The 57,085-nt window shown below is 71.2% G+C and carries 49 protein-coding genes and 2 pseudogenes (2 of these 51 cut by a window edge); 26 read left to right on the top strand and 25 right to left on the bottom strand.

The genetic code is table 11. The annotated features are described in order from the left end of the window. The 9 genes from ngcE to ACFZDI_RS30990 all read left to right on the top strand — a co-directional run. Window positions 1–113 carry the 3' end of an N-acetylglucosamine/diacetylchitobiose ABC transporter substrate-binding protein gene (gene ngcE / locus ACFZDI_RS31030; RefSeq protein ID WP_234847198.1) on the top strand. It extends 1,342 nt beyond the left edge of the window, so the window shows 113 of its 1,455 coding nt (coding positions 1,343–1,455); its start codon lies off the left edge, out of view; the stop codon is at window positions 111–113. Window positions 114–151: 38 nt separating this feature from the next. Continuing rightward, window positions 152–1,078: a carbohydrate ABC transporter permease gene (locus ACFZDI_RS31025; protein ID WP_221755178.1), complete on the top strand. Its 927-nt coding sequence runs from the start codon at window positions 152–154 to the stop codon at window positions 1,076–1,078. A gap of 3 nt (window positions 1,079–1,081) precedes the next feature. Then, the gene (locus tag ACFZDI_RS31020; RefSeq protein ID WP_234847196.1) at window positions 1,082–2,005 is read left to right on the top strand and encodes a carbohydrate ABC transporter permease; all 924 of its coding nucleotides are present in this window, start codon (window positions 1,082–1,084) and stop codon (window positions 2,003–2,005) included. A gap of 617 nt (window positions 2,006–2,622) precedes the next feature. Beyond that, window positions 2,623–3,834, top strand: coding sequence for an ROK family protein (locus ACFZDI_RS31015; protein WP_391255022.1), 1,212 nt, complete (start codon window positions 2,623–2,625; stop codon window positions 3,832–3,834). A gap of 133 nt (window positions 3,835–3,967) precedes the next feature. Continuing rightward, window positions 3,968–5,068, top strand: a complete 1,101-nt coding sequence (locus ACFZDI_RS31010) for a sugar ABC transporter substrate-binding protein (RefSeq protein ID WP_234846499.1) — start codon at window positions 3,968–3,970, stop codon at window positions 5,066–5,068. A 189-nt stretch (window positions 5,069–5,257) separates the two neighbouring features. Next, window positions 5,258–6,049 carry an ATP-binding cassette domain-containing protein gene (locus tag ACFZDI_RS31005; RefSeq protein ID WP_234846496.1) on the top strand — a complete coding sequence of 264 codons (792 nt, stop codon included), beginning with the start codon at window positions 5,258–5,260 and terminating at the stop codon, window positions 6,047–6,049. Then, window positions 6,046–7,338, top strand: coding sequence for a sugar ABC transporter permease (locus ACFZDI_RS31000; RefSeq protein ID WP_234846495.1), 1,293 nt, complete (start codon window positions 6,046–6,048; stop codon window positions 7,336–7,338). Before ACFZDI_RS31005 ends, ACFZDI_RS31000 begins: the two co-directional genes overlap by 4 nt. 182 nt (window positions 7,339–7,520) lie before the next feature. Then, window positions 7,521–9,443, top strand: coding sequence for a 1-deoxy-D-xylulose-5-phosphate synthase (dxs, locus tag ACFZDI_RS30995; protein ID WP_391255018.1), 1,923 nt, complete (start codon window positions 7,521–7,523; stop codon window positions 9,441–9,443). A gap of 182 nt (window positions 9,444–9,625) precedes the next feature. Then, complete coding sequence (locus tag ACFZDI_RS30990; RefSeq protein WP_391255015.1) at window positions 9,626–11,140, top strand: amino acid permease; 1,515 nt, start codon at window positions 9,626–9,628, stop codon at window positions 11,138–11,140. 158 nt (window positions 11,141–11,298) lie between these two features. Here ACFZDI_RS30990 and ACFZDI_RS30985 read toward each other — a convergent pair whose 3' ends face one another. After that, a complete protein-coding gene (locus tag ACFZDI_RS30985; protein ID WP_234846492.1) occupies window positions 11,299–11,670 on the bottom strand; it encodes an NTP pyrophosphohydrolase in 372 nt (123 codons plus the stop codon). Window positions 11,671–11,751: 81 nt separating this feature from the next. Between ACFZDI_RS30985 and ACFZDI_RS30980 the strand changes: the two genes are divergently transcribed. The 3 genes from ACFZDI_RS30980 (at window position 11,752) to ACFZDI_RS30970 (ending at window position 16,033) form a co-directional block, all read left to right on the top strand. After that, a complete protein-coding gene (locus ACFZDI_RS30980; protein WP_391255012.1) occupies window positions 11,752–12,771 on the top strand; it encodes a hypothetical protein in 1,020 nt (339 codons plus the stop codon). Between the two features lie 230 nt (window positions 12,772–13,001). Beyond that, window positions 13,002–14,273, top strand: a complete 1,272-nt coding sequence (locus tag ACFZDI_RS30975) for a nucleotide sugar dehydrogenase (RefSeq protein ID WP_391255009.1) — start codon at window positions 13,002–13,004, stop codon at window positions 14,271–14,273. Beyond that, a complete protein-coding gene (locus ACFZDI_RS30970; RefSeq protein WP_391255007.1) occupies window positions 14,270–16,033 on the top strand; it encodes a glycosyltransferase in 1,764 nt (587 codons plus the stop codon). Before ACFZDI_RS30975 ends, ACFZDI_RS30970 begins: the two co-directional genes overlap by 4 nt. Window positions 16,034–16,118: 85 nt before the next feature. On the opposite strand, the gene ACFZDI_RS30965 is transcribed toward ACFZDI_RS30970, so the two are convergent. From ACFZDI_RS30965 to ACFZDI_RS30945, 5 genes and pseudogenes are all read right to left on the bottom strand, one after another. Further along, window positions 16,119–17,606, bottom strand: a complete 1,488-nt coding sequence (locus tag ACFZDI_RS30965) for a polysaccharide deacetylase family protein (RefSeq protein ID WP_391255004.1) — start codon at window positions 17,604–17,606, stop codon at window positions 16,119–16,121. Beyond that, the gene (locus ACFZDI_RS30960; RefSeq protein WP_391255001.1) at window positions 17,603–19,042 is read right to left on the bottom strand and encodes a cellulose binding domain-containing protein; all 1,440 of its coding nucleotides are present in this window, start codon (window positions 19,040–19,042) and stop codon (window positions 17,603–17,605) included. The genes ACFZDI_RS30965 and ACFZDI_RS30960 overlap by 4 nt, the downstream gene beginning before the upstream one ends. 162 nt (window positions 19,043–19,204) lie before the next feature. Continuing rightward, entirely contained in the window at window positions 19,205–21,334 is a 2,130-nt protein-coding gene (locus tag ACFZDI_RS30955; protein WP_361109964.1) for a 3-hydroxyacyl-CoA dehydrogenase NAD-binding domain-containing protein, read from the bottom strand. Next, window positions 21,331–22,548, bottom strand: a complete 1,218-nt coding sequence (locus ACFZDI_RS30950; RefSeq protein ID WP_234846485.1) for an acetyl-CoA C-acyltransferase — start codon at window positions 22,546–22,548, stop codon at window positions 21,331–21,333. Before ACFZDI_RS30950 ends, ACFZDI_RS30955 begins: the two co-directional genes overlap by 4 nt. 120 nt (window positions 22,549–22,668) lie before the next feature. Continuing rightward, a pseudogene (locus tag ACFZDI_RS30945) lies at window positions 22,669–22,888 on the bottom strand (substrate-binding domain-containing protein); the annotation flags it as partial. Window positions 22,889–22,900: 12 nt separating this feature from the next. Here ACFZDI_RS30945 and ACFZDI_RS30940 point away from each other — a divergent pair. Continuing rightward, window positions 22,901–23,023, top strand: a pseudogene (locus ACFZDI_RS30940) (carbohydrate ABC transporter permease); the annotation flags it as partial. A gap of 108 nt (window positions 23,024–23,131) precedes the next feature. On the opposite strand, the gene ACFZDI_RS30935 reads toward ACFZDI_RS30940, so the two are convergent. The 3 genes from ACFZDI_RS30935 to ACFZDI_RS30925 form a co-directional block, all read right to left on the bottom strand. After that, complete coding sequence (locus ACFZDI_RS30935; RefSeq protein WP_391254997.1) at window positions 23,132–24,421, bottom strand: HRDC domain-containing protein; 1,290 nt, start codon at window positions 24,419–24,421, stop codon at window positions 23,132–23,134. A 187-nt stretch (window positions 24,422–24,608) separates the two neighbouring features. Further along, on the bottom strand, window positions 24,609–25,271 hold the full coding sequence (locus ACFZDI_RS30930) for a response regulator transcription factor (RefSeq protein ID WP_003993737.1): 663 nt from the start codon (window positions 25,269–25,271) through the stop codon (window positions 24,609–24,611). Window positions 25,272–25,613: 342 nt separating this feature from the next. Continuing rightward, the gene (locus ACFZDI_RS30925) at window positions 25,614–26,288 is read right to left on the bottom strand and encodes a DUF3000 family protein (protein ID WP_391254994.1); all 675 of its coding nucleotides are present in this window, start codon (window positions 26,286–26,288) and stop codon (window positions 25,614–25,616) included. 102 nt (window positions 26,289–26,390) lie between these two features. On the opposite strand from ACFZDI_RS30925, the gene hemE reads away from it, so the two are divergent. Both hemE and ACFZDI_RS30915 read left to right on the top strand, forming a co-directional pair. After that, entirely contained in the window at window positions 26,391–27,458 is a 1,068-nt protein-coding gene (hemE, locus tag ACFZDI_RS30920; RefSeq protein WP_391254991.1) for a uroporphyrinogen decarboxylase, read from the top strand. Window positions 27,459–27,572: 114 nt separating this feature from the next. Next, window positions 27,573–27,905, top strand: coding sequence for a hypothetical protein (locus ACFZDI_RS30915; RefSeq protein ID WP_234846481.1), 333 nt, complete (start codon window positions 27,573–27,575; stop codon window positions 27,903–27,905). 97 nt (window positions 27,906–28,002) lie between these two features. Here the strand turns inward: ACFZDI_RS30915 and ACFZDI_RS30910 are convergent, their stop codons facing one another. Further along, window positions 28,003–29,391 carry an FAD-dependent oxidoreductase gene (locus ACFZDI_RS30910; protein ID WP_361109972.1) on the bottom strand — a complete coding sequence of 463 codons (1,389 nt, stop codon included), beginning with the start codon at window positions 29,389–29,391 and terminating at the stop codon, window positions 28,003–28,005. Window positions 29,392–29,418: 27 nt separating this feature from the next. Then, on the bottom strand, window positions 29,419–30,399 hold the full coding sequence (locus tag ACFZDI_RS30905) for a DUF4349 domain-containing protein (RefSeq protein WP_391254987.1): 981 nt from the start codon (window positions 30,397–30,399) through the stop codon (window positions 29,419–29,421). Window positions 30,400–30,556: 157 nt separating this feature from the next. Between ACFZDI_RS30905 and hemG the strand changes: the two genes are divergently transcribed. Then, entirely contained in the window at window positions 30,557–32,005 is a 1,449-nt protein-coding gene (hemG, locus tag ACFZDI_RS30900; protein ID WP_391254984.1) for a protoporphyrinogen oxidase, read from the top strand. A 5-nt stretch (window positions 32,006–32,010) separates the two neighbouring features. Next, window positions 32,011–32,754 carry a hydrogen peroxide-dependent heme synthase gene (hemQ, locus tag ACFZDI_RS30895; RefSeq protein ID WP_234846477.1) on the top strand — a complete coding sequence of 248 codons (744 nt, stop codon included), beginning with the start codon at window positions 32,011–32,013 and terminating at the stop codon, window positions 32,752–32,754. 1 nt (window position 32,755) lies between these two features. On the opposite strand, the gene ACFZDI_RS30890 is transcribed toward hemQ, so the two are convergent. The 3 genes from ACFZDI_RS30890 to ACFZDI_RS30880 all read right to left on the bottom strand — a co-directional run bounded on the left by ACFZDI_RS30890 (window position 32,756) and on the right by ACFZDI_RS30880 (window position 36,227). After that, window positions 32,756–34,474, bottom strand: coding sequence for an alpha/beta fold hydrolase (locus tag ACFZDI_RS30890; protein WP_391254981.1), 1,719 nt, complete (start codon window positions 34,472–34,474; stop codon window positions 32,756–32,758). Window positions 34,475–34,587: 113 nt separating this feature from the next. Continuing rightward, window positions 34,588–35,358, bottom strand: coding sequence for a TIGR04222 domain-containing membrane protein (locus ACFZDI_RS30885; RefSeq protein WP_361109982.1), 771 nt, complete (start codon window positions 35,356–35,358; stop codon window positions 34,588–34,590). Between the two features lie 86 nt (window positions 35,359–35,444). Continuing rightward, window positions 35,445–36,227: a DUF4142 domain-containing protein gene (locus ACFZDI_RS30880; protein ID WP_391254979.1), complete on the bottom strand. Its 783-nt coding sequence runs from the start codon at window positions 36,225–36,227 to the stop codon at window positions 35,445–35,447. 384 nt (window positions 36,228–36,611) lie between these two features. On the opposite strand from ACFZDI_RS30880, the gene ACFZDI_RS30875 reads away from it, so the two are divergent. The 3 genes from ACFZDI_RS30875 to ACFZDI_RS30865 are packed head-to-tail and all read left to right on the top strand — an operon-like array spanning window position 36,612 to window position 41,211. After that, window positions 36,612–38,081 (top strand): aldehyde dehydrogenase family protein, encoded by a 1,470-nt coding sequence (locus tag ACFZDI_RS30875; RefSeq protein ID WP_391254977.1) that lies wholly within the window; start codon window positions 36,612–36,614, stop codon window positions 38,079–38,081. 53 nt (window positions 38,082–38,134) lie between these two features. Next, window positions 38,135–39,691, top strand: coding sequence for a GMC oxidoreductase (locus ACFZDI_RS30870; RefSeq protein ID WP_391254974.1), 1,557 nt, complete (start codon window positions 38,135–38,137; stop codon window positions 39,689–39,691). After that, the gene (locus tag ACFZDI_RS30865; protein WP_391254972.1) at window positions 39,688–41,211 is read left to right on the top strand and encodes an amino acid permease; all 1,524 of its coding nucleotides are present in this window, start codon (window positions 39,688–39,690) and stop codon (window positions 41,209–41,211) included. Before ACFZDI_RS30870 ends, ACFZDI_RS30865 begins: the two co-directional genes overlap by 4 nt. A 31-nt stretch (window positions 41,212–41,242) precedes the next feature. Here ACFZDI_RS30865 and ACFZDI_RS30860 read toward each other — a convergent pair whose 3' ends face one another. Then, window positions 41,243–42,601: a DUF692 family multinuclear iron-containing protein gene (locus ACFZDI_RS30860; RefSeq protein WP_391254969.1), complete on the bottom strand. Its 1,359-nt coding sequence runs from the start codon at window positions 42,599–42,601 to the stop codon at window positions 41,243–41,245. A gap of 182 nt (window positions 42,602–42,783) precedes the next feature. On the opposite strand from ACFZDI_RS30860, the gene ACFZDI_RS30855 reads away from it, so the two are divergent. Next, window positions 42,784–43,356: an ion channel gene (locus ACFZDI_RS30855; RefSeq protein WP_391254967.1), complete on the top strand. Its 573-nt coding sequence runs from the start codon at window positions 42,784–42,786 to the stop codon at window positions 43,354–43,356. Between the two features lie 8 nt (window positions 43,357–43,364). Here ACFZDI_RS30855 and ACFZDI_RS30850 read toward each other — a convergent pair whose 3' ends face one another. The 4 genes from ACFZDI_RS30850 to ACFZDI_RS30835 all read right to left on the bottom strand — a co-directional run bounded on the left by ACFZDI_RS30850 (window position 43,365) and on the right by ACFZDI_RS30835 (window position 46,517). Further along, window positions 43,365–43,826, bottom strand: a complete 462-nt coding sequence (locus ACFZDI_RS30850) for a hypothetical protein (RefSeq protein ID WP_361109993.1) — start codon at window positions 43,824–43,826, stop codon at window positions 43,365–43,367. A 106-nt stretch (window positions 43,827–43,932) separates the two neighbouring features. Beyond that, on the bottom strand, window positions 43,933–44,658 hold the full coding sequence (locus ACFZDI_RS30845; protein WP_391254964.1) for a peptidyl-tRNA hydrolase: 726 nt from the start codon (window positions 44,656–44,658) through the stop codon (window positions 43,933–43,935). 130 nt (window positions 44,659–44,788) lie between these two features. Further along, on the bottom strand, window positions 44,789–44,968 hold the full coding sequence (locus tag ACFZDI_RS30840) for a hypothetical protein (RefSeq protein WP_086559173.1): 180 nt from the start codon (window positions 44,966–44,968) through the stop codon (window positions 44,789–44,791). Between the two features lie 31 nt (window positions 44,969–44,999). After that, window positions 45,000–46,517: an FAD-dependent oxidoreductase gene (locus tag ACFZDI_RS30835; RefSeq protein ID WP_391254961.1), complete on the bottom strand. Its 1,518-nt coding sequence runs from the start codon at window positions 46,515–46,517 to the stop codon at window positions 45,000–45,002. Between the two features lie 85 nt (window positions 46,518–46,602). On the opposite strand from ACFZDI_RS30835, the gene ACFZDI_RS30830 reads away from it, so the two are divergent. Both ACFZDI_RS30830 and ACFZDI_RS30825 read left to right on the top strand, forming a co-directional pair. Further along, entirely contained in the window at window positions 46,603–46,977 is a 375-nt protein-coding gene (locus tag ACFZDI_RS30830) for a helix-turn-helix transcriptional regulator (RefSeq protein WP_234846465.1), read from the top strand. Then, window positions 46,974–47,459, top strand: a complete 486-nt coding sequence (locus tag ACFZDI_RS30825; protein WP_391254958.1) for an SRPBCC domain-containing protein — start codon at window positions 46,974–46,976, stop codon at window positions 47,457–47,459. Before ACFZDI_RS30830 ends, ACFZDI_RS30825 begins: the two co-directional genes overlap by 4 nt. Window positions 47,460–47,469: 10 nt before the next feature. Here the strand turns inward: ACFZDI_RS30825 and ACFZDI_RS30820 are convergent, their stop codons facing one another. From ACFZDI_RS30820 to zapE, 6 genes are all read right to left on the bottom strand, one after another. Next, a complete protein-coding gene (locus tag ACFZDI_RS30820) occupies window positions 47,470–48,327 on the bottom strand; it encodes a PPK2 family polyphosphate kinase (protein WP_234846463.1) in 858 nt (285 codons plus the stop codon). Between the two features lie 88 nt (window positions 48,328–48,415). Beyond that, window positions 48,416–49,798, bottom strand: a complete 1,383-nt coding sequence (locus tag ACFZDI_RS30815) for an alkaline phosphatase PhoX (RefSeq protein ID WP_391254953.1) — start codon at window positions 49,796–49,798, stop codon at window positions 48,416–48,418. 90 nt (window positions 49,799–49,888) lie between these two features. After that, on the bottom strand, window positions 49,889–50,839 hold the full coding sequence (locus ACFZDI_RS30810; RefSeq protein ID WP_391254950.1) for an SPFH domain-containing protein: 951 nt from the start codon (window positions 50,837–50,839) through the stop codon (window positions 49,889–49,891). Between the two features lie 168 nt (window positions 50,840–51,007). After that, on the bottom strand, window positions 51,008–52,495 hold the full coding sequence (locus ACFZDI_RS30805; protein ID WP_391254947.1) for a SulP family inorganic anion transporter: 1,488 nt from the start codon (window positions 52,493–52,495) through the stop codon (window positions 51,008–51,010). A gap of 8 nt (window positions 52,496–52,503) precedes the next feature. Beyond that, on the bottom strand, window positions 52,504–53,085 hold the full coding sequence (locus ACFZDI_RS30800) for a carbonic anhydrase (RefSeq protein ID WP_391254944.1): 582 nt from the start codon (window positions 53,083–53,085) through the stop codon (window positions 52,504–52,506). Between the two features lie 701 nt (window positions 53,086–53,786). After that, window positions 53,787–54,890, bottom strand: a complete 1,104-nt coding sequence (gene zapE, locus ACFZDI_RS30795; protein ID WP_391254941.1) for a cell division protein ZapE — start codon at window positions 54,888–54,890, stop codon at window positions 53,787–53,789. A 37-nt stretch (window positions 54,891–54,927) separates the two neighbouring features. Between zapE and ACFZDI_RS30790 the strand changes: the two genes are divergently transcribed. The 3 genes from ACFZDI_RS30790 to murC form a co-directional block, all read left to right on the top strand. Then, a complete protein-coding gene (locus ACFZDI_RS30790) occupies window positions 54,928–55,731 on the top strand; it encodes a pyrimidine reductase family protein (protein WP_234846456.1) in 804 nt (267 codons plus the stop codon). A 261-nt stretch (window positions 55,732–55,992) separates the two neighbouring features. Then, the gene (locus ACFZDI_RS30785) at window positions 55,993–56,466 is read left to right on the top strand and encodes an indole-3-glycerol phosphate synthase (RefSeq protein ID WP_234846455.1); all 474 of its coding nucleotides are present in this window, start codon (window positions 55,993–55,995) and stop codon (window positions 56,464–56,466) included. A 138-nt stretch (window positions 56,467–56,604) separates the two neighbouring features. After that, window positions 56,605–57,085: the 5' portion of a UDP-N-acetylmuramate--L-alanine ligase gene (gene murC / locus ACFZDI_RS30780; RefSeq protein ID WP_391254937.1), read on the top strand. Its footprint extends 911 nt past the window's final position; only the first 481 of its 1,392 coding nucleotides appear in the window; it begins with the start codon at window positions 56,605–56,607; its stop codon lies off the right edge, out of view.

The raw sequence follows: 57,085 nt of genomic DNA, 5'->3' as shown, positions 1-57,085 counted from the left end.
TGGGCGAGATGATGGCCGGCCGCCTGACTCCCGCCGAGGCCATCAAGAAGATCCAGGGCTTCGCCGACGAGACCGCCAAGGACGACTCCATCAAGCACTACAAGCACCAGTAACGGCACAACACAATTCCGCACACGGCACCGGAGTGGCGATGCAGCACGGCAAGTACCGGTTCATCGTGGGCTTCCTCGCGTTGCCCCTGGGACTGTACGCGCTCTTCGTGGTCTGGCCGTTCATCCAGTCCATCTACTACTCGTTCACGGACTGGACCGGCCTGAGCCCCGAATTCAAGATGGTCGGTTTCGACAATTACAGCCGCATGCTCGACGACGACATCTTCTGGAAGTCGTTGCAGCACAGCCTGCTGTTCGCCCTCCTGCTGCCGGTGGTGACGATCGGCCTCGCGCTGTTCTTCGCCTTCATGATCAATGTGGGCGGCAGGAAACGGAGAAACGGTCCTGTCGTCACCGGCGTCCGCGGCTCCGGCTTCTACAAGATCGTCTACTTCTTCCCGCAGGTCCTCTCGATCGCCATCGTCGCGCTGCTGTTCGCGTTCGCGTACAACCCGGACAGCGGCGCGATCAACTCGCTCCTGCGCGGCATCGGCCTGGACGACGTCCAGCCGCTCTGGCTGGGCGACCCCGATCTGGCCCTCTGGGCGGTGATGGGGGTCCTCGTCTGGTCCACGGTCGGCTTCTTCGTGGTCCTCTTCTCCGCCGGCATGGCCTCCATCCCGGCGGAGATGTACGAGGCGGCGCTCCTGGACGGCGCGAACCGCGTCACCACCTTCTTCCGGGTCACCCTGCCCCTCCTGTGGGACACGGTGCAGTCCGGCTGGGTCTACATGGGCATCCTCGCCCTGGGCGCCGAGTCGTTCGCGGTCGTGCAGATCATGACGACCGGGCCGGGCGGTCCCGACTACTCGACCACCGTCATGGTCCTGTACGTGTACCAGAAGGCGTTCCGTGACGGGCAGGCCGCCTACGCCACCACCATCGGTGTCGCCCTGCTCGTCGTCACGCTGGCCTTCGCCGCCGTGGTGATGCGGCTGGGCCGTCGCGAGCGGCTGGAGTACTGACCGATGAAGACGACCGAGACCCCCGCGCCGCTCCCGGCCGAGTCCGGCGCACCGATCACCAAGACGGACCTCCAGCCGCCCTCTCCCGCGAAGGAGAAGAAGGAGGGCACGGTCCTCAACGTCTTCTCCCACGGCGTCCTGGTCATCTGGGCGTTCATGGTGGTCCTGCCGCTGCTCTGGGCGGTCATGACGTCCTTCAAGGACGACCGCTCCATCTTCAGCTCGCCCTGGTCGCTCCCGGACTCCCTGCACTTCGACAACTGGTCGCGGGCGTGGACCCAGGCCAACATGAGCGACTACTTCCTCAACACGGTCCTCGTGGTGGGCGGTTCACTCATCGGCACCCTGGTGCTGGGCTCCATGGCGGCCTATGTCCTGGCCCGCTTCGACTTCCCGGGCAACCGCTTCATCTACTTCCTGTTCATCGGCGGCATGAGCTTTCCGATCATGCTCGCGCTGGTCCCGCTGTTCTACGTCGTGAACAACATGGGGCTGCTGAACACCATCCACGGCCTGATCCTGGTGTACATCGCCTACTCACTGCCGTTCACGGTGTTCTTCCTCACGGCGTTCTTCCGCACGCTGCCGACGTCGATCGCCGAGGCGGCCTTCGTCGACGGCGCGTCCCACAGCCGTACGTTCTTCCAGATCATGCTGCCCATGGCCAAACCGGGTCTGATCAGCGTGGGCATCTTCAACTTCCTGGGCCAGTGGAACCAGTACATGCTCCCCACGGTCCTCAACACCGACCCAGACAAGCGGGTCCTCACCCAGGGCCTGGTCCAGCTGGCGGTCAGCCAGGGCTACAAGGGCGACTGGTCGGGCCTCTTCGCGGGCCTGGTGATGGCGATGCTGCCGGTGCTGGCGGCGTACATCATCTTCCAGCGGCAGGTGGTGCAGGGTCTGACGGCCGGTGCGCTGAAGTAGCCCGGGCCGGTGGGGGGGGCGGGCGCCGGGGCGTGGCGCAGCTCGGCGCGACGAGGTGCCGGACCCCCATCGCCCACCCGTGCCGCCCCAGCGGCACGACTGCCCGTAGCCAGGGGGGTCAGCCACGACACACCCGCGGCCGCCGTCGAACGGAAGGGGACGTGTCGGGGGGTGTCCGCCCGCAGCGGTTGGCGCGTCGACGCCAGTCAGTCGGTACGAAGCCCCATCGCGCCGTTCCGAGGACGGACACCCCCCGACGCGGCCCCGACCCACCCCCGGGCGCAAGGCGCAAGCACGCGCCCCCACCGGGCGCAAGGCGCAAGCACGCGCCCCCACCCCCGGCGCAAGGCGCAAGCACGCGCCCCCACCGGGCGCAAGGCGCAAGCACGCGCCCCCACCCCCGGCGCAAGGCGCAAGCACGCGCCCCCACCCCCGCCCCCACACCACCCCCGCGACAGAAAGCGCAAACCACGACGTAGCCCTCCGCAACCGCCCGCATACCCCCCGGAATCAGCTCAACCTCTTGACGGGAGGCGACCCGAACGGCTCAGCTTAGAGTTCACTAGTTGGACATAGACGGGGCCTCATCGAAGCGGCCCCGTGCGCAGGAGGTCGTCGTGGAGACTCCGGGGTCGCAGTCGTCGCTGCACCGAGCCAACCTGGAGCGGGTCGTACGAGCCGTGCGCCTCGCCGGCTCCCTCACCCAGGCCGAGATCGCACGGACGACAGGCCTGTCCGCGGCGACGGTCTCCAACATCGTCCGGGAGTTGAAGGACGGCGGCACCGTCGAGGTCACACCGACCTCCGCCGGCGGCCGAAGGGCCCGCAGCGTGTCGCTGAGCGGCGACGCCGGCATCGTCATCGGCGTTGACTTCGGCCACACCCACCTCCGCGTCGCCATCGGCAACCTCGCCCACCAGGTCCTTGCCGAGGAATCCGAGCCCCTCGACGTCGATGCCTCGTCCACCCAGGGCTTCGACCGCGCGGAACAGCTGGTCACACGCCTGATCGAAGCCACCGGCGTGGACCGCTCCAAGATCGCCGGCGTCGGCCTCGGCGTCCCCGGCCCCATCGACGTCGAGTCCGGCACGCTCGGCTCGACCGCGATCCTCCCCGGCTGGACCGGCACCAAGCCCGCCGAGGAGCTCCGCGACCGCCTGGGCGTCCCCGTGCACGTGGACAACGACGCCAACCTCGGCGCCCTCGGCGAAATGGTCTGGGGCAGCGGCCGAGGTGTCCGCGACCTGGCCTACATCAAGGTGGCCAGCGGTGTCGGCGCCGGTCTGGTGATAGACGGCAGGATCTACCGGGGACCCGGCGGCACCGCCGGAGAAATCGGACATATTACACTTGATGAATCCGGCCCGGTCTGCCGCTGCGGCAACCGCGGCTGCCTGGAGACCTTCGCGGCCGCGCGGTACGTGCTCCCGCTCCTCCAGTCCAGTCACGGCACCGATCTGACCATGGAGGGCGTCGTACGGCTCGCACGGGACGGAGACCCGGGCTGTCGTCGGGTGATCGCCGACGTCGGCCGCCATATCGGCAGTGGAGTGGCCAATCTCTGCAACCTTCTGAACCCGAGCCGGGTGGTCCTCGGCGGTGATCTCGCCGAGGCCGGTGAGCTGGTGCTCGGGCCGATCCGGGAGTCCGTCGGCCGCTACGCGATCCCCAGTGCGGCACGCCAGTTGTCCGTTCTCCCAGGCGCCCTCGGCGGCCGTGCGGAGGTGCTCGGAGCGCTCGCTCTCGCCCTCAGCGAGATGGGTGATTCGACCCTTCTTGACGGAACTGCCCCGGCCGCACTGAAGGCGGCCACCCCTGCCTTCACTTAGAGAACGGATGGCACCGTTGCCATCTCGTTAAGGATTTACTTCTTGACGTCGCACGTGTGGCCGAGTTGACTTCCAGCCACCTCGGCCGCAATGTCGCGGCCTCGTCAGGGAGGTTTCTGAAGTGAACACGCGTATGCGTCGCGCCGCTGTTGCCGTTGCCGCCGGTGCGATGGCCGTTTCGCTTGCTGCCTGTGGCAGCGCCAAGGAGTCGGGCGACAAGGCCGATTCCTCCGGGTCCGCCAAGAAGGGCGACGACATCAAGGTCGGCCTGCTCCTTCCGGAGAACGCGACCGCCCGTTACGAGAAGTTCGACCGTCCGCTCATCGAGAAGAAGGTCAAGGAGCTCACCGACGGCAAGGGCGAGGTCGTCTACGCCAACGCCAAGCAGGACGCCAGCACGCAGAACCAGCAGGTCGACACGATGGTGACCAACAAGGTCGACGTGCTGATCGTGGACGCGGTGGACTCCAAGGCCATCGCCGGCTCGGTGAAGAAGGCCAAGGACGCGGGCATCCCCGTCGTCGCCTACGACCGTCTGGCCGAGGGCCCGATCGACGCCTACACCTCGTTCGACAACGTCACCGTCGGCAAGACCCAGGGCGAGGCCCTGCTGAAGGCCCTCGGCGGCAAGGCCAAGGACGGCCAGATCGTCATGATGAACGGGTCCTCCACCGACCCGAACGCCGCCCAGTTCAAGCAGGGCGCGCACTCCGTGCTCGACGGCAAGGTGAAGATCGGCCGCGAGTACGACACCAAGGAGTGGAAGCCGGAGAACGCCAACGCCAACATGGAGGGCGCCATCTCCGCCCTCGGCAAGGACAAGATCGTCGGCGTCTACTCCGCCAACGACGGCATGGCGGGCGGCATCATCACCGCCCTGAAGGCCGCCGGCATCGCCGACGTCCCGGTCACCGGCCAGGACGCCGAGCTCGCGGGTGTGCAGCGCATCGTCACCGGTGAGCAGTACATGAGCGTCTACAAGCCCTACCCGCAGGAGGCGGACGTCGCGGCCGAGATGGCCGTCGCCCTCGCGCAGGGCAAGTCGCTCGACTCGATCGCCAAGGACAAGGTCGACAGCCCGACCAACAAGGCCGTCCCGTCGGTCCTCGTCCCGGTCGTCTCGCTGACCAAGGACAACATCAAGGACACCGTCATCAAGGACGGCATCTACACCGTGAACGAGATCTGCGCGGGCAAGTTCAAGGCCGCCTGCGACAAGGCCGGTCTCAGCTAAGCAGCCGTAAGGTCCCCCGGGGCCACGGGAGTCCGCCCGCGGACTCCCGTGAGCCGCGGACAGGGACCGGCTGCCCCCGAGTTCCTCCGGCGCCCCGCCACATCAGCCCCGCAAGCTATGCGGGGCGCCGGAGTGATCACTCCTCCCACCCTTCTGCACAACCTCCCGCCGGGTCAGGCGGCGAAGGAGATGGTTCACGTGTCCGCTACGCCCGTGCTGGCGTTGCGCGGGGTCTCCAAGCGATTCGGTGCCGTTCAGGCGCTCACCGACGTAGAGCTTGAGGTCCACGCCGGTGAAGTGGTCGCCCTGGTGGGCGACAACGGCGCCGGAAAGTCCACGCTGGTCAAGACGATCGCCGGCGTGCACCCCATCGATGAGGGCCTCATCGAATGGGACGGCAGGTCCGTCCAGATCAACAAGCCGCACGACGCCCAGAACCTGGGCATCGCGACCGTCTACCAGGACCTCGCGCTCTGCGACAACATCGACGTCGTCGGCAACCTCTACCTGGGCCGGGAGATCCGCAAGCGCGGCGTCCTGGACGAGGTGGAGATGGAGCGCCGCTCCCGCGAGCTGCTCGACACGCTGTCGATCCGCATCCCCAGCGTGCGCATCCCGATCGCCTCGCTCTCCGGCGGTCAGCGCCAGACCGTGGCCATCGCCCGTTCCATGCTCGGCGAGCCCAAGCTGGTCATCCTCGACGAGCCCACCGCCGCCCTCGGCGTCGAGCAGACCGCGCAGGTCCTCGACCTGGTCGAGCGGCTGCGCGAGCGCGGCCACGCCGTGATCCTCATCAGCCACAACATGGCCGACGTGAAGGCCGTCGCGGACAAGGTCGCGGTGCTGCGCCTCGGCCGCAACAACGGCGTCTTCGAGGTCAAGTCGACCTCGCAGGAGGAGATCATCTCCGCCATCACGGGCGCCACCGACAACGCCGTGACCCGCCGTGCGGCGCGCACGAACGGGGAGGTTTCCAAGTGAGCATCGACAAGACCTCCGCGGCTCCGGACGAGCACGTCGTGGAGAACCCCGAGGCGGCCAAGGCGGCCGTCACGGTGGTCGACCCCCGGCTGCTGGTCCGTGAGCAGGGCCTCAAGGGCTACGTCAGCGAATTCAAGCGGAAGGTGAAGTCCGGTGACCTGGGCTCCATCCCGGTCGTCATCGGCCTGGCGATCATCTGGCTCATCTTCACGAGCCTGAACTCCAACTTCCTCACCGCGGGCAACCTGTCCGACATGTCCGTCGCCATGGTCGGCACGGGCATGATCGCCGTCGGAATCGTGTTCGTGCTGCTGCTCGGCGAGATCGACCTGTCGGTCGGATCGGTGTCCGGTGTCGCGGGCGCCAGCTTCGCGGTGTTGAACGTCACCAACGGCATGAACGAGTGGCTCGCCTTCGTGCTGTCCATCCTCACCGGCACGGTCGCCGGTGTGCTGCATGGCTTCTTCTTCGCGAAGATCGGCGTCCCCGCCTTCGCCGTCACCCTGGCCGGTCTGCTGTTCTGGAACGGCTTCATGCTCCAGATCCTCGGCGACAACGGCACCATCAACCTCGACCCGGACGGGGTCGTGGCCCAGCTGACCAGCTACTACTTCTCCGACGTGGCCGCCGCGTACGCGCTGGCCGCGGTGGTGACCGCCGGGTTCTTCGTCAGCTCCTTCTTCGGCAACCGGCGCCGCGAGGCCGCCGGCGTGCCCTCCCGGCCGCTGAGTGACACCATCATGCGGACGGTGCTGCTGGCGGTGGTCTCCTTCACCGTCGCCGTCGTCTTCAACCAGTACAAGGGCCTGCCGCTCGCGGTGGTCATCTTCATCGCGGTGCTGCTGGTCACGGACTTCGTGCTGCGCCGTACGTCGTACGGCCGGAAGGTGTTCGCGCTCGGCGGCAGCGTCGAGGCGTCCCGCCGCGCCGGCATCAACGTGGAGATGGTCCGGATCTCGGTGTTCGCGATCTCCGGCACCTTCGCCGCGGTCGGCGGCCTGTTCATCGCCTCCAAGATCGCGGCGGCCAACCAGGGCGCCGGTGGCGGTGACCTGCTGATGAACGCGATCGCCGCGGCGGTCATCGGCGGCACCTCGCTGTTCGGTGGCCGGGGACGCACCTGGAACGCCCTGCTGGGTGTCCTGGTGATCGTGTCCATCCAGTACGGCCTCGCCCTGGAGGGCATCGCCTCTCCGGTGCAGTACATGATCACCGGTGGTGTGCTGCTGGCCACGGTCGTGATCGACGCCGTCACCCGGAAGACGCAGAAGACCGCAGGGCGCGCCTAGCGCTGAGTGACACCTCCTGTGCCCGGTACCCCACAGGTGCCGGGCACAGCTGTGTCGTGGCCGTGGCGCACCATGGGTAGAGCCGAACGCGTGACGTACGACGCACAGCCCCGGCGCCGCCCGCAAAGGCGGAACATTAGACTCGACAAGCCCGGCAACAGCTCTACTGCAAGGAGGCACGGGTGCCGCTGCTGACCCGTATCAGGGGACCGCGCGATCTGGACCGGCTCAACCCGGAGGAGCTGAACCAGCTGGCCGAGGAGATCCGGAGCTTCCTCGTCGAAGCGGTCTCCAAGACCGGCGGTCACCTCGGCCCCAACCTCGGCGTGGTGGAGCTCACCATCGCCCTGCACCGGGTCTTCGACTCGCCGAGGGACAAGGTGCTCTGGGACACCGGCCACCAGTCCTACGTCCACAAGCTGCTCACCGGCCGCCAGGACTTCTCGAAGCTGAAGATGAAGGGCGGCCTGTCCGGCTACCCCTCGCAGGCCGAGTCCGAGCACGACGTCATCGAGAACTCGCACGCCTCGACCGTCCTCGGCTGGGCCGACGGCATCGCCAAGGCCAACCAGATCATGAAGCGCGACGACCACGTCGTGGCCGTGATCGGTGACGGCGCGCTGACCGGCGGCATGGCCTGGGAGGCGCTGAACAACATCGCCGACGCCAAGGACCGCCCCCTCGTCATCGTCGTCAACGACAACGAGCGGTCCTACGCGCCGACCATCGGCGGCCTCGCCAACCACCTGGCGACCCTGCGCACCACGGACGGCTACGAGCGCTTCCTGGCCCGTACCAAGGAGGTCCTGGAGCGCACCCCCGTCGTCGGGCAGGCGCTCTACGACACCCTGCACGGCGCCAAGAAGGGCCTGAAGGACTTCATCGCCCCGCAGGGCATGTTCGAGGACCTGGGCCTGAAGTACGTCGGTCCGATCGACGGGCACGACCTGGAGGCGCTGGAGTCCGCGCTCGCCAAGGCCAAGCGGTTCGGCGGGCCGGTCATCGTGCACTGCCTCACCGAGAAGGGCCGCGGCTACCAGCCCGCCCTCCAGGACGAGGCGGACCGCTTCCACGCCGTCGGCAAGATCCACCCCGACACGGGCCTGCCGATCGCCAGCTCCGGCGCCGACTGGACGTCCGTCTTCGGCGAGGAGATGGTCAAGCTCGGCGAGGAGCGCGAGGACATCGTCGCCATCACGGCCGCCATGCTCCAGCCGGTGGGCCTGGACAAGTTCGCCAAGCGCTTCCCGAAACGGGTCTACGACGTCGGCATCGCCGAGCAGCACGGCGCCGTCTCCGCGGCCGGCCTGGCCACGGGCGGCGTGCACCCGGTGTTCGCGGTGTACGCCACCTTCCTCAACCGCGCCTTCGACCAGGTGCTGATGGACGTGGCGCTGCACAAGTGCGGCGTGACCTTCGTCCTCGACCGAGCCGGTGTCACCGGCACCGACGGCGCCTCCCACAACGGCATGTGGGACATGTCGATCCTTCAGGTCGTGCCCGGGCTGCGGCTGGCCGCGCCGCGCGACGCCGACCAGGTCCGTGCCCAGCTGCGCGAGGCCGTCGCCGTCGACGACGCACCGACCGTGGTCCGCTTCTCCAAGGGCGCCGTCGGCCCCGCCGTGCCGGCCCTGCGGCGCGTCGGCGGCATGGACGTCCTGCGCGAGCCCGGCACCGACCGGCCGGACGTGCTGCTGGTCTCCGTCGGCGCCCTCGCGCCGATGTGCCTGGAGATCGCCGGCCTGCTCGACAAGCAGGGCATCTCCACGACCGTCGTCGACCCGCGCTGGGTCAAGCCCGTCGACGAGGCCATGGCGCCGCTCGCCGAGCAGCACCGCGTGGTCGTCACCGTCGAGGACAACAGCCGCGTCGGCGGCGTCGGCTCGGCGATCGCGCAGGCGCTGCGCGACGCGGGCGTCGACGTGCCGCTGCGCGACTTCGGCATCCCGCCGCGCTTCCTCGACCACGCCTCGCGTGCGGAGGTCCTGGCGGAGATCGGTCTCACCGCGCCGGACATCGCCCGGCAGGTGACCGGACTGGTCGCCAAGCTGGACGGCCGCTACGAGCGCAGTGCGGCGGACGCCGTGGACGCCGCGCGCGACTGACGGCACCGAAGCGACAGACGCGACGGGCGCGGCCGACACGGCCGAACGGGTTCTGTGTGGGCCGGTTTCCCCACCATGAGGGTGGTGGAACCGGCCCATTGGCGTGAATTGGCCCGTGCCGGGGCATACGGATGGTGCCACCTCTCGATCATGTCGAGGACGACAAGCGTGGGAGGTACCCCGTGAGCAGTACCCTCTTCCGGACGAAGAAGGTCGAGCAGTCCATCCTCGACACCGAGGAACCAGAGCACGCGCTCAAGAAGTCCTTGTCCGCGCTGGATCTGACCGTCTTCGGCGTCGGTGTGATCATCGGTACCGGCATCTTCGTTCTCACCGGCACAGTCGCCAAGAACAACGCGGGGCCCGCGGTGGCCCTGGCGTTCGTGGCGGCCGGCGTCGCCTGCGCGCTCGCCGCGCTGTGCTACGCCGAGTTCGCGTCCACGGTCCCGGTCGCCGGGTCCGCCTACACGTTCTCGTACGCCTCCCTCGGTGAGCTGCCCGCCTGGATCATCGGCTGGGACCTCGTCCTGGAGTTCGCGCTCGGCACGGCGGTGGTGGCCGTCGGCTGGTCGGGGTACATCCAGTCGCTCATGGAGAACGCGGGCTGGACGATGCCCGCGGCCCTGGGCAGCCGTGAGGGCTCCGACGTCTTCGGCTTCGACATCCTCGCCGCCGCGCTGGTCCTCGTCCTCACGGGCATCCTCGTGATCGGCATGAAGCTGTCCGCGCGGATCACGTCGCTCGTCGTCGCCATCAAGGTCACGGTCGTCCTCGTGGTGATCATCGCCGGTGCGTTCCTCATCGAGGGGAAGAACTACGACCCGTTCATCCCGAAGGAGAAGCCGGTGGAGGCGGGGTCCAGTCTCGACTCGCCGCTGATCCAGTTGATGTTCGGCTGGGCGCCGTCCAACTTCGGCGTGATGGGCATCTTCACCGCGGCCTCGGTCGTGTTCTTCGCGTTCATCGGGTTCGACGTGGTGGCCACGGCGGCGGAGGAGACGCGCAACCCGCAGCGGGACATGCCGCGGGGCATCATCGGCTCGCTCATCATCTGCACCACGCTGTACGTCCTCGTGTCGATCGTCGTCACCGGTATGCAGCACTACACGAAGCTGGACGTGGACGCGCCGCTCGCCGACGCGTTCAAGGCCACCGGGCATCCGTGGTTCGCGGGCTTCATCAGCTTCGGCGCCGCCGTCGGCCTGACGACGGTGTGCATGATCCTGCTGCTGGGGCAGACGCGTGTGTTCTTCGCGATGAGCCGGGACGGGCTGCTGCCGCGGTTCTTCTCGCGGGTCCACCCGCGGTTCAAGACGCCGCACCGGCCGACCATCCTGCTCGGTGTGATCATCGCCGTGCTCGCCGGGTTCACGCCGCTGACGGAACTCGCCGCGCTGGTCAACATCGGCACGCTGTTCGCCTTCGTGGTCGTCGCGATCGGCGTGATCATCCTCCGCAAGACCCGGCCCGACCTGCCCAGGGCGTTCCGTACCCCGTGGGTGCCGGTCATCCCGATCCTGTCGGTGTGCGCCTCGCTGTGGCTGATGATCAACCTGCCGGCCGAGACGTGGGTCCGCTTCGCCATCTGGATGGCCGCCGGCTTCTTTGTCTACTTCCTGTACAGCCGCACCCACAGCCGCCTGGCCCGCCAGGAGGCGGGCAAGGAGCAGCCGAGCGTGGGCGGTGGCACGCCGTAGACGGCTGCGGCTCCGCCTTCTCGCCGGGTGGGGGGTCGGGGCCGCGCCGGTGGCCTCCTCCCCAGCTGCGGGCAATCGTGCCGCCAAGGGCGGCACGGGTGGGCGCAGCGGCACCACGCTCCGCCGGGTTGCGGACCCGACCGGCCCCAGCCCCGCTCCTACGGGCGGACAGACCGTGGCCCCGCCACCTCCGCCCCCAGCTCCCCGACCCTCCTCCGCAGCTCCCGGTCCGCCGTGATCACCAGGACGGGGCGCTCGCCGGCCGAGGCGACGACTTCGACGATGTGGTCGTCGCCGCTGCCCGGGGCGGACGACACCCGTACCCCGGGCACGGACTCCACCCCGCGCGCCGCCCCCTCCACGACCAGGACGATGTCCACCGGGCCGGCGACGGCCGGAACCCCGTCCGACGCCAGACGGTCCCGCAGCCGTTCCGCCGCACCCCGGCGGTCCCGCCACCAGCCGTCCGGCACCGAGCCGATGACGTTCGCGGCGTCGACCACGACGAGGAGAGGTGAGGGCTCGTTCATGTGGCCAGGGTCGCACGGGAGACGGGCCGGGGCGGGGGAGGGCGGGCGCGCCGGGTTGGGGCGGCCGCATAAAGTGAACACGTGAACGGCGACTGGCTCATCCGCGGCCGCGACGGCCGCCTCACCGTCTATCTGCCCTCCGGCGACGCCGTCCTGTGCCGGGCGGAACGCGGCCCCGGCGGCCCCTGGGAGGACGCCCCGCGAACCGTCGGCGGGGCCCAGAAGCTGCACCCGGGGGCGGCGGTCGGACAAGGCACCGACGGCTACGCGCATCTGGCGGCCTGGCGGCCCACCGCCCCGGGCGAGTCCGGGCTCGTGCACTCCACGCACTTCCGCCCCCACCTCGCAGCCCTGGACTGGACTCCCATCGGCCACCCGGACAAGAAGGGCGACCGTACGGGACCGCCCGCCGTGACCGTGGACGGGGCGGGGCGCGGTTATGTCTTCGTCCGCAACGGCAGCGGCGGGGTCAGCCTGCGCAACCAGAAGGTGAAGGGCGGCTGGGGCGGCTGGCTGGACCTCGAAGGGCACGGTGTCGAGGGGGAGTTGGCCCCTGTGACGGGCGAGTCGGGGCGGGTCGAGCTGTACGCCTGTGCGCCCGGCGGGATCCTGCACTGGCGGCAGGAGGGGGACGGCAAGAAGCCCGTGCGGACCGAGGGCGTCGACACGTCCGTCCGTGCGGGCACCCTGCGCGCGCTCGCCACGTCCGCCGAGCACACCACCCTCTTCTTCACCGACGGCTCGGGCGATGTGTGCGCCTGGCGTCCCGGTGAGAAGCCGGTGACCCTGCTGCCCTCAGCCGGTCCGGGACCCGTGTCCGCCGTACGGTGTGTCATCGAGGGGCACGACTGCACCGTGCTCGCACAGCGGTCCGCGAGCGGCCGGGTCGCCTTCGCCGCGTATCCGACCGAGCAGGAGTCGGCCGGCGCCTGGTGGACCGAGTCCGGCCCCCGGCTGCCCGCCGAGGCCGTGGTGTCGGTGGCGCTCGACGAGCACGAGGAGGTCGTCGCCGCCTCTCTCACGCCCTCCACGGGGACCGTGCTGCTCACCCGGCGCAAGGACGAACCGGGGCTCGCACTGGAGGCCTGGAGGGAGCTCTGAACCCTTCCGGTAAGCGGAACAGAGTCCTTCATTCCGTGGTTCTTGTCGCTCCAGACACCTGAGATGTGTCAAGGGTTGTACAGATGTGTACGTGACAAGGCGCACCTTTGGTGAACATGGTCAAAAAGTGAAGGTCTTGTTAGCCTCCTCGGACTTGTTCGATTTTCCTCGGGGGGCCGGTTGCTGCTGCGTCTGGCTGACGCCGTGGCAACGGGGTTGGGAATGATGTCGTGAGCAGATCCTCCACGGTGGATCTTGTCGTTGTCGGACTCGGTTACGTGGGCCTGCCGTTGGCCAGGTCCGCCGCCGCCGCGGGCCTGAAGGTGGTCGGTCTCGACCGCAGCCGACGGGTGGTCGACGGACTGAACGCCGGCCGTTCACATGTCGACGACATCACCGACGCCGAAGTGCGGGCCATGCTGGAGCAGGGCTTCGAGGCCGTCGACCGGGCCGATGTGATCGCCGACACCGCCGCGGTCGTGGTGTGTGTTCCCACGCCGCTCACCGACCACGGCGCCCCGGACCTCGGTGCGGTGCACGCCGCCGTCGACGACATCGCCGCGCACCTCACCGCCGGCACGCTCGTCGTGCTGGAGTCCACGACGTACCCCGGCACGACCGACGAGGTCGTCCGGCCGCGTCTGGAGGCCGGCGGGCTCACCGTCGGCGTCGACTTCCACCTCGCCTTCTCCCCGGAGCGCATCGACCCGGGCAACCCCTCCTTCGGCCTGGAGAACACCCCCAAGGTCGTCGGCGGCATCACGGCCGACTGCACCAAGGCCGCCCGCGCCCTCTACGAGCGGTTCGTGAACCGGGTCGTCGAGGCCAAGGGCACCCGCGAGGCCGAGATGGCCAAGCTGCTGGAGAACACGTACCGGCACGTCAACATCGCCCTCGTCAACGAGATGTCGATGTTCTGCCGGGAGATCGGCGTCGATCTGTGGGACGCCATCCGGTGCGCCTCCACCAAGCCGTTCGGGTTCGCGCCGTTCTACCCCGGCCCGGGCGTCGGCGGGCACTGCATCCCGATCGACCCCAACTACCTCTCGTACAAGGTGCGTTCGCTGGGCATCCCGTTCCGGTTCGTGGAGCTGGCGCAGGAGATCAACCAGCGGATGCCCGTGCACGTGGTGAACCGGGCCGCCGACCTGCTCAACGACCAGGGCAAGGCCGTGCGCGGCTCGCGGGTCCTGCTGCTCGGCGTGACCTACAAGCCGGACATCTCCGACCAGCGGGAGAGCCCGGCCCTGGCCGTCGCGGAGAACCTCCTCGCGCGCGGTGCCGAGCTCGTCTACTTCGACCCGCGGGTCGAGGACTGGCACGTCGCCGGTGCGCCCGTGGAGCGGGCCGAGGACTACCTCGCCGCCGCCGAGGCCGCCGACCTGACGATCCTGCTCCAGCCGCACCGCGAGATCGACCTCGACGAGCTCGCCGACCGGGCCCGGGCCCTCTTCGACACCCGGGGCAAGTCCGCCGACCACCCGCGGGTGGTCAAGCTGTGACTTCCGAAGATACGTACATACCCGGGGCCGTCGACTCCGGTGGGCGCCGAGCGCACCGCAAGCGGCGGCACCTGAAGGTCTCGTACTTCGTCTTCCTGGGCCTGGCCGCGCTGATCGCCACCCGGCTCGACGCCGGCTCCCTCCACCTGTACTCGATGGGCGCCATGGGCCTGCTGGCCCTGAAGATGTTCGGCGCCCTCTTCTACCGTCCCGCCAAGGCCGGGCGGGAGGAACTGGAGTACCTGGAGAACGCCTGGGTCACCGCGGTCATCCCGATCTACAACGAGGATCCGGTGATGTTCGAGCAGGGCATGCGCAGCCTCCTCGCGCAGAGCCGCCTGCCCAACGAGATCCACATCATCGACGACGCCAGCGCCAACGACTCGGGCATCCGGGCCGCGAAGAAGCTGCGCCGCGAGTTCGAGGCCAAGGGCGTCAAGTACACCGTCAGCGTCCAGCCCGAGAACAAGGGCAAGCGCGAGGCACTGGCACTCGGCTTCGAGGCCGCCCCGTACTCCGACATCTTCCTGTGCGTCGACTCGGACACCGTGCTGTCCCGGGACACCGTGCGCGAGCTGCTGCTTCCGCTGGCCGACGAGAAGATCATGGCCTCCACCGGCATGGTCCTCGCGCTCAACCACGACAGCAACATCTTCACCCGCCTCCAGGACCTGCGCTACGGCAACTCGTTCCTCTTCGAGCGGGCCGCCTACTCCCGGCTGAAGTCGGTCCTGTGCTGCTGCGGCGCGCTCTCCGCGTACCGCGGCACGCTGGTGCGCAAGTACCTGCCGGACTTCCTCAACCAGCAGTTCCTGGGCAAGCCGGCCGTCTTCGGTGACGACCGCCGCATGACCAACTACTGCCTGATGGAAGGCCAGGTCGTCTTCCAGGAGACCGCCGTCGGCTACACGGCCGTCCCCGAGAAGCTGCCGCACTTCCTGCGCCAGCAGGTGCGCTGGAACAAGTCCTTCTTCCGCGAGTCGCTGTGGGCGTTCCGGCACCAGAAGAAGTACCGGCCCGCCTTCTGGCTCACCTGCATGGAACTCGCCCTGTGGCTGGTCTTCGGCTCGGCGATGTTCTACTCGATGGTCATCCTGCCCATCATGAAGCCCGCCCAGTTCGTCAACCACATCGGCGACTACCTGGTCTTCATGGTGCTGATGGGCTACCTGCGCAACGTGCGCTACCTCGACTTCCCGCGGCGCGGGATGGGCTTCGTCAAGCGGTTCGGCATGTTCCTGCTCGCGCCGATCTACGGCGTGATCCAGCTGACGCTGCTGACCCCGCTGCGCTTCTACGCCCTGTTCACGCTCCACAAGGGCAGTTGGGGCACCCGCCAGGGCGGTGTCGAGGTGTCCGTCGCCGGGGACCACGAGAGCGACGTGACGGAGATCTTCGAGGAAGAGGACCCGTACTCCGACAAGAAGGTCACCGAGACGCTCCAGTTGATGCGTCTGGAGGGCGTGGCGCTGCGCACCCGGCCCCGGCCGACGGGCGGCATCCCCTCCCAGCCGCAACCGATCCCCGGCTACCACGAGGAGCACCACGCGGCCGTCCCGCAGCAGCGCGTGAGCTGGGGGGCGCCGGAGCCGGCCGGTCAGCAGCAGTGGCAGGGCGGCGGCCACCCCGGGCACCACGACCCGTACCAGCAGCAGTACCCGGGCCAGGGCGGCCACGTCCCGCAGCAGGGTGGCTATCCGCACCAGGACCCGTCGTGGCCGCAGGGCCAGGGCCAGGGCTACGGGCAGGGCGGCTGGTAACGCCGCGGGAGAGAACGGAGAGAGGGGCGGCCGGGGGGCCGCCCCTCTCTTGTGCGTCCGGACGCCGGGCGTGCGGGCCCGGGCCTCAGGCGTAGGAGGCCATCGCTTCCTCGACCGTCAGCACCGGGATGTCCCGGTCGTCGATCGCCTTCATCAGCGTCTCCAGGCCCGCCTTGCCGATCTCCGTGCTCGTGGCGGGGGCGCCGTCGACGACCTTGTGCAGGCACAGGATCAGCCAGTCGCCGCTGTTGACGCACCGGTCGAGCCGGCCGCCCGCGCCCGTCAGCTTCGACAGGGCCGTACCGCCGATCCCCGTGCCGTCGTTGATGCCCGTCAGCGCCTTGAGGCGGTACGGCATCGCCGGGGCGAACGACTCGATCGTCTCGGAGATGATCGACCGGGCCGTGGTGAAGTGCCGGCTCGCGATCTGGTCGACCGGGACCCCGTCGGACGTCTTCTGGAACGCGCCGTGCGGATAGGCGAAGTGCTCACTGGTGAAGCCGTTGGACACCAGCCACTCGCGCAGCTTGCGGAAGTCGTCGTCGGCCTGCTCCGCGGTGAGCTTGGGGTAGCTGGCCGTGTGGACGGCGTTCGCGTACGAGTGGCCGCCCATCTCCCAGCCCGAGAAGTCCTGCATCGACCGCATCTGGTTCAGCGTCAGGAAGCTGCCGGTGCCGATGGCGTCGGCGATGTTGTAGACCGTGCCGGGGAAGCCGAAGCGGTCCATGACCGGCCGGGCCAGGTCGTGGACCGACTTGTGGGAGTCGTCGAAGGTGATGGAGACGACGCCCTTGGGGAAGACCGAGACGGTGTCCGGTATCAGCTCGACCGCCTGCAGCCGGTAGGTCACCGGGCCGCCCGCGTCGTCGTACACGGCGAACGACATGTCGGTGAAGCCGGTCTTCGTGGACGGCTTGCCGTCGGCGCCGATGGAGTACGTGCCGGCCGCCGCGTTGACGTCGGCCCACTGGAGGTGGACGGTCACCCACTCCCCGGACTGGACGTAGTTGGCCGAGGTCTTGGAGTGGACGTGGTGGGTCCAGGCGAAGTGGTTCGCCAGGGAGCCGCTGCCCAGGTAGAAGACGAGCTTGGCCAGGTTCGTCACGTCCTCGACGCGGAAGACCAGCCGGATCATCTTGCCCGTCAGGCTCATCGCCGGCATGCCCGTCTTGCGGACGTAGCTCTGCTTGCCGTTGCCGCCCGTGGTCACCCGCACCGACTGGGTGCCGCGGACGAAGACGGACGTGTCGTTCGCCTCGGCCGACGCCGTGCCCGCCCCTCCGGGCGTCCAGCCGTGGCCGGACTGGAACTGCTGGGACCAGGTGGCCCGGCGGTACTTGGGGCGGCGCCCCGAGGGGGCGTAGAGGGGAGGCGTGGTGAGGCCGCCGATGCCTCCCGCTGCGGCCGGGGCGGCGGCGGGCTGCGCCACCACCTTGCCCAGCCACGCGCCGCCGCCGGCCATGGCGACGCCTCCCGTGCCACCCATCAGCAGGGCGGAGCGCCTGCTCACCACCGGCTTGTCCTCCGTCGCCTCCGCCGCGTGCCTGTGGGCGCCGGACCGCCTTTTCCTCACCGGGACTCCCGAACCGTGTCGAAGTAGTTCATGCCCTCGTCGGTGAAGCCGTCGACAGCGGACTGCACTTGCTTCGCCGACAGGGTCTCGTTCGCGTTGTAGTAGAGCCAGTCCACCTTCATGTCCCAGGCGCGCTCGCCCTTGAACGGCAGGTCGATGAACCAGTGGTTGAAGTTCACGGACATGTCCGCGCGTGGGGCGTACTTGCCGTTGCTGAGGAAGAGCTTCTTGCCGTCGAGCCAGTAGGCGACGACGCCGTCCTTCACCCGGATCAGCACGGTGTGCCAGGTGTCGAGGCTCTTGTTGGTGGTCTTGTACACCCGGTCGTTCGTCTTGTGGTCGAACCAGGTCACCGTGTCGAGCTTGGGGCCGGGCCGGCCCCAGCCGCCGTTCGGCATGTACTCGTTGTCCAGCTCGCTGTACGTCGAGCCCTTGCCCCCGATAGTGTAGAAGGTCTGGTTGACGTGGTCGCCGCTGTCCCCGGTGGCCGGCTCGTCGCTGAAGTGGATGCGCGCCGCGTAGGTCCCGTCGCGGAACTTGCTCGCGGCCGTGCCGAGGCTCGCCTGCTTCGTCCCGGCCTTGGTGCCGTCCGTGCTCGCCCGCAGGTTGAGCACCTGGCCGTCGGCGTGGGAGCCCTCGGCGGTGGGGAAGCTGACGCCGCTCGCGGACCAGGTGTTCTCCACGCCCGGGCCGCCCTTGCTGGTGCGGACCAGCCAGCCGTGCTTGAACAGGGCCGGGTCCTTGGGGCCCTGGTACGTGAAGTCGTCGAACAGCACGCCGGAGGGCTGGGCGGGCAGCGGCTCGGGTGCGGTCTTCGCCGCCGTCTTCTTCTCGTCGCTCGCCTCGGTGCCGTCCGGCTCCTCACCCCAGACGAGGACGCCGCGCTTGTAGGCGGTGACCTTCTCCGCCGCCTTGTAGCTGGTCATCTCCGCGTCGAAGGAGCGGTCGTCGGACTGCTTCAGCTTCTTGTGGTCGGTGCGGAAGAGCTGGAGGTCGATGCCCTTGCTGTTGGCGCCCGAGTCGAGGCTGCCCGCCGCTGCCGTGAAGCGGACCTCCAGGTAGTGGTCCGCGGTGTCGGTGGCCTGGTCCATCGCCACGATCCGGCCGGCCACGTTCGAACAGCCGAAGACTGCGTTGACACAGTTGAAGGCGTACGAAGCGTCGTCGTCGGCGGTGAACCAGTACCGGAGCGTCACATCGCTCAACGGCAGTGACTTCCCGGTGTCGTTGAAGACCTCGAAGGACGGCTTGGCCGCCGCGGCCGTCGCCGGGGTGTCGGTCCGGTAGCGGACCCTCAGCTCGGGCGGGTCCGGGTTCGCGGCCTTCCACACGGGATACAGCGCGGTGCCGCCGGCGGCGACGACCGCCACGAGGAGCAGGAGCCTGATCTTGGGCCAGACCCGGCGTCGGGGTGTTCGGCGACGAGGGGACGCCACGCAGGACTCCTTCGAGGACACCCTGCGGTCCGGGGTGGAGACCGTCAGAGTCAGGTAAACAATGGTCGGATTGTGTGAGGATCCTATCTGTGGCGGCATGCAGAAAGGGGGGCGGGTGCACGGATTGTTACCGTACGCCCCACCCCCCTCAGGGGTAACGCGTTACGCCGGGACGCTCGCGACGCCCTGCGCCAGGAACCTCTTGCCGTTCACGCGCTCGGAGACACCCTCGCGGTCCAGGTACGGCGTGATGCCGCCCAGGTGGAAGGGCCAGCCGGCGCCCGTGATGAGGCACAGGTCGATGTCCTGCGCCTCGGCGACCACACCCTCGTCGAGCATGATGCCGATCTCCTGCGCCACCGCGTCGAGCACGCGCTCGCGGACCTGCTCCTCCGTCAGGACGGTGTCGCCCTGCTTCAGCAGCGCGGCGACCTCGGGGTCCAGCTCCGGCTTACCGGAGTCGTAGACGTAGAAGCCGCGCTTGCCCGCCTTGACGACGGCCGCGAGGTTCGGAGAGACCGTGAAGCGGTCCGGGAAGGCCCGGTTGAGGGTCTCCGAGACGTGCAGGCCGATCGCCGGGCCGACCAGCTCCAGCAGCACCAGCGGGGACATCGGCAGCCCGAGCGGCTCGACGGCCTTCTCGGCGACCTCGACCGGGGTGCCCTCGTCGATGACGTTCTGGATCTCGCCCATGAAGCGGGTCAGGATGCGGTTCACGACGAACGCCGGGGCGTCCTTGGTGAGCACCGCGGTCTTCTTCAGCTTCTTGGCGACGGCGAAGGCCGTGGCCAGCGAGGCGTCGTCGGTCTTCTCGCCGCGCACGATCTCCAGCAGCGGCAGGACCGCGACCGGGTTGAAGAAGTGGAAGCCGACGACCCGCTCGGGGTGCTTCAGCTTCGAGGCCATCTCCGAGACGGAGAGGGAGGAGGTGTTCGTCGCGAAGATGGCGTGCGCCGGGGCGACCGCCTCGACCTCCGCGAACACCTGCTGCTTGACGCCGATCTCCTCGAAGACCGCCTCGATGACGAAGTCGGCGTCCGAGAAGCCCTCGGCCTTGTCCAGCACACCGGACACCAGCGCCTTGAGGCGGTTGGCCTTGTCCTGGTTGATGCGGCCCTTGCCGAGCAGCTTGTCGATCTCGGCGTGGACGTAGCCCACACCCTTGTCGACGCGCTCCTGGTCGATGTCGGTCAGCACGACCGGCACCTCCAGGCGGCGCAGGAACAGCAGCGCGAGCTGGCTGGCCATCAGACCGGCGCCGACGACACCGACCTTGGTGACCGGGCGGGCCAGGCTCTTGTCCGGGGCACCGGCCGGGCGCTTGCCGCGCTTCTGCACCAGGTTGAACGCGTAGATGCCGGAGCGCAGTTCGCCGCCCATGATGAGGTCGGCGAGGGCCTTGTCCTCGGCGTCGTAGCCCTGCTGCAGGTCGCCGTTCTTGGCGGCGCTGATGATGTCCAGGGCGCGGTAGGCGGCCGGGGCGGCGCCGTGCACCTTGGAGTCCGCGATGAAGCGGCCCTTGGCGACGGCCTGGTCCCAGGCCTCGCCGCGGTCGATCACCGGGCGCTCGATCTCCAGCTCGCCCTTGAGGACGGCCGCGGTCCAGATCAGCGACTGCTCCAGGAAGTCCGCGCCCTCGAAGATCGCGTCGGCGATACCGAGCTCGAAGACCTGCTTGCCCTTGAGCTGCTTGTTCTGGTTGAGGCTGTTCTCGATGATCACCGAGACGGCCTTCTCGGGGCCGATCAGGTTCGGCAGCAGCGTGCAGCCGCCCCAGCCGGGGACCAGACCGAGGAAGACCTCGGGCAGCGAGAACGCCGGCACGGCCGCGGAGACGGTGCGGTAGGTGCAGTGCAGACCGACCTCGACACCGCCGCCCATCGCGGCGCCGTTGTAGTACGCGAAGGTCGGCACGGCCAGCTTGGAGAGCCGCTTGAAGACCTCGTGGCCGCCCTTGCCGATGGCGAGCGCGTGCTCATGCTCCTTGAGGATCTCCACGCCCTTGAGGTCGGCGCCGACCGCGAAGATGAACGGCTTGCCGGTGATGCCGACGCCGGTGATCTCGCCGTCCGCCGCCTCCTTCTCGACCTGGTCGATCGCGGCGTTCAGGTTCGCCAGCGAGGCCGGGCCGAAGGTGGTCGGCTTAGTGTGGTCGTGGCCGTTGTCCAGGGTGATCAGGGCGAAACGGCCCGCACCCAGCGGCAGGTCGAAGTGGCGTACGTGCGCACTCGTGACGACCTCGTCCGGGAACAGCTCGGAAGCCTGCTTCAGAAGCTCGGCGGTGGTGCTCACTTGTCCCCCTCGAAGTGCGGGTTCTCCCAGATGACCGTCGCGCCCATGCCGAAGCCGACGCACATGGTGGTCAGGCCGTAGCGGACGTGCGGCTGCTCCTCGAACTGGCGGGCCAGCTGCGTCATCAGACGGACGCCGGAGGAGGCCAGCGGGTGGCCGAACGCGATGGCGCCGCCGTACTGGTTGACGCGCTCGTCGTCGTCGGCGATGCCGTAGTGGTCGAGGAAGGCCAGGACCTGGACGGCGAAGGCCTCGTTGATCTCGAACAGGCCGATGTCGGAGATCGACAGCCCGGCCTGGGCCAGCGCCTTCTCCGTCGCCGGGATCGGGCCGTAGCCCATGACCTCCGGCTCGACGCCCGCGAAGGAGTAGGAGACCAGGCGCATCTTCACGGGGAGGTCGTGCTCCCGCGCGAAGTCCTCGGAGGCGATGAGCGAGGCGGTGGCGCCGTCGTTCAGACCGGCCGCGTTACCGGCGGTGACCCGGCCGTGGACGCGGAACGGGGTCTTCAGGCCCTGGAGGTTCTCCAGGGTCGTGCCCGGGCGCATCGGCTCGTCGGCGGTGACCAGGCCCCAGCCCGTCTCACCGGCCTCGGCGTTGGTGCGGCGGACCGAGACCGGCACCAGGTCGGCCTGAATCTTGCCGTTGGCGTACGCCTTGGCGGCCTTCTCCTGGGAGCGCACGGCGTACTCGTCGGCGCGCAGCTTGGTGATCTGCGGGTAGCGGTCGTGCAGGTTCTCCGCGGTCATGCCCATGAAGAGGGCGGACTCGTCGACCAGCTTCTCGGAGACGAACCGGGGGTTGGGGTCCACGCCCTCGCCCATGGGGTGGCGGCCCATGTGCTCGACACCGCCCGCGATGGCGATGTCGTAGGCGCCGAAGGCCACGGAACCGGCGACCGAGGTGACGGCGGTCAGAGCGCCGGCGCACATGCGGTCGATGGAGTAGCCCGGCACGGACTGCGGCAGACCCGCGAGGATCCCGGCGGTGCGGCCGATGGTCAGGCCCTGGTCACCGATCTGCGTGGTCGCGGCGATGGCGACCTCGTCGATCTTCTTCGGGTCGAGTCCGGGGTTGCGGCGCAGCAGCTCCCGGATCGCCTTCACGACGAGGTCGTCGGCACGGGTCTCGTGGTAGATGCCCTTCGGGCCCGCCTTGCCGAACGGGGTGCGGACGCCGTCGACGAAGACGACGTCCCTGACGGTACGAGGCACGATGGCTCTCCTCCAGGGTCAGGATCTGCATTGCTGCTGCGATGCGCTGAGCGCGCGCTCAGGCCCATGCTACTTATGGGTAACGTAGCTGCACAGTCCTGGCGGGTGGAGCGGTGAAGGTCACACCTTCGGGGGTGACGTGGACCCTCTCGGCGTCAGTAGCGGCGTAGGCACGGGCTGTGATCCGGCCGCGTCCGCGTCCCCGGGTGATCACGGAGAACAACGTCCGGGGCCACGCCGCTCCAAAACCGTGCACGTCATGGCTCATCGCCGACAGCGTCGGATGCGTCAGCCGGCACAGCTGTGAGTCGTCCCAGTCCGGCAGCGCCACGTCCTCCGGCCCCCGCAGCCGCCCTCGGAAGATCTTGGCGTGATCTCGACGTCGCTGTTCCGCTTCAAGGGCCCCTTCGGAACCCACGGGGAGACGATCCCGGCGGGAGCGATCCTGGTGATCGTCCCCACCTCGGTCGTGTTCCCTGACGCCCCGAGGGGCGCGGGGCTGTGTCGAATGCGGCTCCGCCGCGTCGGCGCGACAAGCCGAAGACCACCCGCAGCCGCCGCACGACGAGAAACCCGACGGCGGCTAGGCCTCCTTGACGGACAGCGCCTCCACGAGCACCGGTGTGACCTGCTCCACCTGCCACGGCCGAGCCCCGTGTCCGGCCAGGGCCGTGGCCACCGACTCCGCGTCCACGACCGCCGGAGGCTCCCAGCACACCCGCCGCACCGTGTCCGGGGTGATCAGGTTCTCCTGCGGCATGTTCAGCTGTTCGGCCAGCGCCGTCACCCCGGCCCGGGCCGCGGACAACCGTGCCGCGGCCGCGGGATCCTTGTCGGCCCAGGCGCGCGGCGGCGGAGGGCCGGCCACCGGCTGCCCCGGCTGCGGCAACTGCGCCTCGCTCAGCGCCTTCGCCCGGTCCACCGCCGCCTGCCACTGCTCCAGCTGCCGCTTGCCGACGCGGTGGCCGAATCCGTTCAGCGCGGCCAGCGCGTGCACATTGGCCGGAACCGCCAGCGCGGCCTCGACGATGGCCGCGTCCCCGAGCACCTTGCCGGGCGAGACGTCCCGCCGCTGCGCGATCCGGTCCCGGGTCTGCCACAGCTCCCGTACGATCGCCAGCTGGCGCCGCCGGCGCACCTTGTGCATGCCGGACGTACGCCGCCACGGGTCCTTGCGGGGCTCGGGCGGGGGAGCCGAGGCGATCGCGTCGAACTCCTGGCGGGCCCATTCGAGCTTGCCCTGCCGGTCCAGCTCCTTCTCCAGCGCGTCGCGCAGGTCGACGAGCAGCTCGACGTCCAGCGCCGCGTAGCGCAGCCAGGGCTCGGGCAGGGGCCGGGTCGACCAGTCGACCGCGGAGTGGCCCTTCTCCAGGGCGTAGCCCAGCACGCTCTCGACCATCGCGCCGAGGCCGACCCGGGGGAACCCGGCGAGCCGCCCGGCCAGCTCCGTGTCGAACAGGCGGGTGGGCACCATGCCTATCTCGCGCAGGCAGGGCAGGTCCTGGGTGGCGGCGTGCAGCACCCATTCGACGCCGGACAGGGCGTCACCGAGGGCGGACAGGTCGGGGCAGGCCACGGGGTCGATCAGGGCCGTCCCCGCGCCCTCGCGGCGCAGCTGGACGAGGTAGGCGCGCTGCCCGTAGCGGTAGCCGGACGCGCGCTCGGCGTCGACGGCGACGGGCCCGGTCCCCGCCTCGAAGGCGGCGATCACCCGGGCCAGGGCGGTCTCGTCGGCGATGACGGGCGGAATGCCCTCACGCGGCTCCAGCAGAGGGATCGGCGCCTCCGTAACAGAAGATCCGCCGTCGTCCGGAGGGGCGCCTCCGGTGGTTCGCAGTGGGCCGTCTGCTGCGGTGTCGTGGGCGTCGGTCACCTGTCAAGGGTATCCATGTATGGACAGCGCCCGCCGACGGAACGTTCCGTCGGCGGGCGCCGGGGGGTCGCAAACCAGTCATGTCGGGGAAGCGGCGGGTTCACGAACCGTGAGTGACGTGAACGGGGCCGGCGGCCGGTCCCGCGTCACGTAGGAGAAGGGTCACGAAGGGCCGGTGTGGAGCGGGTCAGTGGATGATTCCGGTCCGCAGCGCCACCGCGACCATGCCGGCGCGGTCGCCCGTGCCGAGCTTGCGGGCGATGCGGGCGAGGTGGCTCTTGACGGTCAGGGCGGACAGGCCCATCGAGACGCCGATCGCCTTGTTCGACTGGCCTTCCGCGACCAGTCGCAGCACCTCGACCTCGCGGCCGGACAGTTCGCGGTAGCCGCCCGGGTGGCTCGGGGCACCCGGGGGGCGGCGGTGCAGGCGGGCGGCGGCGGCACCGATGGGGGCGGCGCCCGGCCGGGTGGGGAGCCCGACGTTGGTGCGGGTGCCGGTGACGACGTAACCCTTCACGCCGCCGGCGAGTGCGTTGCGCACGGCGCCGATGTCGTCGGCGGCGGAGAGGGCGAGCCCGTTGGGCCAGCCCGCGGCGCGGGTCTCCGACAGCAGCGTGAGGCCGGAGCCATCCGGCAGGTGGACGTCTGCGACACAGATGTCGCGGGGGTTGCCGATGCGGGGACGAGCCTCCGCGATGGACGAGGCCTCGATGACGTCGCGCACACCGAGCGCCCACAGGTGGCGGGTGACGGTGGAGCGGACGCGCGGGTCGGCCACGACCACCATGGCGGTCGGCTTGTTCGGGCGGTAGGCGACCAGGCTTGCGGGCTGCTCGAGGAGAACGGACACCAGGCCTCCTGGGGTGCGGGACGGGGCCGGCTCGGGGGGATGAAGCCGGGACGAACCGTGCTTTCAAGGTCACAGTCGTCTTCGGCACCAAACCCGTCCGCCTTTAGAGAATGATCACGATTCGGTGATAACAATCCGTGCAATTCGGACACGCGGTCGATCATTCGAAGGCCGGACGGTTTCGGTCTGCGTCGGTACGCGGTCGAAAGTGGCCGTATCGACAAAGTGATTCGGCCAAGAGGGGTACTCAGGTGTGATCGTCGACCGGACATGGTTGACCGCCCCGCACAAGGTCGATCAGTGCGGGGCGGTCAGAGGTCGTTCAGGCAGGTCAGAAGCTGGTCAGCGGGACTGCGGACCCCGTCGCTGCGGCAGCGTCACCACCGAGGCGTCGCCGGGGACGGCCGGGGGGAGCCCCGCGATCTGGGCGAGCAGATCGCACCAGGCCGCCAGGTGCGCCGCCGTGTCCGGGACGCCGCCCAGGCCCTCGCGCGGCGTCCAGGACGCGCGGATCTCGATCTGCGAGGCGGCCGGGCGCGCCGACAGCCCGCCGAAGTAGTGGGAGCTCGCGCGTGTGACGGTGCCGCTCGGCTCTCCGCCGGTCAGCCCCCGGGCCTGGAGGGCGCCCGTCAGCCAGGTCCAGCACACCTCCGGCAGCAGCGGGTCCGCCGCCATCTCCGGCTCCAGCTCCGCGCGCACCAGCGTCACCAGCCGGAACATGCCCCGCCAGGCGTCGTGCCCGGCCGGGTCGTGCAGCAGCACCAGCCGGCCGTCGGCCAGGTCCTGGTCGCCGTCGACGACCGCGGCCTCCAGCGCGTAGCTGTGCGGAGCGAGCCGCTTCGGCGGGGGTGTCGGCTCTACCTCGATCTGGGGCCGCAGCCGCGCCGCCTTGAGCGCGTCGACGGCGGCCCGGAAGGGCAGCGGGGCGGAGTCCGCCTCCCGCCGGTCGTTCTCGGTGTCCTTCGCTTCGTCCATTCCGCCAGCGCCGTCCGACAGTCGTCCCTGAGCCGCAGCCATGCGGGAAGATTACGGGGACCCGAGCCGAGGTGCGGGGCTAGACACCCCGCACCTCTCCAGGGGCTGAATCACGCCGTTCCACGCCGTGCGAAACTTGGCCCCGTGAGTGCCAACGACGCCCCCCGGGCCCAGCAGCCGTCCGCCACGTACGACTCAGCCTTCCTCAAGGCCTGCCGGCGCGAGCCCGTACCGCACACACCGGTGTGGTTCATGCGACAGGCCGGGCGCTCACTGCCGGAGTACCGCAAGGTGCGCGAGGGCATCCCGATGCTCGAGTCCTGCATGCGGCCTGAGCTGGTCACCGAGATCACGCTGCAGCCGGTGCGCCGGCACGGCGTGGACGCGGCGATCTACTTCAGCGACATCGTCGTCCCGCTCAAGGCCATCGGCATCGACCTCGACATCAAGCCCGGCGTCGGCCCGGTCGTCGAGCGTCCCGTCCGCACCCGCGCGGACCTCACGCAGCTGCGCGACCTGACCCCCGAGGACGTCTCCTACGTCACCGAGGCCATCGGCCTGCTGACCGGCGAGCTCGGCGCCACGCCCCTCATCGGCTTCGCCGGCGCCCCCTTCACCCTCGCCAGCTACCTCGTCGAGGGCGGCCCGTCCCGCACGTACGAGAACGCCAAGGCGATGATGTACGGCGACCCGGAGCTGTGGGCCGACCTGCTGGACCGTCTCTCGGACATCACCGCCGCGTTCCTGAAGGTGCAGATCGAGGCGGGCGCCTCGGCGGTCCAGCTGTTCGACTCCTGGGCCGGCGCGCTGGCCCCCGTCGACTACCGCCGATCGGTGCTCCCGGCCTCGGCGAAGGTCTTCGAGGCCGTCGCCGGCTACGGCGTCCCGCGCATCCACTTCGGCGTCGGCACCGGCGAGCTGCTGGGCCTCCTGGGCGAGGCCGGCGCGGATGTCGTCGGCGTCGACTGGCGCGTTCCGATGGACGAGGCCGCCCGCCGGGTCGGTCCCGGCAAGGCGCTCCAGGGCAACCTCGACCCGACGGTGCTGTTCGCCCCGACGGAGGCCGTCGAGGCCAAGACCCGCGAGGTCCTGGACTCGGCGAAGGACCTCGAGGGGCACGTATTCAACCTGGGACACGGCGTCATGCCGTCCACGGACCCGGACGCCCTGACGCGGCTGGTCGAGCACGTGCACACGCTGACCGCGCGCTGACGCGGGGCCCGATCGGCCGGTTCGGTGAACGCGGCCGCACGGGCGTGCGTATGTGTCGGCAACCGCCCGCGGCGCGGGGAAGGCGGGTCGCGGGGCCGACGTGAGGAACAGGCGATGAACGACCGAGCTACTCCTGCCATGCACGCACTGCCCGACGGTGAGGCGGAGCTGACGCTGGTGGTGCGGCTGCCCTGGGAGGACGTGGCCCGCCTCGGCCAGGAGGCGGGGCGGCTGGCGACCCAGTTGCGGCGGCCCGTGACGCTGGAGGAGGCGGTGAACCACCGGTTGCGCTCGACACGGGTGGCCTCGCACGCGAAGCCGGCGGGGGAACAGCCGCCGGCGGTGACGGCCGGGGCCGCGTCGGTGTCCTCGTTGCCGTCGCGGCCGCCGGCCGAGCAGGCGCGGCAGGCGATCGACCGGATCAACGGCACGGCGGGGACGGCGTAAGGATTCGCCGCAGGGGTGCGGGATCGTTGCCGAGTGCGCGACGTCTGTGGCTCGTCGCGCAGTTCCCCGCGCCCCTGGGGCGAGCTCCGCCCCCCTTTTACAACGAACCGCGCACCTTCGCCGCCGCCTTGCGGGCCGCTACCAGGACCGGGTCCCAGACAGGGGAGAACGGTGGGGCGTAGCCGAGGTCCAGGGCCGTCATCTGTTCCGCCGTCATGCCCGCCGTGAGGGCGACCGCCGCGATGTCGACCCGCTTGCCCGCGCCCTCCCGGCCGACGATCTGGACGCCGAGGACGCGGCCCGTGCGGTGCTCGGCGAGCATCTTGACCGTCATCGGGGAGGCGTTCGGGTAGTAGCCCGCCCGGCTGGTCGACTCGATGGTGACCGACTCGAAGCGCAGGCCCACCCGGTGGGCGTCCTTCTCGCGCAGGCCCGTGCGGGCGATCTCCAGGTCGCAGACCTTGCTGACCGCCGTGCCGACCACGCCCGGGAAGGTGGCGTAACCACCGCCGGCGTTGGTGCCGATGACCTGGCCGTGCTTGTTGGCGTGGGTGCCGAGCGGGATGTGCCGCTCCTGGCCCGAGACCAGGTCGAGGACCTCGACACAGTCGCCGCCGGCCCAGATGTTCTCCCGGCCGCGCACCCGCATCGAGCGGTCGGTGAGGAGACCGCCGTGCGGGCCGAGGGGGAGGCCGGCGTCCCGCGCGAGGGCCGTCTCCGGGCGGACGCCGATGCCGAGCACGACGACGTCCGCGGGGAACTCGCGGTCCTGGGTGACCACCGCCCGCACCGCCCCGTCGTCGCCGGTCAGGATCTTCGTGACCTCGGCGTCGTTCACCATCGTGATGCCCAGGCCCTCCATGGCCTCGTGCACCAGACGGCCCATGTCGGGATCGAGGGTCGACATGGGCTCGCTGCCGCGGTTGACGACCGTCACCTCGTAGCCGCGCTTGATGAGCGCCTCGGCCATCTCCACACCGATGTACCCGGCCCCGACGACCACCGCGCGGCGGCCCCGCGTGTGCGCCAGTGTGTCGAGGAGCGCCTGGCCGTCGTCCAGGGTCTGCACCCCGTGCACCCCGGCCGCGTCGGCCCCGGGCATGTCCGGCCGGATCGGGCGGGCGCCGGTCGCGATCACGAGCTTGTCGTACGACGTCCAGGACTCCTCGCCGGAGTCGACGTCCCGGGCGCGTACCCGCTGCCCGTCGAGGTCGAGTTCCACCACCTCGGTGCGCAGCCGCAGGTCGATGGCGCGGGCGCGGTGCTCCTCTGGGGTGCGGGCGACGAGCTGGTCCCGGTCGGTGACGTCGCCGCCGACCCAGTAGGGGATGCCGCACGCCGAGTACGACGTGAAATGGCCTCGTTCGAACGCCACGATCTCCAGCTCGTCGGGGCCCTTCAGACGGCGCGCCTGGGACGCCGCGGACATGCCCGCGGCGTCACCGCCGATGACGACCAGTCGCTCCCGTGTACGGCTCATGTTCATGCGAACACGCTACGGGAGCAGGCCACTTCAGTCCCGCTCACCCGGCGTTCCCCGCTGCGCGGACTCGGGTGCCGGCCGTGCGGTCGGCAGCGGGCCCAGCGTGGTCGCCGCGGACGCGGGTGCGGGGCGGCGCGGGAGCCGGGGGCGTACGACGCGCAGCCACAGCCAGACGATCAGCGCGGCCACCGCCGCGAACGGCAGGACGGCGCCGAGGACCACGGTGAGCCAGCGCAGCATCGTCACGAAGGCGTTCCAGCCGCCCGCGAGCGCGTCCACGAACCCCGGGTCGTCGTCCTTCGTCTCCTGCTTCACCGGGGTCTCGGACAGCGACAGCGTGACGGTGGCCAGGCTGGTGCGGTCCTTCAGGGACTTCTGCCGGGCGAGCAGCGCCTCCAGGTCGGCCTGGCGGGTGCTCAGCTCGCCCTCCAGGGTCACCACGTCGCTGAGCTCGGTGGCCTGGTCCATCAGCTCGCGGATCCTGGCCACGCTGGCCCGCTGCGTCTTGATCCGGCTCTCCACGTCCACGACCTGGTCGGTGACGTCCTCGGCCTTCGCGTTGCGGTCGAGGAGCTTGCCGGCGCCCTCCAGACCGGCGAGGACCTCGTCGTACTTCTCGACGGGCACGCGCAGCACGACCCGGGTGCGCTCGTGGCCCTCGGCGTCCCGGGTGGTGGTCTCGTCGCCGACGTAGCCGCCCGCGTTCTGCACACCGGTGCGGGCCTGGTCCAGGGCCTTGGGGACGTCCTTGACCTGCACGGTCAGGGAGGCGGTGCGGATGATGTGGCCCGGGGTGAGCTTCGGCGGTGCCGTGGCCTTCGCGCCGCTCCCGGTGCCGCCGGGGGCGGCCTCGCCCGAGACGCCCTTGTGGTCCGCCCCGCGGTCGGCGGCGGAGCTGCTGCCGCCCGACGCGTCGTCCCCGGCGCTGCACCCGGTGAGGGCGAGGGCGCCCGCCACCAGGAGTGCGGCCAGGGCCGACGCGGGGTGTCGTACGGATCGTCGTGTGCACATGCGGGCATCCCCCCGGGTGGATTCTGCTGACGTTTCTTCGACGCCCGGACGGCGCGGATCGTTTGGCCCGGGACGGTTCCGATGCGGTCACGGTCGGGACTCGTGAAGGACACCGGGGCGCGGCGGCGCTGTCGGTGAGGTCTGAGAGGCTGGGGGCATGCGCGAAGTTCAAGGGCGGGTCGTCGTCATCGGGGCGGGTGTCGCGGGGCTGGCCGCCGCGCACCGGCTGCTGGAGCGCGGGGCGCGGGTGACCGTGCTGGAGGCCTCCGGCCGGGTCGGCGGCAAGCTGCTGCCCGGGGAGGTCGCGGGCGCCCGCGTGGACCTCGGCGCCGAGTCGATGCTGGCCCGCCGCCCCGAGGCCGTGGCACTCGCCCGCGCGGTGGGCCTCGCCGACCGCCTCCAGCCCCCGGCCACGGCGACGGCCTCGCTGTGGACCCGCGGCGCCCTGCGCCCCTTCCCCAAGGGGCATGTGATGGGCGTGCCCGGCACCGCGTCCGCCCTGGCCGGAGTGCTCTCCGAGGAGGGCCTCGCCCGCATCGAGCAGGACGCCGAACTGCCCCGCACCGAGGTCGGTGACGACGTGGCGGTGGGGGAGTACGTGGCGGAGCGCCTCGGCCGCGAGGTCGTCGACCGTCTGCTGGAGCCCATGCTGGGCGGGGTGTACGCGGGCGACGCGTACCGCATCTCCATGCGCTCGGCCGTCCCGCAGCTCTTCCAGGTGGCCCGCACCCACACCTCCCTGACGGAAGGGGTCCGCGAGCTCCAGGCCAGGGCGGCCGCCGCCCAGGGGCAGACCGGCCCGGTGTTCATGGGCATCCGGGGCGGCATCGGCACCCTGCCCCTCGCGGTGGCCGACTCCGTCCGGGCACGCGGGGGCGAGATCCTCACCCGGACGCCGGTGAGGGAGCTGCGTCGCACACCCGAGGGCGGCTGGCAGGTCGTCTCGGGTGAGCGCGAGTGGCGCGCGGACGCCGTGGTCGTCGCCGCCCCCGCCCCCGTCGCCGCCCGGCTGCTGCGCGCCGAGACCCCCGGGGCCGCCGCCGAGCTCGACGCCGTCGAGTACGCCTCCATGGCCCTGGTCACCCTCGCCTACCGCCGCGGCGAGACGGCCCTGCCCGACGGCAGCGGCTTCCTCGTACCGCCGGTCGACGGACACACCATCAAGGCGTCCACGTTCGCCTCGCAGAAGTGGGGCTGGATCGCCGACGAGAACCCGGACCTGGTCGTCCTGCGCACCTCTGTCGGGCGGTACGGCGAGACGGAGATCCTCCGGCGCGACGACAGCGAGCTGGTCGAGGTCTCCCGGTGCGACCTCAAGGCGGCGACGGGCCTCGACGCCGCCCCGGTCGCCACCCGCGTCACCCGCTGGGACGACGGTCTGCCCCAGTACCCCGTCGGCCACCACGCGCGCGTGGCCCGCATCCGGGAGCACGTCGCGCGCCTGCCCGGCCTCGCCGTCTGCGGCGCCGCGTACGACGGCGTCGGCATCCCCGCCTGCATCGCGAGCGCCCGGGCCGCCGCCGACCAGATCCACGGCGACCTGCGGGGTGTGCAGGAGCTCACCGCCCACCCGGTGCAGAGTCTGCACGGCGGAGCGGGAGAATGAGAGGCATGAGTGACGACGCCTCCACCACGGCCTCCAGCGCCGGGCCCGACCGCATCCCGAACAAGGGCAAGCTGGCCAAGGACCTCAACGAGGTCATCCGCTACACGCTCTGGTCCGTCTTCAAGCTGAAGGACGTCCTCCCCGAGGACCGCACCGGGTACGCCGACGAGGTGCAGGAGCTGTTCGACCAGCTCGCCGCCAAGGACGTGACGGTCCGCGGCACGTACGACGTCTCGGGCCTGCGCGCCGACGCCGACCTCATGATCTGGTGGCACGCGGAGACCAGCGACGCGCTGCAGGAGGCGTACAACCTCTTCCGCCGGACGAGGCTGGGCCGCGCCCTGGAGCCCGTCTGGTCGAACATGGCGCTGCACCGCCCCGCCGAGTTCAACCGCTCGCACATCCCGGCGTTCCTCGCCGACGAGACGCCCCGCGACTACGTGAGCGTCTACCCCTTCGTGCGCTCCTACGACTGGTACCTGCTGCCCGACGAGGACCGCCGCCGCATGCTCGCCGACCACGGCAAGATGGCCCGCGGCTACCCGGACGTGCGCGCCAACACCGTCGCCTCGTTCTCCCTCGGCGACTACGAGTGGATCCTCGCCTTCGAGGCGGACGAGCTGTACCGCATCGTCGACCTCATGCGTCACCTGCGCGCCTCGGAGGCCCGCCGGCACGTCCGCGAAGAGGTGCCGTTCTACACCGGCCGCCGCAAGGACATCGCCGAGCTGGTCGCCTCGCTGGCCTGATTCAGCGGACGCTCCCGTGAGCCGCGGCCCCGGCACGGCCCGGGGCCGTCGGTTCCGGCTCGGCGTGCGGGACCGAGGGTTTCGGCTCGGCGTGCGGGACCGAGGGTTTCGGCTCGGGGTGCGGGGGCGAGAGTTTCGGGCCGGCCTGCGGTGCCGAGGGTTTCGGCTCGGCGTGGGGGGCGCACCCCGCGCGCCGTCCCGGCAGCCGCCCCTCCAGCAGATACGCCTCCACATGTCCGTTGACGCAGGCGTTCGGGCCGCCCGCCAGCCCGTGGGTGCCGGCGTCCCGCTCCGTCACCAGGACCGAGCCCGCGAGACGGCCGTGGAGTGCGAGGGCGCCGTCGTACGGGGTGACGGCGTCCCGCTCGGCGGCCAGGATCAGCGTCGGCGGCAGCTCGCCCGGCCCGGTGCCGACGTCGAGCGGCCGCTGCCGGGGCACCGGCCAGAAGGCGCACGGCAAGTTCGTCCACACGTTGTCCCAGGTCGCGAAGGGTGCCACCCGTGCGAGCCGGGTGTTGTCCCGGTCCCACACCGCCCAGTCCGTGGGCCAGGGGGCGTCGTTGCACTCGACGGCCAGGTACACCGCGCGTGAGTTCTCCGCCTCCGCCGCCGCCTCCGGATGCTGCTCCGCCTGCTCGATGAGGGGCTCCGGGTCGCCCTTCAGGTACGCCGACAGCGCGTGCGCGCGGTGCGGCCACAGGTCGTCGTAGGAGGCGGCCTGCAGCAACGCCTCCTGCAACTGGCCCGGCCCGACCTTCCCGCCCGCCGGTTCGGCGGCCAGTCGCGCGCTCGCCCGCTCATAGCCGCGCAGCACCTCGCGCGCGGTGGTGCCCAGCCCGTACACGTCGTCGTGGCGGGCGATCCAGGCCCGGAAGTCCGCCCAGCGCCGCTCGAACGCCGCCGACCGGGCGAGGTGGTTGCGGTACCCGATGCGGCCGGGGCCGGGGTGGACGGCCGAGTCGAACACCATCCGCCGCACATGCGCCGGGAACAGGGTCGCGTACAGGGCGCCGAAGTACGTTCCGTACGACGAACCCATGAAGGTCAGCCGCTCCTCGCCGAGCGCGGCGCGCAGGACGTCGAGGTCGCGGGCGTTGTTGAGGGAGTGGTAGTGCCGCAGCACGTCACCGGCCCGCTCGGCGCAGCCACGCGCGTACGCCTTCGCCCCCGCGATGCGTTCCCTCTTGTACGACATGGAGGGCCGGGCAGGTGCCTGCGAGGGCCCCGTGAAGAACTGCTTCGGGTCCGTGCAGGACAGCGGCGCCGAACGGCCGACGCCGCGCGGCGCGTAGCCGACGAGGTCGTACGCCGCCGCGATGCGCTTCCACTCGGGCAGCAGGCCGATGAGCGGGAAGTACAGGCCGGTGGCACCCGGGCCGCCCGGGTTGTGGACGAGGGCGCCCTGCCGGAGGACCTGGTGGCCGCCGCCCCTCGGGTCCTTCCGCGTGGCCCGGGCCCTGCTGACGGAGAGTTCGATCTGCTCGCCGTCCGGGCGGGCGTAGTCCAGGGGGACGCGCACCGTGCCGCACCTCATGCTGCCGGGCAGGTCCTGCGCGTCGGGGCAGGGGCCGAAGTCGACGCCGGCCGCCTTCGCCCGGGCGGCCGCCACGGCCGTGCCGCGCCGCTCCGCCGCTCCCGTCGGGTCCGTGGTGTCCGGGGCCCCGGCGAGGGTGCTCAGCAGCAAGGACCCGGCGGCCGAGTAGAGGAGGGCGGCTCTCATGCGTATCCCTTCGGTGCACGGTGGCGACGCAAGGGATGTTTCGTCCGGGCCGGGGGGAAGGCAAGCACCGGCGACCGGTGTCGGGGCCCGTACCTCCGAGCGCCCCCGGTCGGTCAGTCGTGTGCCTCGCGGTGCGCGAACGCGGCGCGCAGATCCGGTTCGCCGATCGCGCCGACGCCGCGCACGGCCACCGAGGTGAGGAACGTGCGGTCGTCGGCGGTGTCGTCCGCGCTGCGGGTCAGCGCACCGAGCAGCTGCCGGCCGGCCGGGGAGGCCCAGCGCGAGTAGGGGTGGATCTCGATCCGCGCGACGGCCAGGCAGCTCAGGGCCAGGGTGAGCGGCAGCGCGAACCACAGGGCGACCAGGTGCCGCGGCATGTCCGGCGCAGTGGGCGTCAGCAGGGCGGCCACGCCCAGTCCGAGGACGGCGACGGCGGCGACACGGACCTGCCGCACGGCCGCCGCGACCGTCGTGCGGGCGCTGTCCGGTACGGCGAGGCCGGCGCGCACCAGCCCCTCGGCGATCCCGCGCACCGCGTCCGCCGTGGCGGCCGTGGACCGTACCGGCGCGATCCGGGACTGCCCCTCGGGGCCGATGGCCCCTATCACCGACCGCTCCATGTCGTCCCGCCCGCGCGGGTCGACGACCGTCGCCCAGCCGGTGTGGGCGAGCAGCAGCCGACGCTGACGGGCCATGGCGACCAGCGTCACGTCGGCGACCCGGCGGGGGCCGCCGGAGAGGAACGCCGCCTCGTACAGCGTGAGTTCACGACCCCGGCCGGTCTCCGCGGCCACGGCTGCGGCGCGGACGGCGGCCAGGCACAGACGCGTGCACGCCGTGCCGGCCACGGCCCAGGCCGCCAGCAGGAGAAGAACCCAGAGCATATGTTGTTTGTATGTGACACGGTCCCGAGAACACCATGCCCTGTTCACGATCCGGACGGAGTGTTGTCGGTATGTGACGTTCCGTTTCACTCCGGGGGCGGCCTGTAGGCGGGCGGCGGGAGCATGTAGTCCGACGAGGACGGCGACGGGGTGGACGGCGACCCGGACGGTGACGCGGACGGCGACGAGGGTGGGACGGCGAGTCCCGGGGCGGTCGCGGGGGGAGTGCCGCCCGCGGTCAGGTCGCGGGCCACGGCGTCGAAGTCGACCTGACCCGTGGCCTCCAGGACTTTGATGTGATCGAGGACGGTCGTGTTGGCGTCGTCTGCGAGTTCGCGCACCAGGGAGTTGCGGGTGCTCGCACGGACCTGGGCGACGACCGGGAACACCGTGCCGTGGGCCACCCGCAGGACGGTGGCGAACTCGCGGTCGTACTCCGCGCCCCGCGCCCGGTCGAGCCGGTCCAGCCACTGCTTCTGCTGCGCGTTGGGCTCGTCGGGCAGGGCGAGGTCCAGCCGGGCGGCGACGCCACGGACTCGCTCGTCCAGGAACCGGTGCCCCTCGACGAGATGCCGGCCCGCCGTCCGGACGGCGGGTGTGGTCCCCTTCGCCTGCGCCTGCCGCCCCGCGGGCAGCTCCCACAGCCCGGCCAGCCGGACCTTCGTGAGGAAGTCCTGGTCGAGCGCGGACAGCGGGCCGTAGCGCGTCTGCAGGGTCTGGGCGCTCAGCACGTTCGGGGTCGTCCCCGGCCGGTCCCAGTACGACCAGATCGGGAAGACCAGCGCGGCGAGCGTCGCCGTCAGGCACGTGACGATGAGCCCGGTGCCGCTGAAGATGCCTCGGCCCTTGACGGGGGGTCGCGGTCGCATGGTGGTGCCTCCTGGTACGGCACCGCACGCTAGTGCGCTACGGATGCGGAGGTGACATGTTACTTCTGGGTCTACGTCAGCTGCCGTACGGGGATGAATGGTTGTTTCGGGGGTGGTCGGGGACGAATGTGGGACATGAGACGAGTGTCATGTCGGTGCGAACCGGGGCGAATCCTCCGGACGCTTTTTCGCGTGTGTGCCGCCTGTTAGTCGCGGCACACTCCGGAGCGCACGCCCGGGCCGGTGCGACTAGCCCAGCCGGGTCCTTAGGGCCGTCCGGACGCCGTCGCGGCGGTGCGTCCCGTGGCCGCCGCACGCCCGATGGGCCATGTTGCTGAGCGTCGAGCCGATCGGGCTCCGGCCGGACGCGAATGGAGGCCCGCGGTGGGTGAGCTGTACATCGACGGCGAGTGGACGCAGGCGGCAGCCGGCGGCCGACGTGACGTGGTCAACCCCTACGACGCCTCGCTGGTCACCACCGTCGACGAGGCCGACGCCACCGACGTCGACCGCGCCGTGCGCGCCGCCCGGCGCGCCTTCGCCGAGGAGGACTGGGCCGACCTCCCCACCCGCCGCCGGGCCGACCTCCTGCTGCGCGTCCACGACCTGCTGCTGCGCGACCGCGAGGACATCGCCCGCACCGAGACGCTCGACACCGGCAAGACGCTCGCCGAGGCCCGGATCGACGTGGAGGACGTGGCGAACGCCTTCCGCTACTACGCCGAACTCGCTGGCAAGGACGGCGGCCGGGTCGTCGACGTCGCCCCGGACGTCCTCAGCCGCGTCGTCTACCAGCCGGTCGGCGTGTGCGCGCTCATCGCCCCCTGGAACTACCCGCTGCTCCAGGCCTCCTGGAAGGTCGCCCCGGCGCTGGCCGCCGGCAACACCTTCGTCCTCAAGCCCAGCGAGACCACCCCGCTCACCACCATCATGATGATCCGGCTCATCGAGGAGGCCGGCGCCCCGCCCGGGGTGGCCAACCTCGTGCTCGGCTCGGGGGCGACCGTGGGCGCGGCCCTGACCCGCCACCCCGACGTCGACCTGGTCTCCTTCACCGGCGGCCTGAACACCGGCCGGGCCATCATGGCCGCCGCCGCAGCCGAGGGGCCGCGGAACATCGCCCTGGAACTGGGCGGCAAGAACCCCAACATCGTCTTCGCCGACGCCGACTTCGACGCCGCCGTCGACTACGCCCTGGACGCCGCCTTCCTGCACTCCGGGCAGGTCTGCTCGGCCGGATCACGCCTGCTCGTCGAGGACTCCCTGCACGACCGGTTCGTCGAGGCCTACGCCGAGCGCGCCCGGGCGATCCGGCTCGGCAACGGCATGGAGGACGGCATCGAGAGCGGCCCGCTCAGCTCCGCCGAACACCGCGAGAAGGTCGAGGGCTACATCGCCCTCGGCAAGGAGGAGGGTGCCCGGCTCGTCACCGGCGGCACCCGCCCCGACGACCCGGCCCTCAGCCGCGGGTTCTTCCTGCTGCCGACGATCTTCGCCGACTGCGACCGGTCCATGCGCATCGTCCAGGAGGAGGTCTTCGGCCCGGTCGTCACCGTCGAGCGCTTCCGCACCGAGGACGAGGCGGTGGAACTGGCCAACGACACCCGCTACGGCCTCGCCGGCGGCGTGTGGACCTCCGAAGCGAGCCGCGCCCAGCGCGTCGCCCAGCGGTTGCGTCACGGCACCGTGTGGATCAACGACTTCCACCCCTATGTACCGCAGGCCGAGTGGGGCGGCTTCGGCCGCTCCGGCGTCGGACGCGAGCTCGGCCCCACGGGGCTGCGCGAGTACCAGGAGGCCAAGCACATCTACCAGAACCTCGCCCCCGCCCCCTCCGGCTGGTTCAAGGGCTGACCACCGACACCACCGTCCGCCCGTTCACGACGGCCACCGAAGAAAGGCACCGCATGGCCACCATCCCCGCGCACGGCGCCGAGTCCGCCTACGACTACGTCATCGTCGGCGGCGGCACCGCCGGCTGTGTGCTCGCCGCCCGGCTGAGCGAGGACCCCGACTGCCGTGTCTGCGTCATCGAGGGCGGCCCCAGCGATGTCGGCGACGAGCGCATCCTGCGCCTGCGCAACTGGATCAACCTGCTCGGCTCGGAGTTCGACTACGGCTACACCACCGTCGAGCAGCCGCGCGGCAACTCGCACATCCTGCACTCCCGGGCCCGGGTGCTCGGCGGCTGCTCCTCGCACAACACCCTGATCAGCTTCCTGCCGCTGCCGCAGGACCTCGACGACTGGGTGCGCCACGGCTGCTCCGGCTGGGACCCGGCGACGATCCTGCCCTACCGCGACCGGCTGCTCACCCGGATCGTGCCCGTGGCCGAGGCGGACCGCAATCCCATCGCCAAGGACTTCGTCACCGCCGCGTCCCGCGCCCTCGGCGTCCCCGTCGTCGAGGACTTCAACGCCGAACCCTTCCCCGACGGCGCCGGGTTCTTCTCACTGGCCTACCAGCCGGAAGGCAACCTGCGCCAGTCCGCGTCCGTCGCCTACCTCCACCCGGTGCTCGACCGGCCCAACCTCACCCTGAAGCTGGAGACCTGGGCCCACCGGGTGATTCCCGACGCGTCGGGCCGGCTGACCCGGGTCGCCGTCCGGGGCGCCGACGGCGAACCCGCCACCGTGCGTGCCGAGCGCGAACTCCTGCTGTGCGCGGGCGCCATCGACACCCCGCGCCTGCTGCTGCTCTCCGGCATCGGCCCGGCCGACGACCTGCGCGCCCTGGGCATCGAGGTCCGGGCCGACCTGCCCGGTGTCGGGGAGAACCTGCTTGACCACCCCGAGTCGGTGATCGTCTGGGAGACCGCGGGACCGCTGCCGCCCAACTCCGCGATGGACTCCGACGCCGGTCTGTTCCTGCGCCGCGACAAGAGCCAGCCGCGCCCAGACCTGATGTTCCACTTCTACCAGGTGCCGTTCACCGTCAACACCGAACGCCTGGGCTACCCCGTACCGCGGCACGGGGTGTGCATGACGCCGAACGTGCCACGGGCCCGCTCCACCGGCCGCATGTGGCTGCGCAGCAACAACCCCGCCGAGCACCCCGCCCTGGACTTCCGGTACTTCACCGACCCCGAGGGACATGACGAGCGCACCATCGTGGACGGACTGAAGGTGGCGCGCGAGGTCGCCGCGACCGACCCGCTGCGCGACTGGCTCGTCCGCGAGGTCGCCCCCGGCCCGGACGTCGTCTCCGACGCCGATCTGTCGGAGTACGGCCGCCGCGTGGCCCACACCGTGTACCACCCGGCCGGCACGTGCCGGATGGGCGCCGCGGACGACCCCTTGGCCGTCTGCGACCCCGAGCTGAAACTGCGCGGCTTCGAAGGGGCGCGGATCGTCGACGCGTCGGTGTTCCCGACCATGCCCACCATCAACCCGATGGTGACCGTGCTGCTCGCCGCCGAACGGGCCGCCGATCTGATCACCGAGGGACGGGGGGCGCAGCGGTGACCGGTACGCAGCCTCCCGCACCGGCGTCCGGCGCCCCCTCCGGGGAGCCGGGATCCGAGTTCCGCAAGGACATGGGACCCTGGGCCAACTTCGCCCTCGGGTTCACCTACCTCTCCCCGGTGGTGGGCACCTACACCCTCTTCGGCATCGCGATCGCCGACGGCGGACCGCCGATGATCTGGGCGTTCCTGGTGGCCGGCTGCGGCCAGTTCCTCGTCGCGCTGATCTTCGGCGAGATCGTCGCCCAGTACCCGATCGCGGGCGGTGTCTACCCCTGGGCCCGGCGGCTGTGGGGCAAGCGCTGGGCGTGGATGACCGGCTGGGTGTACATGTGGGCGCTGCTGGTGACCATCACCTCCGTCGCCTACGGCGCAGGCCCCTACATCGCCATCCTCTTCGGCTTCAGAGCCACCGTGCACACCACCGTGCTGTGCACCGCCGTGCTGATCGTCGTCGCCATCCTCATCAACTACATGGGCACCAAGGCACTGTCGGCGGCGGCGCTCATCGGTTTCGCCGGCGAGCTCATCGGCGCCCTCGTCGTCGGCGTATACCTGCTGGCCACCCACCGTCACCACGGCCTCGGCGTCATCTTCGACACCTACGGCGTCGAGGGAGACGGCTCCTACCTGCCGGCGTTCCTGGCGGCCGGCATCATCGGTCTCTACCAGTACTACGGCTTCGAGGCGTGCGGCGACACCGCCGAGGAGGTCGCCCACCCGGGCCGGGTCATCCCCCGCGCGATGCGCCGCACCATCTACATCGGCGGCTCGGCGGCCACGTTCACCTGCATGTCGCTGCTGCTGTCGGTCACGGACTTCGACGCGATCATCTCCGGCGAGCAGACCGACCCGGTGGTGGACGTGCTGTACGACGCCATGGGCGAGACCGGGGCGCGGATGGTGATGGCCGTGGTGCTGATCTCCTTCCTGTCCTGCACGATCAGCCTCCAGGCCGCGGCCGGGCGGCTCATCTACTCCTACGCCCGTGACGAGATGATCGTCGGGCACCGGCTGCTGCGGCGGTTCGTCCACGCCCGTGCGGTGCCGAGCTGGGCGCTGTTCGTGTCCGCGGCGGTGCCGCTGCTCATCGCCTTCGCCTCACTGCTCTCCGAGGACGCCCTCACCAACATCGTCTCGTTCGCGATCCTCGGCATCTACGGCTCGTTCCAGATGGTGGTCCTCGCCGCACTGCGCGCCCGGCTCAAGGGCTGGCGGCCGGCAGGGGAGTTCACCCTGGGCCGCTGGGGACTCACGGTGAACATCGCGGCGCTGGTCTACGGCATCCTCGCCATCATCAACATCTGCTGGGCCCGCTCTCCGGAGAAGTCCTGGTGGGAGAACTGGATCGTCCTGCTGTGCGGCGGCGTGGTGCTGGGGACGGGTCTGCTCTACATGTTCACCACGCACCACTACGGCCGCGGCGACGCCCCCGCGGGCGACGCGGTGCCGCAGAAGGCCGCTTCGACGGCCGGGGGGCCTCGTCCCGGAGCCCCGGGGGAGTGGGACGAGAAGGGGTGACGGGCCTGGCCCGGGCTCCTCACCCCCCCCGTCAACGCCGGGACAGCACCCTGCGCGTGGCGCGGGCGAGCCGGTGGGCCGGCCGTCGGGAGAGCGGTGCCGGACCCGAACGCTCCCGCCACCACTGCCGCAGCTCCTGCCGTGCCCGTGCTTCCCCCGGGCGCCCGTCGGCCAGCAGGTACTCGGCGAAGCTGAGGGCGTCGCGCCGGTATCCGGCGGTCATCGGGTGGGTCTGGGCGTAACCGAGGAACGCCGCGCGGTACCCGTCCCCGAGGATCACCGGCAACTCGGGAGCGACCTTCGCCACGACGTCCGCCCGCTTCGCGGCGAGCGCCCGGGCCTGGACCCCTAGCCGGACCCGGTCGAACCCCTCGGGCACCGGCGTCCCCGCGACCAGCGCCGACAGCAGCGCGGCCTGCGCCAGCCCGAGCCGCTGCCGGGCGGCGCCGTCCCCCTTCGGTGGGGGCGGGCCGGAGGCGCCCCGTGTCGCCCCGGCCGCCCCGGTCTCGTGCCCCGCCCCAGCCGCGCCCGCGGCCGAGCGGAGTTCCGTCTTCACGCGTTCGACCGCCCCTGCCTCCAGCGCCCGGCGGATCGCGGTCAACTCGCCCTCCAGCTCCGCCGGTTGCGGGAAGTTCTCGTCCCGTTCCAGCAGGACACCCGGCGGGCTGACGCGGGAGGCGAGGTCCGTCAGGATGTCCAGGACCGGCGGGGGCACGGGGTGGGCGTGGCTGTCGTGCCAGACACCGTCGCGTTCGAAGCCGCCGGCGACATGGACGTAGGCGATGGCCTCCAGGGGCAGCTCGGCGAGGGCCTTGGACGGATCCTCGCCGCGGTTGACGTGGTTGGTGTGCAGATTGGCCACGTCGATGAGCAGGCGGACGCCCGTACGGTCGGCGAGCTCGTAGAGGAACTGGCCCTCCGTCATCTCCTCGCCCGGCCAGCAGACCAGCGCGGCGATGTTCTCCACGGCCAGCGGCACCGGAAGCGAGTCCTGCGCGATGCGCACGTTCTCGCACAGCACGTCCAGGGCGTCCCGGGTCCGCGGGAGGGGCAGCAGATGGCCCGCCTCCAGGTGCGGGGAGGCGGTCAGCGGCCCACCCGCCCGTACGAACGCGATGTGCTCGGTGACCAGCGGGGAGCCCAGCGCCTCGGCGCGCTCGGCCAGCGCGGTCAGCCGTCCGGCGTCGGGCCGGTCCGCGCCGCCGAGGCCGAGCGAGACGCCGTGCGGCACCACGGTGACACCGCGCTCGCGCAGCCGCCGCAGGGAGTCGGGCAGGTGCCCGGGGCAGACGTTCTCGGCCACCGCTTCGACCCAGTCGATCCCCGGCATCCGCTCCACGGCGTCCGCGATCTCCGGTCGCCATCCGATGCCCGTCCCCAGTCGCTCCATCGTCCCCTCCTCCGCCCGGCCCGTTCCTCGAACGTGAGGGGGGTATGGCCCAGCCGCTCGCCGCCCAACCGCGCACGGCCCGCCTTCAGAGCTACATTTGAGGTTCGGGGATCCGGCGCGCCGGCCCCACCGACGGAGGCGCAAGGGTCGCGTTCCGCCCCGACACGGCGTACACCGGACCTATGCCCGAAGGCAGCGAGCAGCCCCACCGCCCCGCGCGGAGCCGGGAGGCGAAGGCGACGGCGAGCGCTGTCCACCGGTTGCGGATCGGGGCCGGGGCCCTGCTCCTGGCCTGCGGTACGGCCTACTTCCTGCTGCCCCTGGAGGGACTGGGGGCCGACCGCGCCTGGCTGGGCTGGCCGCTGTTCGTGCTGTGCCTGGCGCTCGTCGCCGCGCTGCTGCTGCGCCATGTGCGCGACGTCGTACTGGAGAAACCGCAGGCCCGGTCGGGCATCATGATCACCCTGCTGATGTGCCTGGCCGTGCTGGTCTTCTCGTCCGGCTACTACGCCCTGGCGCAGCAGCCGGGGCAGTTCACCGGCCTGCACACCCGCGTCGACGCGCTCTACTTCACCGTCGTCACGCTCGCGACCGTCGGCTACGGCGACATCACCCCGCGCGGGCAGGAGGCCCGCCTGGTGACCGTCGTCCAGATCGTCTACACGTTCGTCTTCCTCACGGCGGCGGCCACCGCGCTGTCACGGCGGATGCACACGGTGGTCGCGGAGCGCGAACGGCGCCCGCCGCCGTCCTGACCGGGGCTCTACAGCGGGCGGGAGGAGCGGTAGTTGAACAAGGACCAGAGGACGAACAGACCGGTCACGATCATGATGATCGACCAGAAGGGCTGGTACGGCAGCCACAGGAAGTTCGCGATGAGGGCCAGGCCGACCACGACCGCGCTCACCACCCGGGCCCAGGTGGCCCCGGCGAACAGCCCGAGTCCGGCCGCCACCACGAGCACACCGACGATCACGTGGATCCAGCCCCACGCGGTCAGGTCGAACTCGAAGGAGTACTGGCCGAAGCTCGTGTACACCTCGTCGCCGGCGATCGCCGCGATGCCCTGGAGCACCGCGAAGAGGCCGTAGACGACCATCAGGATGCCGCCGAGAGCGAGACCCCCGGCCGCCCACGGGTCGCCGGAGCCGTCCGGACCGGAGCCGCCGGGCGTCCGGTCGTCGGGGGCGGGCGGGGCGGGGGGAGGGGGCGCGGCGCTGGACATGGCTGCCTCCAGGGTGTTGGTGGTAACCCCACTGGAGCACTCGTCCGGGACCGGCGCGCCTGCGGCTGCTCCGAACGAGTGGACGCCGCGCGGCCGGCCCGTACGGTCAGCGGCGCAGCGCCGGGTGGTCGGCGACCACCGTGCACGAGCCGGGCGCGATCTCCGTGAAGCCCGCGTCGCGGACCAACGGCAGCCCGAGGCCGGTCAGTTCGGACCAGCGGTCCGCGCCGGCCGTCCGTACGGCGAGCGGGAAGCCCGCGTCGCGCCACGCGGTCCGCTCCTCGTCGGACAGCTCCCACCAGGCCAGTTGGGCGGCGTGGCCCGCCTGCGCCATCGCCTTGCCGGCCGACATGCCGAGGTCCGGGTTGAGCCACAGCACCGGGACCGAGAGGTCCGCGTCGGCCGGTGGCTCCGGGTCGTCCAGGTCGGTGCCGGAGACCTGGAGCCGGGCCAGGTCCTTGGGCCAGCCGTCCAGCGGGACGGGCGGGAAGACCCGCACCTCGGCCGCCTTGCCGGTGACCGTGATGCCGGGCAGCGCCTCGGCCCGCCGCCACTCCGCGCCGCGCGCCCGCCGCACCACCTTGCGGATCCTGGCGTCCTGCCAGTCCCGCATCGCCTCCGCCCACTCGCCCTCGCCGGCCGACCGCTCGTCGGCCAGGATCGTCAGCACGGCCCGTGCGGCCGTCTCCAGCGCGTCGGTGCGGGCCGGCGGGGCCGTCCGCTCGATCCGTACGACCAGCGGCAGCACGAACTGCGGTGCCTCGTCACGCGCCGAGCGCTCGGACCGGAAGGGACTGCCGCCTTCGCTCTCGGGCGTCGGATTCTCGCTCACGCATCCCAGTGTGCCAGCCGCAAGATCGCGCAGGACGACCAGATGCCACCCGACCTGTGCCCGTGCACCGCACGCCGCCGCCACGGACTGCGGGGCCCCTGGGCGCTGCGCGGCGCCGGCCTCCCGCAGATCATCCGGAACAGGCCGTGCGCTGCGCCTCCTGCCACTCGCAGACGGGGCAGAGCGTGATGCCCTTGTACGACTCGGGGTACTCCGTCGGCTCCCGGCACAGCACGCACTCGGCGTACGGCGGCCCCTCCGCCCGGGGCGGCCTGGTCGCGTCGATCAGGCAGTAGTCGTCCTCGCTCATACGTCCAGCGTAGGTCCCCGGGGGCGGGGATTCAGAGGTCCCGCTGCTCCAGCGGTTTGGTCGCCGGGCCCTGGATCACCTTGCCGTCCGTGTCGAAGCGGGAGCCGTGGCAGGGGCACTCCCAGGCACGCTCGGCGGCGTTGAAGTCGACCAGGCAGCCCAGGTGGGTGCAGCGGGCGGAGACGGCGTGCAGCCCGCCGTCCTCGTCCCGGTACACCGCCAGGCGGTGTCCGTCCGCGCGGACCACGGCACCCTCGCCGGGCGGCAGGGACTCCACCGGCGGCGCGGGCCGCAGCCGGTCCCCCACGAAGTGCCCGGCGACCTTGGCCTGCGTCTTGAGGAACGTCGGCGCCTCACGGAGCTGGGGCTTGACCCGGCGCGGGTCGTACAGCGCGCTCCACTCGCACTCCTCGCCCAGGATCTGCGCGCTCAGCAGCCGGCCCGCCATGATGCCCCCGGTCATGCCCCAGCCGCCGAAGCCGGTGGCCACGTACGTGTGCCGGGCGCCCGGGTGCAGGGGGCCGACCATCGGCACCGTGTCGGTGGGCTCGGTGTCCTGGGTCGCCCAGCGGTGGGTGAGCTCCAGGTCCGGGAAGTGGCCGGTGGCCCAGGCGGTGAGGCGTTCGAAGCGTGCCCGCGCGTCGCTCGTGCCGGGTGTGAAGTGCTCACCGGTGACGATGAGCAGCCGCCGGCCGTCCCCGTGGGGCGCGGTGCGTACCGAGCGGGTGTCCTCGTCGGGTGTGATGAACATGCCGTCCGGGTCCTGGTCCGCGGGGATCGTCCCGGCGACGACCAGCTCGCGGCGCGTGGACAGGCGGGCGAACAGCAGGGCCCGGTCGAAGATCGGATAGTGCGTCGCGACGACGACGTCCCGGGCCCTGACCGTCGCCCCGGTCGCGGTGGACAGCCTGCACGGTTCGCCCTCGTCCAGGCCGAGGACGGTGGTGTCCTCGAAGATCCGCCCGCCGTGTTCGACGAGGTCGGCGGCGAGTGCCAGCAGGTACTTGCGCGGGTGGAACTGGGCCTGCCCGGTGACCTCGACGGCACCGGCCACGGGGAAGGGCAGCCCGGTCTCCGTCACGAACGAGGCGGGCAGCCCGGCCTCGGCCGCGGCCTCCGCCTCGGCCCGCAGTTCGGCCACCCGGCCCTGCTCGCGCGCGTAGGTGTAGGCGCTCCTCGTCTCCCACTCGCAGTCGACGCCCAGCTCCTCGGCGATCCGGGCCGCGTGCCCGATCGCCTCCGACTGGGAACGCGCGTACAGCCGGGCGCCCTCGGGGCCGCGCGTGCGCCGCAGTTTGTCGTAGACGAGCGTGTGCAGGGCGGTGACCTTGGCGGTGGTGTGTCCGGTGACGCCGGCCGCGACCCGTCCGGCCTCCAGTACGGCCACGCTCCGCCCGGCCCGCGTCAGCTCCCACGCCGTGCTCAGCCCGGCGATCCCGGCGCCGATCACCGCCACGTCGACGTCCAGGTCCCCGGTGAGCGCCGGATGGCGGCCGTCCGGTGTCGTCTCGAGCCAGTACGAGCTGCTGACCTGCTGCTTCTCGCTCATGCGGCGCCGAGTACCCCGGTCCGCCGGCTTCAGTGTCGGGCGCTTCGCTTTACAGCGGGAGTGCACCGGATTAACGTACAACCAAATGGTTGTAGATGAGTCGAGTGACGAGACGGTCGACCGGCTGTTCCACGCCCTGGCCGACGCCACGCGCCGGGACATAGTGCGCCGCTGTGTGCGCGCGGAGCTGTCGGTGTCCCGGCTGGCCGAGGCCTACCCGATGAGCTTCGCCGCGGTGCAGAAGCACGTGGCGGTGCTGGAGCGGGCGGGGCTCGTCACCAAGCAGCGCAGCGGACGGGAGCAGCTCGTGCGCACCGACCCCGACGCGGTGGGCCGCGCACACCGGGCCCTGGACGCACTCGCATCGGCGTGGCGCGGGCGGGTGGACCGGATGGCCCGGCTGCTCGCCGAGGACCCCGGACGCGAAGAGAACGACCCGACGGAAGGATCCGAGCGATGAGTGTCACCAGTGTCGACAAGGACCTCGACACCCTCACCCTCACCCTGATCGCCGACTTCGACGCCCCGGTCGAGCGGGTGTGGCGGCTGTGGGCCGACCCCCGGCAACTGGAGCGCTGGTGGGGCCCGCCGACCTACCCGGCGACCGTGGAGGAGCACGACCTCAGCCCCGGCGGAGAGGTCACCTACTTCATGACCGGCCCCGAGGGCGACCGGCACCGCGGCTGGTGGCGCGTCACCTCCGTCAGCGAGCCGACGGCCCTGGAGTTCACCGACGGCTTCGCCGACGACGACGGCAAACCCAAGGACGACATGCCGACCATGTCCGTGACGGTGCGGCTCAGCGAGCACGGCGGCGGCACCCGGATGGAGATGCGCTCCCTGTTCGACTCCCGGGAGCAGATGGAGCAGATGGCCGCCATGGGCATGGAGGAGGGTCTGAAGGAGGCGGTCGGCCAGATCGACGCCCTGCTCGCCGCCTGAACCCGTCGGGTCAGGGCTGCTCCAGCAGCCGCCTGCGGCACTCGGCCACGTCGAAGTCCGCCTCCGGATACCGCGGGTCCAGCTCCTCGAAGTGCTCCAGGAGCAGGGTGCTGACCGCCCAGTTGCGGTACCACTTGTGGTCCGCCGGGATCAGGTACCAGGGCGCGTTCGGGGTGCCGCAGCGCTCCAGGGCGATCCCGTACGCCTCCTGGAACGCGGGCCACAGGGCACGGTCGTCGATGTCGGAAGCGGCGAACTTCCAGCGCTTCTCCGGCTTGTCGAGGCGCTTGAGCAGCCGGCGGCGCTGCTCCTCGTAGGAGAGGTGCAGGAAGCACTTGACCAGGGTCACGCCGTCGTCGGTGAGGGACCGCTCGAAGCGTTTGATCTGCTCGTAGCGCCGGGCGATCTCGGGCGCGGGCGCGAGGTCCCGGACGCGGGCGACCAGCACGTCCTCGTAGTGCGAGCGGTCGAAGATGCCGAGTTCGCCGGGGATCGGGAGTGCCCGCTCCACGCGCCACAGGAACGGGTGCGCGCGCTCCTCGTCCGTGGGTGCCGTGAACGCGGTGATCCGGCAGCCGGACGGGTTGAGAAGGCCGATGACGTGCTTGACCGTGCCGCCCTTGCCGCTGGTGTCCATGCCCTGCAGAACCAGCAGCACACGGCGCCGGTCGCCCCCGGTGCTCGCCGCCCACAGCCGTTCCTGGAGGACGGCCAGCCGCTCACCGATCCGGCCCGTGGCCGCCTTGCCCGCCGCCTTGCCGTGCGGCCCGCCCGGAGTGGCGGCGGCGTCGTACCGGCTCAGGTCGACCGGCAGGCCCGGGGGCAGGCGCAGCCGCTCCCGCAACGAGGTGCTGTCCTTGTGTGTCACCGGGCCCCCTTCGCGGTCTGGTGCCTCGATGGTCCGGCGGGGCGCCGGGTTTCGCACCCGGCGCCCCCGTCGGGAGCGTGATGGCCCGCTATCGGCGCCAGGGGCCCGTCACCGCGAACGTGGTGCCGGGGGTGTAGCAGTTGACGTACATCGTGTCGCCGTCCGGGGAGAAGGTCACCCCGGCGAACTCGCCCCACTCGGGCTCCTGCGCGGTGCCGATGTTCTGCCGGTTGCGGGCCATCGCGTAGACCTCGCCGCGCCGGGTGACACCGAAGACGTGCTGGGCGCCGTTGCCGTCCTCGCAGACCATGAGGCCGCCGCTGGGGGCCAGACAGATGTTGTCCGGCGACTCGCCCGGCAGCTGCACATCGGTGTCCGGGCCGAAGACGACCACCAGGGTGAGCCGGCGGCGCTCCGGGTCGTAGCGCCAGACCTGCCCGAAGTGGTCGGCGGCCGAACCGTCGGACCGGCGCGCGAAGGACGACACGAAGTACACCGAACGGCCGCCCCAGTAGCAGCCCTCCAGCTTCTGCGCGTGCGTGATGCCCCCGCGGCCGAAGTCCTGGAACCGGATCGGCGTCTGCGCGGCCTGCGGGTCCGGCACGTCCACCCACTCGATGTGGTCGAACGCGGCGCCGACCTCCTGGACGGAGGACAGGTCCGGCACGCCGGGCACGCGCATGGCCTGCAGCCGGCCGCCCGCGCGCAGCGAACCCGTGCCGCCCAGCGGCCTGTTCGGCAGGAAGCGGTAGAAGAGGCCGAAGGGCTTCTCGAAGGCGTCCTCGGTCTCGTACACCACGCCCCGCCGGGGGTCGACGGCGATCGCCTCGTGCGCGAAGCGGCCCATCGCGGTCAGCGGCACGGCCCCGGTGCGGTGCGGATCGGCCGGGTCGACCTCGAAGATGAAGCCGTGGTCCTTGGTGTAGCCGTTGGTGCCGGCCCGGTCCTCGGTCTCCTCGCAGGTCAGCCAGGTGTCCCAAGGGGTGGGCCCGCCCGCGCAGTTCACGGCGGTGCCGGCGATCGCGACGCGCTCCGACTGCACCCTGTTGCGGGAGTCGAGCGTCAGCGCCGTACAGCCGCCCTTGCCGGCCGGGTCGTAGGTGAGGCCCTCGACGGTCGGCACCGGGACCTTGCCGTTCACGCGGTTCTCGTGGTTGCGGACCAGGTGGACCCGGCCGCCTCTGCCGCCGAAGGCGGACATGCCGTCGTGGTTGGAGGGGACCTTGCCCTCACCGGAGCGCAGTTCGTCGCCCTCACGGGAGAGGATCCGGTAGCGGAACCCCTCCGGCAGGTCGAGAACGCCCTTCGGGTCGGGGACGAGCGGGCCGTAGCCGGTGTGGCCGAGGCCCTGCGCCGCGGCGGTGCCGGCGAACAGTTCGGAGAGGGCACCGGAGAACGCGATCCCGACACCCAGGGCACCGGTGCCGGCGAGCATCTGGCGTCGGGTGGCGAAGCGACCGGATTCGGTCATGGGGAAACCTTCCTGCTGGCGGACAGGAACTGTGATCCCGCTGTGTCTATCACCTGGTGCGGGCCGCGGGAACCACGCGCGTAGCGCGCGTCACTGCTCGACCGCGCGCCGCAGCCGCTCGATGGCCTCCCCGGCCTGCTCCGTGAGGTCGACGGCGCGTTGCTCCGCGAGGTCGGTGGCGCGCTCCTCGATCTCCGCGCGGTCCGCGGGCTGGGCACGGTCCGCGGTCCCCGTCTGCGCGTCGGCCGCCTCTCGCGGCTGTCCCGCGCCCTCCGCCGCGGGCTGCGCGCCCCGCTCCAGGAACCGCAGCAGTTCCACGGGAATCGGCAGGACGAGCGTGGAGTTCTTCTCCGCCGCCACCGCCATGACGGTCTGCAGCAGCCGGAGCTGGAGTGCCGAGGGTGTGTCGGCCATCTGGTGGGCGGCCTGGGCCAGCTTCTTGGAGGCCTGGTACTCGGCGTCGGCGTTGATCAGCCGGGCCCGCCGCTCCCGGTCGGCCTCCGCCTGGCGGGCCATGGAGCGCTTCATGGTGTCCGGCAGGGAGACGTCCTTGATCTCCACGCGGTCGATCGTCACGCCCCACTCCACGGCAGGACTGTCGATCATCAGCTCCAGGCCCTGGTTCAGTTTCTCCCGGTTCGACAGCAGGTCGTCCAGCTCGCTCTTGCCGATGATCGAACGCAGCGAGGTCTGCGCCATCTGCGAGACGGCGAAGCGGTAGTCCTCGACGTTGACGACCGCGGCCGACGGATCCACGACCTTGAAGTACACGACGGCGTCGACCCGCACGGTCACGTTGTCCCGGGTGATGCCCTCCTGGGCAGGGATGGGCATGGTCACGATCTGCAGGTTGACCTTGCGCATCCGGTCCACCGCGGGGATCACGAGGTTGAACCCGGGCCGCCGCACGTCCCCGTGCAGGCGCCCGAGCCGGAAGACGACCCCGCGCTCGTACTGCTTGACCACCCGCGCCGCGGCGGCCATGTACACCAGCGCACCGGCCCCGACCGCGGCCGCCACGCCGACCAGCTCTTCGACCATGCCGACCTCCCGGTCCAGAGGTCCTTATGTGTCCACTTCTGTAACGATATGCCCGAACCGGGGCGTGGGGCCATGCCCCGTGATCGGGCCGGAACGGGGGCGGACGCACGTGGTCCGGGGCGCGCAGCCGGCGCGCCCCGGACCAGGCCGGGTGAGGGGTCCCGCCGGCTAGGCGAGGGTGACCTTCTCCGCCGGTGCCTCCTCGGGCTCGGTGACCTTCACCGGCTCCGTGCCCGTCGCGCTGTGGCGTGCGGCCCAGTTCTCCAGGGCCGTGCGGCAGGCGTGGTCGAGGTGGTGCAGCCCCGAGAGGTCCAGCTCGACCGGGCGGTCCTGCGGCAGGCTCTCCAGGCTGTCGAGGATCTTCGGCAGCCGCAGGAAGGTCGCGTTGCCGGACAGGTACGCCTGGATCGGGCCGGCGCCCTTGTCGATGATCTCGAGCTTGATGTGCGAGGCCTCCCAGGCGGTCTTGACGACCGACAGGGCCAGACCGATGAGCACACCCTCGAACATGTTCACCGCGACGATCGACACGGCGGTGACGATCAGGATGAGCGCCTCACCCTTGTGGGCCTGCCACAGCGCCGTGATCTGGCGGAACGGGATCAGCTTCCAGCCGGCGTGCACGAGGATGCCGGCGAGGGCGGGGATCGGGATCAGGGCCAGGGCCCACGGCATCGCGGCGGCGAACAGCAGCAGCCACACACCGTGCAGCACCCGGGACGCCTTGGTCTTGGCGCCCGCGCTGACGTTGGCGGAGCTGCGCACGATGACGGCGGTCATCGGCAGCGCGCCGAGCAGACCGCACAGGGTGTTGCCCGCGCCCTGGGCGATCATCTCCTTGTCGTACTCGGTGCGCGGACCGTTGTGCAGCCGGTCCACGGCGGCGGCGCTGAACAGGCTCTCCGCGGAGGCGATCAGCGCGAAGGCGATGATGGTGCCCCAGATGGCCGGGTTCCCCAGCTCACCGAAGGCCTCGGCCCCGGGCGGCTGGACGACGCCCAGCAGACCCTCCACCTGGACGGTGGCGACCGGCAGGCCGAAGGAGAGCGTGGCGGCCGTGGCCAGGACGACCGCCGCCAGGGCGCCGGGCACGGTCCGGACCGCCTTCGGCATCTTCTTCCAGAACACGATGACGGCGATGGTGCCCGCGCCGATCGCGAGGGAGGCCATGGCCTCGGTGCTGCCGAGCGCGTCGGCGAACATCCCTGGCAGGCCGGCGATCTTGCCGAGTCCGGACTCCGGAGCCTTCAGACCTGCCGCCGCGTAGATCTGCCCGGCGATGATCACCAGGCCGATGCCGCAGAGCATGCCCTCGACTACGGAGACGGATATCGCCCGGAACCAGCGGCCGATCCGCAGGAAGCCCATGGCGAGCTGGAGCAGGCCGGCCAGCAGCACGATCACGCCGAGCGCGGCCACGCCGAACTGGCTGACGGCTTCGAAGACCAGCACGGTGAGTCCGGCGGCGGGTCCGGACACCTGGAGCCTGCTGCCGCGCATCATCCCGGTGACGAGCCCGCCCACGATGCCGGTGATCAGGCCCAGCTCCGCGGGAACGCCGGAGGCGACCGCCACGCCGACGCACAGCGGGACCGCGACCAGGAAGACGACGATCGAGGCGAGGAAGTCCTGCTTCAGGTGGGGGAACTTGGTCATGGTCGCCCTCACAGCTTCTCGAAGGAATCGGTGTCCGTGCGGTGTTCGCGCACGGTGCCGGTGTGCACTTCGTAGAACCAGGCGCGCAGCCGGAGCCGTCCGTCCGTCAGACGGCTCTCCACGCAGGGGTAGGAGCGCAGCCGCAACACCTGGGTCACGACGTGGTGCTGCACGGCCTCGGTGACCGTCTTGTCGGCCGGGTCCGCGCACTTGGGCTCCTCACAGGCGTGCGCGAGCCAGTCGCGCACGGCGGGTACGCCGGAGAGGTCGTCGCCGCGCACCACCGCGCCCACGGCGCCGCAGTGCGAGTGGCCGCAGACCACGATCTCCTTGACGCCGAGGACCTCCACGGCGTACTCGATCGTGGCCGCCTCGGAGGTGGGGTGCTCGATGGAGTGCGGGGGGACGACGTTGCCCGCGGTGCGCAGCTCGAAGAGCTCGCCGGGACGGGCGCCCGTGATCAGGGCCGGTACGACCCTGGAGTCGGAGCAGGTGATGAACAGGACGTCGGGGGACTGACCCTCGGCGAGGTGGGCGAACTCCTCAGGGCGCTGTCCGAAGATGCGGGCGTTGTCGATGAGGGGCTGCATGAGTGTGGTGACTCCTCCTGGCGCGCAGTGGGGGCGCGTCGGACGGGCATGGCAAGGGTGGGGGGAACTGCTCCGCCGTCAGCAGCGGAAGACCTGCAGTGCCGCCGGAGCGTGCGACGTCGAGGATCTCGACGTGTGGTCGTGCGCGGTGCCGGGTCTGACCGCCTCTGGCGCCGTCGGCCGGATGTGCCGTTGCAGCGGCCTCTCCGGGCCCGGGGGTGTGAGGTCCGCGGTGTGCGACCGGCCGCGGGTCCGCAGGGGACCGGTCGGGTCCCCGTGGTGTCCGGCGCGGCAGGTGGCCGTCTCGTCGCGCAGAGCCTTCCCCGGGGCTTTGGGTCCGGGGCGGGAGGACATGCCCGAGGGCTTCGTTCCGGGCTGAGCCTTGGCCTCGGATTGGTGCGTGTGCGCGGATGCGAAGGATGCCGTCGGTGCGAAGAACTGGAGGGCGAGCAGGACGGCGGCGAGGATCGAAACCACGGTCCGTGCCGTCGTACCTCGGTACATGCGCCTCCCTTCCGGTGCTTCGCACGTCTAGTGCGGACCAACACTTGGTCAACGGCCGGTCAAGAAACACGTTAACCCTGCAAAGTCGTTTGCAGGGTTAACTTAACGTTTCAAGCTGAAGAGAGCCTGAAAACCGCAGGTGGGCTGGCTGGAACAAGCCTTTTCTGTCGGGCAGTTGGCGCGGTGTCAGAAACCGGTCACCGCGGGTCGGTCAGCGTCCCCGCGTCGCGGGCCAGCGCGGTGAGCCGGGAGATGGCCCGGAAGTACTTCTTGCGGTAGCCGCCGTTCAGCATCTCGTCGCTGAACAACCGGTCGAACGGCAGGCCCGAGGCGAGCACCGGCACCTCGCGGTCGTAGAGCCGGTCCGCCAGGACGACCAGCCTGAGGGCCGTCGACTGGTCGGGAACCGGGTGCACACCGGTGAGGCACACGGCCTTGATCCCGTCGGTCAGAGCGCCGTACCGGCTGGGGTGGACGCGGGCCAGATGCTCCAGGAGGGGCGAGAACGCGTCGAGTGAGGCACCCTCGGTGGCGTGCGCCGCACGGGTCACCTGTTCGTCGGAGTACGGCGGCGGGGCCTCGGGCAGACCGCGGTGGCGGTAGTCCTCGCCGTCGATGCGCAGGGCGCGGAAGTGGGCCGACAGGCCCTGGATCTCCCGCAGGAAGTCGGCCGCCGCGAACCGGCCCTCGCCGAGCTTGCCGGGCAGCGTGTTGGAGGTGGCGGCCAGCGCCACCCCCGCGTCGACGAGCTTGCCGAGCAGGGTGGACACCAGCACGGTGTCGCCCGGGTCGTCGAGCTCGAACTCGTCGATGCACAGCAGGCGGTGGCCGGACAGGGTCTGGACCGTCTGCTGGAAGCCGAGGGCGCCGACCAGGTTGGTCAGCTCCACGAACGTGCCGAACGCCTTGAGCGCGGGCTCGGCCGGGGTGGCGTGCCACAGGGACGCCAGCAGGTGGGTCTTGCCGACGCCGTAGCCGCCGTCGAGGTAGACGCCGCGCGGGCCGGCCGGAGCCTTCTTCGGTGCCTTGCCGAAACCGAACAGCCGCCGCTTGCCGGAGCCCTGCGACCCTCCCGAGTCGAGGCCCGCCGCGAATCCCTCCAGGACCCGGACGGCCTCGGTCTGGCTGGGCTGGTTCGGGTCGGGGATGTACGTGCTGAAGCGGACGGAGTCGAACCGCGGCGGCGGCACCATGTCGGCGACCAGCCGGTCCGCGGGCACCCGCGGCTCACGGGCGCACAGCGACAGCGGGGCCGGGTCGGTTATGGGGCCGCTTCCGGAGGGGGCCAAGGGAGAAGACACGGTTCACCATGCTACGGCGCGTGGAACACTGCACGGCATGCGACGTCTGTTCCCTGTGACCGATGAAACAGCAGCTCCGGCGCCGGGCGGCGCGTCCGGCGAGGGCGCCGGGCGGGAGTGGAGCCTGGACGAGCTGGCCGCCGCCTACGCCTATCCCGAGCCGGGGCCCGCCGGGCCGGTTCCGTGGCTGCGCGCCAACATGGTGTCCACACTGGACGGGGCCGCGCAGCACGACGGCCGTTCGCAGCCCATCTCCAGCCCGGCCGACATGCGGATCTTCGGCACGCTGCGGGCGCTGGCCGACGTCGTGGTCGTCGGCGCGGAGACGGTCCGGCAGGAGGGCTACCGGCCCGCACGCGCGCGGGAGGACTTCGCGGCGATGCGTGAGGCGGCCGGCCAGGGGCCCGCACCCGCGATCGCGGTGGTCACCGCCAGTCTCGACCTGGACTTCTCGCTCCCGCTGTTCACCTCGCCCCTGGTCCCCACCCTGATCCTCACGGGCGCCGCGGCCGCCCCGGACCGCGTCGCGACCGCCGAGAAGGCGGGCGCCCGGGTGCTGACCGCCGGGGACGGCATCGGCGTGGACCCCGCCCGTGCCGTCCGCGCCCTGGCCGACCTCGGGCACACCCGGCTGCTCACCGAGGGCGGTCCGCGGCTGCTCGGGCAGCTGGTCGCGGCCGGTGTGCTGGACGAGCTGTGCCTGACCGTCTCCCCGATGCTCACGGCGGGCGACGCGCAGCGCATCGCCGGGGGGCCGGCGGTCACCGTCCCGCACCGCTTCGGGCTGGTGTCGATGCTGGAGGAGGACGGCTTCCTGTTCACCCGGTACGGGAGGGCCTGAGCGCGTACTGAAACGCCGGGCTCCGGGTAGGAGGTGTCGGCGGCCGGGGAGTCCGGACGTCCGGTAGGTCCGGACCGGAGGGGTCGACCCCGCAGTGCGTCCGTTAATCGGTGGAATATTCCGTTCTGTTTGATTTTCGGAGGGCACACTGGATCCGGCAGTACCCGTGCGAAGACGGGGCAGGATGGTTTCCGCAGGGCCCGGCACGGCCGGCCTGCGGCGAAGCGGGGCCATGGGCCCCCGGAGCAGAAGGGGCGCCTGGTGTTCACGAGCGTTTTGATGATCGAGAAGGCGCTCACGTCGGCCGACGTGGAGTTCGTCACCACCCTGCACGGCGAGGAGCAGGTCTCCTTCGAGGTGCTGCTGCAGCCGCGCGGCGAGCAGGCGGACCGCCTGCTGCGGGCCATCGACGACGTGGCGCTCGGAGAACTCGACGAGGCCGTCCGCGAGGGGGAGACGCCCGAGGGCGAGGAAGCGCTGAGTGTCGGGCAGCGGGCGCTGGAGGTGTCCCTCACGGCCTTGCGTGCCTCGGGCAGCGCGGCGCAGGGGCGGCTGATCGAGGACCATCCGCTCGACGCGCTGAAGTCGCTGGTGGAGGAGGTCGGGGCGGACGAGGTCATCGTGCTGACCGACCCCCACTACGTGGAGGAGTTCTTCCACCGGGACTGGGCCTCCCGGGCCCGGCACAAGGTGGGGGTGCCGGTGCTGAAGCTGTTCTCGCACAGCAAGGCGTAGGGGCGGATCGCGGGGTGCGCCGGGTGCGGGCCGTCCGTGGCCGTCCGCTCGGCTCCCCGCGCCCCTGATGGGCGGGCGGGCCCCGCGCACGCAATAGGCTTGGCCCCGCCAACCTCGCCACCCGAACTGGAGACACACATGGCAGCCGGCCTTCCTCCCGCCATGGACCGACCGCACTTCATCGGGATCGGTGGCGCCGGAATGTCGGGGATCGCGAAGATCCTCGCGCAGCGCGGAGCCGCCGTGGCGGGCAGTGACGCCAAGGAGTCGGCGACGGCCGAGGCGCTGCGCGCGCTGGGCGCGACCGTGCACATCGGGCACGCCGCGGAGCACCTCGCCGACGACGCCAGCTGTGTGGTCGTGTCGTCGGCGATCCGGCAGGACAACCCCGAGCTCGCCCGCGCGGCCGAGCTGGGCGTCCCCGTCGTGCACCGCTCCGACGCGCTCGCCGCCCTGATGGACGGGCTGCGGCCCATCGCCGTCGCCGGGACGCACGGCAAGACGACCACGACGTCGATGCTGGCCGTGTCGCTGAGCGAGCTGGGCCTGAAGCCCTCCTACGCGATCGGCGGGGACCTGGACGCGCCCGGCTCCAACGCGCTGCACGGCGAGGGCGAGA

It is taken from the genome of Streptomyces sp. NPDC007907, from assembly GCF_042959365.1.
Lineage (GTDB): Bacteria > Actinomycetota > Actinomycetes > Streptomycetales > Streptomycetaceae > Streptomyces > Streptomyces indiaensis.
This window is presented reverse-complemented; position numbering and strand designations above follow the sequence as displayed.

Excerpts from the sequence above, each read along its gene's own strand:
- ACFZDI_RS31025 (WP_221755178.1), top strand. The coding sequence starts at position 152 with ATGCAGCACGGCAAGTACCGGTTCATCGTGGGCTTCCTCGCGTTGCCC.
- ACFZDI_RS31020 (WP_234847196.1), top strand. The coding sequence starts at position 1,082 with ATGAAGACGACCGAGACCCCCGCGCCGCTCCCGGCCGAGTCCGGCGCA.
- ACFZDI_RS31010 (WP_234846499.1), top strand. The coding sequence starts at position 3,968 with ATGCGTCGCGCCGCTGTTGCCGTTGCCGCCGGTGCGATGGCCGTTTCG.
- ACFZDI_RS31005 (WP_234846496.1), top strand. The coding sequence starts at position 5,258 with ATGGTTCACGTGTCCGCTACGCCCGTGCTGGCGTTGCGCGGGGTCTCC.
- ACFZDI_RS30985 (WP_234846492.1), bottom strand. The coding sequence starts at position 11,670 with ATGAACGAGCCCTCACCTCTCCTCGTCGTGGTCGACGCCGCGAACGTC.
- ACFZDI_RS30925 (WP_391254994.1), bottom strand. The coding sequence starts at position 26,288 with ATGGCTGCGGCTCAGGGACGACTGTCGGACGGCGCTGGCGGAATGGAC.
- ACFZDI_RS30915 (WP_234846481.1), top strand. The coding sequence starts at position 27,573 with ATGAACGACCGAGCTACTCCTGCCATGCACGCACTGCCCGACGGTGAG.
- ACFZDI_RS30910 (WP_361109972.1), bottom strand. The coding sequence starts at position 29,391 with ATGAACATGAGCCGTACACGGGAGCGACTGGTCGTCATCGGCGGTGAC.
- ACFZDI_RS30905 (WP_391254987.1), bottom strand. The coding sequence starts at position 30,399 with ATGTGCACACGACGATCCGTACGACACCCCGCGTCGGCCCTGGCCGCA.
- hemG (WP_391254984.1), top strand. The coding sequence starts at position 30,557 with ATGCGCGAAGTTCAAGGGCGGGTCGTCGTCATCGGGGCGGGTGTCGCG.
- hemQ (WP_234846477.1), top strand. The coding sequence starts at position 32,011 with ATGAGTGACGACGCCTCCACCACGGCCTCCAGCGCCGGGCCCGACCGC.
- ACFZDI_RS30890 (WP_391254981.1), bottom strand. The coding sequence starts at position 34,474 with ATGAGAGCCGCCCTCCTCTACTCGGCCGCCGGGTCCTTGCTGCTGAGC.
- ACFZDI_RS30885 (WP_361109982.1), bottom strand. The coding sequence starts at position 35,358 with ATGCTCTGGGTTCTTCTCCTGCTGGCGGCCTGGGCCGTGGCCGGCACG.
- ACFZDI_RS30880 (WP_391254979.1), bottom strand. The coding sequence starts at position 36,227 with ATGCGACCGCGACCCCCCGTCAAGGGCCGAGGCATCTTCAGCGGCACC.
- ACFZDI_RS30870 (WP_391254974.1), top strand. The coding sequence starts at position 38,135 with ATGGCCACCATCCCCGCGCACGGCGCCGAGTCCGCCTACGACTACGTC.
- ACFZDI_RS30860 (WP_391254969.1), bottom strand. The coding sequence starts at position 42,601 with ATGGAGCGACTGGGGACGGGCATCGGATGGCGACCGGAGATCGCGGAC.
- ACFZDI_RS30855 (WP_391254967.1), top strand. The coding sequence starts at position 42,784 with ATGCCCGAAGGCAGCGAGCAGCCCCACCGCCCCGCGCGGAGCCGGGAG.
- ACFZDI_RS30850 (WP_361109993.1), bottom strand. The coding sequence starts at position 43,826 with ATGTCCAGCGCCGCGCCCCCTCCCCCCGCCCCGCCCGCCCCCGACGAC.
- ACFZDI_RS30840 (WP_086559173.1), bottom strand. The coding sequence starts at position 44,968 with ATGAGCGAGGACGACTACTGCCTGATCGACGCGACCAGGCCGCCCCGG.
- ACFZDI_RS30835 (WP_391254961.1), bottom strand. The coding sequence starts at position 46,517 with ATGAGCGAGAAGCAGCAGGTCAGCAGCTCGTACTGGCTCGAGACGACA.
- ACFZDI_RS30830 (WP_234846465.1), top strand. The coding sequence starts at position 46,603 with ATGGTTGTAGATGAGTCGAGTGACGAGACGGTCGACCGGCTGTTCCAC.
- ACFZDI_RS30825 (WP_391254958.1), top strand. The coding sequence starts at position 46,974 with ATGAGTGTCACCAGTGTCGACAAGGACCTCGACACCCTCACCCTCACC.
- ACFZDI_RS30815 (WP_391254953.1), bottom strand. The coding sequence starts at position 49,798 with ATGACCGAATCCGGTCGCTTCGCCACCCGACGCCAGATGCTCGCCGGC.
- ACFZDI_RS30810 (WP_391254950.1), bottom strand. The coding sequence starts at position 50,839 with ATGGTCGAAGAGCTGGTCGGCGTGGCGGCCGCGGTCGGGGCCGGTGCG.
- ACFZDI_RS30805 (WP_391254947.1), bottom strand. The coding sequence starts at position 52,495 with ATGACCAAGTTCCCCCACCTGAAGCAGGACTTCCTCGCCTCGATCGTC.
- ACFZDI_RS30800 (WP_391254944.1), bottom strand. The coding sequence starts at position 53,085 with ATGCAGCCCCTCATCGACAACGCCCGCATCTTCGGACAGCGCCCTGAG.
- ACFZDI_RS30790 (WP_234846456.1), top strand. The coding sequence starts at position 54,928 with ATGCGACGTCTGTTCCCTGTGACCGATGAAACAGCAGCTCCGGCGCCG.